57 protein-coding genes and 1 tRNA gene (1 of these 58 only partly in view) are annotated in these 54,903 nt (G+C 70.3%); 31 read left to right on the forward strand and 27 right to left on the reverse strand.

What is annotated here, in order from left to right; all coding sequences use genetic code 11:
- Positions 1-29 precede the first annotated feature (29 nt).
- Positions 30-221, reverse strand: a complete 192-nt coding sequence (locus tag ABWV20_RS02565; protein ID WP_353353210.1) for a hypothetical protein — start codon at positions 219-221, stop codon at positions 30-32.
- A 59-nt stretch (positions 222-280) separates the two neighbouring features.
- Here ABWV20_RS02565 and hemW point away from each other — a divergent pair, with 59 nt between their 5' ends.
- Positions 281-1,525, forward strand: a complete 1,245-nt coding sequence (hemW, locus tag ABWV20_RS02570) for a radical SAM family heme chaperone HemW (protein ID WP_353353211.1) — start codon at positions 281-283, stop codon at positions 1,523-1,525.
- A 40-nt stretch (positions 1,526-1,565) separates the two neighbouring features.
- Positions 1,566-3,002 (forward strand): aldehyde dehydrogenase family protein, encoded by a 1,437-nt coding sequence (locus tag ABWV20_RS02575; RefSeq protein WP_353353212.1) that lies wholly within the window; start codon positions 1,566-1,568, stop codon positions 3,000-3,002.
- A gap of 117 nt (positions 3,003-3,119) precedes the next feature.
- Here the strand turns inward: ABWV20_RS02575 and ABWV20_RS02580 are convergent, their stop codons facing one another.
- Positions 3,120-4,010: a DUF3097 domain-containing protein gene (locus ABWV20_RS02580; RefSeq protein ID WP_353353213.1), complete on the reverse strand. Its 891-nt coding sequence runs from the start codon at positions 4,008-4,010 to the stop codon at positions 3,120-3,122.
- Positions 4,011-4,144: 134 nt separating this feature from the next.
- Between ABWV20_RS02580 and hrcA the strand changes: the two genes are divergently transcribed.
- The 3 genes from hrcA to ABWV20_RS02595 all read left to right on the forward strand — a co-directional run bounded on the left by hrcA (position 4,145) and on the right by ABWV20_RS02595 (position 7,181).
- A complete protein-coding gene (hrcA, locus tag ABWV20_RS02585) occupies positions 4,145-5,188 on the forward strand; it encodes a heat-inducible transcriptional repressor HrcA (protein WP_353353214.1) in 1,044 nt (347 codons plus the stop codon).
- A gap of 114 nt (positions 5,189-5,302) precedes the next feature.
- Positions 5,303-6,430 (forward strand): molecular chaperone DnaJ, encoded by a 1,128-nt coding sequence (dnaJ, locus tag ABWV20_RS02590; protein ID WP_353353215.1) that lies wholly within the window; start codon positions 5,303-5,305, stop codon positions 6,428-6,430.
- Between the two features lie 7 nt (positions 6,431-6,437).
- Positions 6,438-7,181 carry a 16S rRNA (uracil(1498)-N(3))-methyltransferase gene (locus tag ABWV20_RS02595; RefSeq protein WP_353353216.1) on the forward strand — a complete coding sequence of 248 codons (744 nt, stop codon included), beginning with the start codon at positions 6,438-6,440 and terminating at the stop codon, positions 7,179-7,181.
- 98 nt (positions 7,182-7,279) lie between these two features.
- Here ABWV20_RS02595 and ABWV20_RS02600 read toward each other — a convergent pair whose 3' ends face one another.
- A complete protein-coding gene (locus ABWV20_RS02600) occupies positions 7,280-8,446 on the reverse strand; it encodes a Gmad2 immunoglobulin-like domain-containing protein (RefSeq protein WP_353353217.1) in 1,167 nt (388 codons plus the stop codon).
- Positions 8,443-9,045 carry a SigE family RNA polymerase sigma factor gene (locus tag ABWV20_RS02605; protein WP_353353218.1) on the reverse strand — a complete coding sequence of 201 codons (603 nt, stop codon included), beginning with the start codon at positions 9,043-9,045 and terminating at the stop codon, positions 8,443-8,445. Before ABWV20_RS02605 ends, ABWV20_RS02600 begins: the two co-directional genes overlap by 4 nt.
- A gap of 67 nt (positions 9,046-9,112) precedes the next feature.
- Here ABWV20_RS02605 and ABWV20_RS02610 point away from each other — a divergent pair, with 67 nt between their 5' ends.
- From ABWV20_RS02610 to ABWV20_RS02640, 7 genes are all read left to right on the forward strand, one after another.
- Positions 9,113-9,466, forward strand: coding sequence for a histidine triad nucleotide-binding protein (locus tag ABWV20_RS02610; protein ID WP_353353219.1), 354 nt, complete (start codon positions 9,113-9,115; stop codon positions 9,464-9,466).
- Position 9,467: 1 nt separating this feature from the next.
- Positions 9,468-11,099, forward strand: coding sequence for a S10 family peptidase (locus tag ABWV20_RS02615; protein ID WP_353353220.1), 1,632 nt, complete (start codon positions 9,468-9,470; stop codon positions 11,097-11,099).
- Positions 11,100-11,111: 12 nt separating this feature from the next.
- Positions 11,112-12,236, forward strand: coding sequence for a PhoH family protein (locus tag ABWV20_RS02620; protein ID WP_353353221.1), 1,125 nt, complete (start codon positions 11,112-11,114; stop codon positions 12,234-12,236).
- Positions 12,233-12,700 carry an rRNA maturation RNase YbeY gene (gene ybeY, locus ABWV20_RS02625; protein WP_353353223.1) on the forward strand — a complete coding sequence of 156 codons (468 nt, stop codon included), beginning with the start codon at positions 12,233-12,235 and terminating at the stop codon, positions 12,698-12,700. Before ABWV20_RS02620 ends, ybeY begins: the two co-directional genes overlap by 4 nt.
- Positions 12,701-12,708: 8 nt before the next feature.
- Positions 12,709-14,022 (forward strand): hemolysin family protein, encoded by a 1,314-nt coding sequence (locus ABWV20_RS02630; protein ID WP_353353224.1) that lies wholly within the window; start codon positions 12,709-12,711, stop codon positions 14,020-14,022.
- Positions 14,003-14,959 carry a GTPase Era gene (gene era, locus ABWV20_RS02635; RefSeq protein ID WP_353353225.1) on the forward strand — a complete coding sequence of 319 codons (957 nt, stop codon included), beginning with the start codon at positions 14,003-14,005 and terminating at the stop codon, positions 14,957-14,959. The genes ABWV20_RS02630 and era overlap by 20 nt, the downstream gene beginning before the upstream one ends.
- 171 nt (positions 14,960-15,130) lie before the next feature.
- Positions 15,131-15,283, forward strand: coding sequence for a hypothetical protein (locus ABWV20_RS02640; RefSeq protein ID WP_353353226.1), 153 nt, complete (start codon positions 15,131-15,133; stop codon positions 15,281-15,283).
- On the opposite strand, the gene ABWV20_RS02645 is transcribed toward ABWV20_RS02640, so the two are convergent.
- A complete protein-coding gene (locus tag ABWV20_RS02645; RefSeq protein ID WP_353353227.1) occupies positions 15,232-16,245 on the reverse strand; it encodes a DMT family transporter in 1,014 nt (337 codons plus the stop codon). The genes ABWV20_RS02640 and ABWV20_RS02645 overlap by 52 nt on opposite strands.
- 70 nt (positions 16,246-16,315) lie before the next feature.
- Here ABWV20_RS02645 and ABWV20_RS02650 point away from each other — a divergent pair, with 70 nt between their 5' ends.
- From ABWV20_RS02650 to ABWV20_RS02665, 4 genes are all read left to right on the forward strand, one after another.
- Positions 16,316-17,269, forward strand: coding sequence for a LysR family transcriptional regulator (locus tag ABWV20_RS02650; RefSeq protein ID WP_353353228.1), 954 nt, complete (start codon positions 16,316-16,318; stop codon positions 17,267-17,269).
- Between the two features lie 196 nt (positions 17,270-17,465).
- Entirely contained in the window at positions 17,466-19,241 is a 1,776-nt protein-coding gene (gene leuA / locus ABWV20_RS02655) for a 2-isopropylmalate synthase (protein WP_353353229.1), read from the forward strand.
- Positions 19,242-19,252: 11 nt separating this feature from the next.
- The gene (locus tag ABWV20_RS02660) at positions 19,253-20,785 is read left to right on the forward strand and encodes a glycosyltransferase-like membrane protein (protein WP_353353231.1); all 1,533 of its coding nucleotides are present in this window, start codon (positions 19,253-19,255) and stop codon (positions 20,783-20,785) included.
- 340 nt (positions 20,786-21,125) lie between these two features.
- Positions 21,126-21,719, forward strand: a complete 594-nt coding sequence (locus tag ABWV20_RS02665) for an NADPH-dependent FMN reductase (RefSeq protein ID WP_353353232.1) — start codon at positions 21,126-21,128, stop codon at positions 21,717-21,719.
- Positions 21,720-21,786: 67 nt separating this feature from the next.
- On the opposite strand, the gene ABWV20_RS02670 is transcribed toward ABWV20_RS02665, so the two are convergent.
- Positions 21,787-22,623, reverse strand: coding sequence for a maleylpyruvate isomerase family mycothiol-dependent enzyme (locus ABWV20_RS02670; RefSeq protein WP_353353233.1), 837 nt, complete (start codon positions 22,621-22,623; stop codon positions 21,787-21,789).
- 11 nt (positions 22,624-22,634) lie between these two features.
- A complete protein-coding gene (locus ABWV20_RS02675; protein WP_353353234.1) occupies positions 22,635-23,285 on the reverse strand; it encodes an alpha-ketoglutarate-dependent dioxygenase AlkB in 651 nt (216 codons plus the stop codon).
- A 111-nt stretch (positions 23,286-23,396) separates the two neighbouring features.
- On the opposite strand from ABWV20_RS02675, the gene recO reads away from it, so the two are divergent.
- Together recO and ABWV20_RS02685 are read left to right on the forward strand one after the other, a co-directional pair.
- Positions 23,397-24,125, forward strand: a complete 729-nt coding sequence (gene recO, locus ABWV20_RS02680; RefSeq protein ID WP_353353235.1) for a DNA repair protein RecO — start codon at positions 23,397-23,399, stop codon at positions 24,123-24,125.
- A 28-nt stretch (positions 24,126-24,153) separates the two neighbouring features.
- Positions 24,154-24,927, forward strand: a complete 774-nt coding sequence (locus ABWV20_RS02685) for an isoprenyl transferase (RefSeq protein ID WP_353353236.1) — start codon at positions 24,154-24,156, stop codon at positions 24,925-24,927.
- Between the two features lie 159 nt (positions 24,928-25,086).
- On the opposite strand, the gene ABWV20_RS02690 is transcribed toward ABWV20_RS02685, so the two are convergent.
- From ABWV20_RS02690 to ABWV20_RS02715, 6 genes are all read right to left on the reverse strand, one after another.
- Positions 25,087-25,479, reverse strand: coding sequence for a Fur family transcriptional regulator (locus tag ABWV20_RS02690; protein WP_353353237.1), 393 nt, complete (start codon positions 25,477-25,479; stop codon positions 25,087-25,089).
- Positions 25,476-26,483: a metal ABC transporter permease gene (locus ABWV20_RS02695; protein ID WP_353353238.1), complete on the reverse strand. Its 1,008-nt coding sequence runs from the start codon at positions 26,481-26,483 to the stop codon at positions 25,476-25,478. Before ABWV20_RS02695 ends, ABWV20_RS02690 begins: the two co-directional genes overlap by 4 nt.
- Positions 26,480-27,286 carry a metal ABC transporter ATP-binding protein gene (locus ABWV20_RS02700; RefSeq protein WP_353353239.1) on the reverse strand — a complete coding sequence of 269 codons (807 nt, stop codon included), beginning with the start codon at positions 27,284-27,286 and terminating at the stop codon, positions 26,480-26,482. The genes ABWV20_RS02695 and ABWV20_RS02700 overlap by 4 nt, the downstream gene beginning before the upstream one ends.
- Positions 27,283-28,239, reverse strand: coding sequence for a metal ABC transporter substrate-binding protein (locus ABWV20_RS02705; RefSeq protein ID WP_353353240.1), 957 nt, complete (start codon positions 28,237-28,239; stop codon positions 27,283-27,285). Before ABWV20_RS02705 ends, ABWV20_RS02700 begins: the two co-directional genes overlap by 4 nt.
- Positions 28,240-28,319: 80 nt before the next feature.
- Entirely contained in the window at positions 28,320-28,607 is a 288-nt protein-coding gene (locus ABWV20_RS02710; RefSeq protein WP_353353241.1) for a DUF6703 family protein, read from the reverse strand.
- Between the two features lie 25 nt (positions 28,608-28,632).
- Positions 28,633-29,484, reverse strand: coding sequence for a sulfurtransferase (locus ABWV20_RS02715; protein WP_353353242.1), 852 nt, complete (start codon positions 29,482-29,484; stop codon positions 28,633-28,635).
- Positions 29,485-29,510: 26 nt separating this feature from the next.
- Between ABWV20_RS02715 and ABWV20_RS02720 the strand changes: the two genes are divergently transcribed.
- Both ABWV20_RS02720 and dusB read left to right on the forward strand, forming a co-directional pair.
- Positions 29,511-30,227 carry an alpha/beta fold hydrolase gene (locus tag ABWV20_RS02720; RefSeq protein ID WP_353353243.1) on the forward strand — a complete coding sequence of 239 codons (717 nt, stop codon included), beginning with the start codon at positions 29,511-29,513 and terminating at the stop codon, positions 30,225-30,227.
- 20 nt (positions 30,228-30,247) lie between these two features.
- Positions 30,248-31,501 (forward strand): tRNA dihydrouridine synthase DusB, encoded by a 1,254-nt coding sequence (dusB, locus tag ABWV20_RS02725; RefSeq protein WP_353353244.1) that lies wholly within the window; start codon positions 30,248-30,250, stop codon positions 31,499-31,501.
- A gap of 2 nt (positions 31,502-31,503) precedes the next feature.
- Here the strand turns inward: dusB and ABWV20_RS02730 are convergent, their stop codons facing one another.
- The gene (locus tag ABWV20_RS02730) at positions 31,504-32,226 is read right to left on the reverse strand and encodes a hypothetical protein (RefSeq protein ID WP_353353245.1); all 723 of its coding nucleotides are present in this window, start codon (positions 32,224-32,226) and stop codon (positions 31,504-31,506) included.
- A gap of 55 nt (positions 32,227-32,281) precedes the next feature.
- Between ABWV20_RS02730 and ABWV20_RS02735 the strand changes: the two genes are divergently transcribed.
- Complete coding sequence (locus ABWV20_RS02735; protein ID WP_353353246.1) at positions 32,282-32,920, forward strand: YdeI/OmpD-associated family protein; 639 nt, start codon at positions 32,282-32,284, stop codon at positions 32,918-32,920.
- Between the two features lie 93 nt (positions 32,921-33,013).
- On the opposite strand, the gene ABWV20_RS02740 is transcribed toward ABWV20_RS02735, so the two are convergent.
- Positions 33,014-33,148 carry a hypothetical protein gene (locus ABWV20_RS02740; RefSeq protein ID WP_353353247.1) on the reverse strand — a complete coding sequence of 45 codons (135 nt, stop codon included), beginning with the start codon at positions 33,146-33,148 and terminating at the stop codon, positions 33,014-33,016.
- A gap of 135 nt (positions 33,149-33,283) precedes the next feature.
- Between ABWV20_RS02740 and ABWV20_RS02745 the strand changes: the two genes are divergently transcribed.
- The 4 genes from ABWV20_RS02745 to ABWV20_RS02760 all read left to right on the forward strand — a co-directional run bounded on the left by ABWV20_RS02745 (position 33,284) and on the right by ABWV20_RS02760 (position 37,199).
- Entirely contained in the window at positions 33,284-34,534 is a 1,251-nt protein-coding gene (locus ABWV20_RS02745; protein WP_353353248.1) for a deoxyguanosinetriphosphate triphosphohydrolase, read from the forward strand.
- Between the two features lie 33 nt (positions 34,535-34,567).
- Complete coding sequence (gene dnaG / locus ABWV20_RS02750; protein ID WP_353353249.1) at positions 34,568-36,526, forward strand: DNA primase; 1,959 nt, start codon at positions 34,568-34,570, stop codon at positions 36,524-36,526.
- On the forward strand, positions 36,526-37,044 hold the full coding sequence (locus ABWV20_RS02755) for a hypothetical protein (protein ID WP_353353250.1): 519 nt from the start codon (positions 36,526-36,528) through the stop codon (positions 37,042-37,044). Before dnaG ends, ABWV20_RS02755 begins: the two co-directional genes overlap by 1 nt.
- A gap of 82 nt (positions 37,045-37,126) precedes the next feature.
- Positions 37,127-37,199: transfer RNA gene (locus ABWV20_RS02760), tRNA-Asn, on the forward strand.
- Positions 37,200-37,343: 144 nt separating this feature from the next.
- Here the strand turns inward: ABWV20_RS02760 and ABWV20_RS02765 are convergent.
- From ABWV20_RS02765 to ABWV20_RS02795, 7 genes are all read right to left on the reverse strand, one after another.
- On the reverse strand, positions 37,344-38,267 hold the full coding sequence (locus ABWV20_RS02765) for an amino acid ABC transporter permease (RefSeq protein ID WP_353353251.1): 924 nt from the start codon (positions 38,265-38,267) through the stop codon (positions 37,344-37,346).
- Complete coding sequence (locus ABWV20_RS02770; RefSeq protein ID WP_353353252.1) at positions 38,264-38,929, reverse strand: amino acid ABC transporter permease; 666 nt, start codon at positions 38,927-38,929, stop codon at positions 38,264-38,266. The genes ABWV20_RS02765 and ABWV20_RS02770 overlap by 4 nt, the downstream gene beginning before the upstream one ends.
- 118 nt (positions 38,930-39,047) lie before the next feature.
- The gene (locus ABWV20_RS02775) at positions 39,048-39,872 is read right to left on the reverse strand and encodes a glutamate ABC transporter substrate-binding protein (RefSeq protein WP_353353253.1); all 825 of its coding nucleotides are present in this window, start codon (positions 39,870-39,872) and stop codon (positions 39,048-39,050) included.
- 61 nt (positions 39,873-39,933) lie between these two features.
- On the reverse strand, positions 39,934-40,728 hold the full coding sequence (locus ABWV20_RS02780; RefSeq protein WP_502901747.1) for an amino acid ABC transporter ATP-binding protein: 795 nt from the start codon (positions 40,726-40,728) through the stop codon (positions 39,934-39,936).
- A 113-nt stretch (positions 40,729-40,841) separates the two neighbouring features.
- Positions 40,842-42,224 carry a M23 family metallopeptidase gene (locus ABWV20_RS02785; RefSeq protein WP_353353254.1) on the reverse strand — a complete coding sequence of 461 codons (1,383 nt, stop codon included), beginning with the start codon at positions 42,222-42,224 and terminating at the stop codon, positions 40,842-40,844.
- 247 nt (positions 42,225-42,471) lie between these two features.
- The gene (locus ABWV20_RS02790; protein WP_353353255.1) at positions 42,472-43,482 is read right to left on the reverse strand and encodes an NnrS family protein; all 1,011 of its coding nucleotides are present in this window, start codon (positions 43,480-43,482) and stop codon (positions 42,472-42,474) included.
- Positions 43,483-45,876 carry an ATP-binding cassette domain-containing protein gene (locus tag ABWV20_RS02795; protein ID WP_353353256.1) on the reverse strand — a complete coding sequence of 798 codons (2,394 nt, stop codon included), beginning with the start codon at positions 45,874-45,876 and terminating at the stop codon, positions 43,483-43,485.
- Positions 45,877-45,953: 77 nt separating this feature from the next.
- On the opposite strand from ABWV20_RS02795, the gene ABWV20_RS02800 reads away from it, so the two are divergent.
- Positions 45,954-47,063 carry a M15 family metallopeptidase gene (locus tag ABWV20_RS02800; RefSeq protein ID WP_353353257.1) on the forward strand — a complete coding sequence of 370 codons (1,110 nt, stop codon included), beginning with the start codon at positions 45,954-45,956 and terminating at the stop codon, positions 47,061-47,063.
- On the opposite strand, the gene ABWV20_RS02805 is transcribed toward ABWV20_RS02800, so the two are convergent.
- Positions 47,060-47,881, reverse strand: coding sequence for a class II glutamine amidotransferase (locus tag ABWV20_RS02805; protein ID WP_353353258.1), 822 nt, complete (start codon positions 47,879-47,881; stop codon positions 47,060-47,062). The genes ABWV20_RS02800 and ABWV20_RS02805 overlap by 4 nt on opposite strands.
- A gap of 248 nt (positions 47,882-48,129) precedes the next feature.
- On the opposite strand from ABWV20_RS02805, the gene ABWV20_RS02810 reads away from it, so the two are divergent.
- The 3 genes from ABWV20_RS02810 to ABWV20_RS02820 all read left to right on the forward strand — a co-directional run bounded on the left by ABWV20_RS02810 (position 48,130) and on the right by ABWV20_RS02820 (position 50,676).
- Positions 48,130-48,654 carry a hypothetical protein gene (locus ABWV20_RS02810; RefSeq protein WP_353353259.1) on the forward strand — a complete coding sequence of 175 codons (525 nt, stop codon included), beginning with the start codon at positions 48,130-48,132 and terminating at the stop codon, positions 48,652-48,654.
- On the forward strand, positions 48,651-50,066 hold the full coding sequence (locus ABWV20_RS02815; RefSeq protein WP_353353260.1) for a 4Fe-4S binding protein: 1,416 nt from the start codon (positions 48,651-48,653) through the stop codon (positions 50,064-50,066). The genes ABWV20_RS02810 and ABWV20_RS02815 overlap by 4 nt, the downstream gene beginning before the upstream one ends.
- A gap of 202 nt (positions 50,067-50,268) precedes the next feature.
- Positions 50,269-50,676, forward strand: coding sequence for a four-helix bundle copper-binding protein (locus tag ABWV20_RS02820; protein WP_353353261.1), 408 nt, complete (start codon positions 50,269-50,271; stop codon positions 50,674-50,676).
- An 81-nt stretch (positions 50,677-50,757) separates the two neighbouring features.
- On the opposite strand, the gene ABWV20_RS02825 is transcribed toward ABWV20_RS02820, so the two are convergent.
- Positions 50,758-50,958 (reverse strand): hypothetical protein, encoded by a 201-nt coding sequence (locus ABWV20_RS02825; protein WP_353353262.1) that lies wholly within the window; start codon positions 50,956-50,958, stop codon positions 50,758-50,760.
- Positions 50,959-51,155: 197 nt separating this feature from the next.
- On the opposite strand from ABWV20_RS02825, the gene ABWV20_RS02830 reads away from it, so the two are divergent.
- On the forward strand, positions 51,156-51,326 hold the full coding sequence (locus ABWV20_RS02830; RefSeq protein WP_353353263.1) for a YHS domain-containing protein: 171 nt from the start codon (positions 51,156-51,158) through the stop codon (positions 51,324-51,326).
- A 30-nt stretch (positions 51,327-51,356) separates the two neighbouring features.
- Here ABWV20_RS02830 and ABWV20_RS02835 read toward each other — a convergent pair whose 3' ends face one another.
- The 3 genes from ABWV20_RS02835 to ABWV20_RS02845 form a co-directional block, all read right to left on the reverse strand.
- The gene (locus tag ABWV20_RS02835) at positions 51,357-52,823 is read right to left on the reverse strand and encodes a multicopper oxidase family protein (protein ID WP_353353265.1); all 1,467 of its coding nucleotides are present in this window, start codon (positions 52,821-52,823) and stop codon (positions 51,357-51,359) included.
- On the reverse strand, positions 52,816-53,043 hold the full coding sequence (locus ABWV20_RS02840; RefSeq protein ID WP_353353266.1) for an SHOCT domain-containing protein: 228 nt from the start codon (positions 53,041-53,043) through the stop codon (positions 52,816-52,818). Before ABWV20_RS02840 ends, ABWV20_RS02835 begins: the two co-directional genes overlap by 8 nt.
- A gap of 99 nt (positions 53,044-53,142) precedes the next feature.
- Positions 53,143-54,147 (reverse strand): AraC family transcriptional regulator, encoded by a 1,005-nt coding sequence (locus tag ABWV20_RS02845; RefSeq protein WP_353353267.1) that lies wholly within the window; start codon positions 54,145-54,147, stop codon positions 53,143-53,145.
- Positions 54,148-54,363: 216 nt separating this feature from the next.
- Between ABWV20_RS02845 and ABWV20_RS02850 the strand changes: the two genes are divergently transcribed.
- On the forward strand, positions 54,364-54,903 hold the 5' portion of the coding sequence (locus ABWV20_RS02850) for an ABC transporter substrate-binding protein (RefSeq protein WP_353353268.1). The gene runs 819 nt beyond the window's last position; 540 of the gene's 1,359 nt are visible here — the first part of the coding sequence; its start codon is at positions 54,364-54,366; its stop codon lies off the right edge, out of view.

Raw genomic sequence — 54,903 nt, forward strand, 5'->3', positions numbered from 1 at the left:
GCTGGATTCAGCGTGTCCAAGAACCAGGGTCAGGCCCCCGGGTCGCACTGCGGGCCACCCGCCACGCTGCGATGGGTGCCGGTCGGCGACCCGCTCAGCACGCGGGCGTCATCCCCGGCGATGAGGACGAGACTCGCGCCGAGCGCGAGAGCGAGGGCCGCCAGGAGAACCACCCGCGTGCGTGCTGCGCTCGGACGGTCGGCTGCGCGTGGAGCGGCCATGGAGCGATCGTAGGTCGCACGAGGCAAGGGCCGCTCCCGCCAACTGGGACAATGGCCGTATGCCGCCCAGTGCCCTCCCCGACGGAGACCCCGCTCCCGACTCGGGCGAGCTCCCGAGCTCGGCTCTGGCGGAGCTCGGGTCGACGGACCTCGGCATCTACGTGCACGTGCCGTTCTGCTCGGTGCGGTGCGGCTACTGCGACTTCAACACCTACACCCTGACGGAGCTGGCCTCGCGGGACGCAGGCGGCGCGTCCATCGGCCTGGACACCTATGCGGACGCGGCGCTCGCTGAGCTCGACCTGGCCCGGACCGTCCTCGGCAGCGACGCGCCGCCGGTGTCCACGGTGTTCGTCGGCGGTGGAACTCCCACGATGCTGAGGTCACGTGACCTCGTGAGGGTGCTCAGCGGCATACGGGGACGCTTCGGCCTCAGCCCCGTCGCCGAGGTCACGACGGAGGCCAACCCTGACTCGGTGACCCCGGAGTCGCTCGCCGAGCTCGCGGACGGTGGCTTCACCCGGGTCTCCCTCGGCATGCAGTCCGTGGTCCCCCACGTGCTCGCGACGCTCGAGCGCACCCACGACCCCGCCAACGTCGCCCGGGCCGTCGACGCCGTGCGGGCAGCAGGGATGCAGGTGAGCATCGACCTCATCTACGGGACACCCGGCGAGTCGCTCGATGACTGGAAGCGCAGCCTCGAGGCCACCATCGCGTTGGCGCCCGACCACGTCTCCGCCTACGCCCTCGTCGTCGAGGAAGGGACCAAGCTGGCCCGACAGGTCCACCGTGGCCAGCTCCCGATGCCGGAGGACGACGACGAGGCGGACAAGTACGAGCTCGCCGACGAGGTCCTGACGGAGGCGGGATACGACTGGTACGAGGTCAGCAACTGGGCCCGGTCTGCGGACAGCCGCTGCCGGCACAACCTCGCCTACTGGTCCGGCGCGAGCTGGTGGGGTGTGGGGCCGGGGGCGCACAGTCACGTCGGCGGGGTCCGCTGGTGGAACGTCAAGCACCCCGCGGCCTACGCCGCGAGGCTCGCGGCAGGCCGGTCACCGGCGCAGGCCCGGGAAACCCTCACCCCTGAGCAGCGCTACGACGAGACTGTGCTGCTCGGCACACGGATCCTGGGCGGACTTCCCGTCGATTACCTGCGAGTATCAGGGCGCGCAGCGGTGGCCGGCCTCATCGCCGATGGTCTCGTCGACGGGCCCGCGGCGGTGGGTGAGGGCCGGATCGTGCTCACGAGGCGCGGCCGACTGCTCGCCGACAGTGTCGTCCACCGGCTGATCGCGCCGTGATCGCGCGGCCACAGGGCCGACCAGCCACCGAGGAGTGAGGATGAGCCAGACCACCGGGCCGACCACGGCAGGGGCGCAGGGCGCGCCGCAGCTCGATGCCGAGCAGCTCCTCGACGACCTGCGCGACGTCTTCGGGACCGGCATCACCAAGCCGCTCGCCTGGCGCATCGCTCAGCTCACCGGGCTGCGGCGCATGCTGGCGGAGCAGGAGGGGGCGCTCGCGGAGGCGCTCACCAGCGACCTGGGCAAACATGTCACGGAGGCGTGGATCACTGAGCTCGGCTTCACCTCCAACGAGATCACGTACATGCTCAGCCATCTCAAGTCGTGGATCAGGCCCCGACGTGCGTCGATCCCGCTGTGGCTGCGCCCCGCCCGGGCGAAGGTCGTTCGCGAGCCCCTCGGCGTCGTCCTCGTCATCAGCCCGTGGAACTATCCCGTCCAGCTGTCGCTCGCACCCCTCGCGGGCGCTCTCGGCGCGGGTAATGCGGTGGTGCTCAAGTTGAGTGAGCTGGCGCCGGCGACGTCGGCCGCCTTGGCGAGGCTGTTGCCGCAGTATCTCGACCCTGCCGCGGTCCGCGTGGTGGAGGGTGGGGCCGCCGAGACGACCGAGCTGCTCGCCCAGCCCTGGGACCACATCTTCTTCACCGGCAACGGCGCCGTCGGGAGGGTCGTGCTCGAGGCCGCGGCCCGGCACCTGACGCCCGTGACGCTCGAGCTCGGAGGCAAGTCCCCGGCGTTCGTCGACGTGGGTGCGGACCTGGAGACGGCGGCTCGCCGGATCGTCTGGGGGAAGTTCACCAACGCCGGACAGACGTGTGTGGCGCCGGACTTCGTGATCGCCACACGCCCGGTCCTCGATGCCCTGAAACCGCTGCTCGACAAGGCGATCCGTGACTTCTACGGTGAAGACCCCTCGCAGTCGGACGTCTACGGGCGGATCGTCAACGAGCGGCACTTCGGGCGCCTGACCGACCTCATCACCACAGGGCACGTCTTCCGAGGTGGCGCGGTCGACACCGAGACCCGTTATATCGAGCCGACCGTGCTCGACGGCGTCGACGGAGACCACCTGTCCATGCAGGAGGAGATCTTCGGGCCGATCCTGCCGCTGGTCGAGGTCCGCGACGTCGACGAGGCCGTTGAGTTCATCACCGCGCGCGACAAGCCCCTCGCCCTCTACGTGTTCACGGGCAGCGCCGAGACGAAGCGGCGGTTCATCCGCGACACCTCCTCCGGAGGGCTGAACTTCAACGCACCGCTGGTCCACATGGGCGCTCCGAGCCTGCCCTTCGGGGGGGTCGGGGCGAGCGGGATGGGGAAGTACCACGGGGAGGAGTCAGTGGCCCTCTTCAGCCATGCGAAGGCGGTGATCGACGTGCCGGCCAAGCCGGACCTGCTCGCCGCGATCTACCCACCGTTCAGCTCCGCTCAGGAAAAGCTGGTGCGGCGCTTCATCGCGCGACCACGGCCCTGAGACCGCTCCGTCACTGACCCTCCCGGCGAGTCACTGGGTACCACGGATGCGGATCGGGGGGAGTGGGTGAGCGGCGGCGGGCACGCCCGCGCGGGGTCCGCCGCGGCCCTGCCGCGCTCAGGCCGTCGGCTCGGTGACGAAGTCGATCAGCTCCTCGACACTCGCCAACAGAGCCGGCTCGAGGTCGGCATAGCTACGCACCGTCCCGAGGATCCGCTTCCACGCGCGCGCGATGTCGGCCTGGGTCGCATGGGGCCAGCCCAGTGCCGCGCAGATGCCGTGCTTCCAGGAGGTGCCGCGCGGGATTGCCGGCCAGTGCTCCCACCCGAGCCGCGCGGGCCGGACCGACTGCCAGACGTCGACATAGGGATGACCGAGGATCCGCACGTGTTGAGCCAGCCCGGGGAGCGCCCGCGCCTGGTCGACGATCCGGGCCTCCTTGGTGCCCGGCACGAGATGGTCGACGAGGACGCCCAGTCGCCGGCCCGGCCCCGGGCGGAAGTCGGCGATGATCCCGGCGAGGTCGTCGACCCCGTCCATCATCTCGACGACCACGCCCTCGATGCGCAGGTCGTCGCCCCACACCTTCTCGACGAGCTCGGCGTCGTGGCGTCCTTCGACATAGATCCTGGAGCCACTGGCGACCCTCGCGGCGGCGTCGTGCACGGCGACGGAGCCGCTCGCCGTGCGCGCCGCTGCCTTCCTGGCCGCGGCGAGGTCGGCCGCAGCGGCTGCCACCGGCTTGGTCAGGGTCACCGGGCGTCCGTCGATGAGGAAGCCGGGCCCGAGGGGGAATGCCTTGACCCGCCCGCGGCGGTCCTCGAGGTGCACGACATGCATGCCACCGGCCTTCTCGACGCGGACCACCGCCCCGACCCAACCCGTCTCGACCTCCTCGACGACGGTCCCGGGCTCAGCCGGCACATCGACGGAGCGCCCGCGCCTGGGGGCCCGCCAGTCACCGGAGAGGACGTCGCGGCCGTAACGATCGTGGGTGGACACGATCATGGAGGGTATGCCGCCGGGCTGGCTCCCGGCTGGAACGCCACGCGGGTGGCCCGGCGGGCTTCGGCTTTCGCCGCAGCGTGGGCAACGACGTAGACTTGGCACTCGATCGACGAGAGTGCCAGAGGAGGTGAGCGATGAGCGAGGAGCGCAAACTCATGGTGCTGCGCGCCATCGTGCAGGACTACGTCCAGACCTCCGAGCCCGTGGGCAGCAAGGCGCTCGTCGACCGGCACCACCTCGGGGTGAGCGCCGCCACGGTCCGCAACGACATGGCCCAGCTCGAGGAGGAGGGGCTGATCCACGCGCCCCACACCTCCGCGGGACGGGTCCCGACGGACGCCGGCTACCGGGTGTTCGTCGACCGGCTGAGCCAGCTCAAGCCCCTCAGCTCCGGCGAGCGTCGGGCGATCAGCCAGTTCCTCCAGGGCGCCGTCGACCTCGACGACGTCGTCGACCGGACCGTGCGCCTGCTGGCGGGTCTGACGCGGCAGGTCGCGGTCATGCAGTACCCCTCGCTGACCCGCTCGACGGTGCGCCACATCGAGCTGGTCCCCGTCGGCACCGCGCACCTGATGGTGATCCTCATCGTCAACACCGGGCGGGTCGAGCAGCGGGTCGTCGAGGCCCGCCACCTGCCGACCGGCTCCGACGCGGAGGCCTTCGTCGCGCGGCTGCGCACCTCTCTCAACGAGGTGTCCGCCGGCGTGCCGTTCACCGCAGCCGCGACGGAGCTGCGCCGGCTCGTCGACGACGCTCCGGCCGACGAGCGGCCCGTCGTCGAGGCGATCGTCTCGGCGCTCGGCGACGCCCTCGTCGAGGAGCGCGAGGAGCGTGTCGTCCTGGCCGGCCAGGCCAACCTGGCGAGGTCGGGAGGAGACTTCGCGACCTCCGTCGCGCCGATCCTCGAGGCGCTGGAGGAGCATGTCGTCCTGCTGCGCCTCCTCGGTCAGCTCGGCGACGACCCCGACGCCATCCGGGTCCGGATCGGCTCGGAGAACCCCGTCTCCGGCCTCCAGACGACGTCGCTCGTGTCGATGGGGTACGGCTCGGGGATGGAGCGCGTCGCCAGCCTCGGCGTGCTCGGCCCCACGCGGATGGACTACCCGACCACCATGGCCTCGGTCCGGGCCGTGGCCCGTTACGTGTCCCAGATCCTCGACGAGAACAACAACGGATGACCAGGCGTTGCACAGGGTGACTCGTCGCCCGGTGCACCGTCGCGCCAGCCCCACTGCCCACCGACCGCCAGTCACCAGACCTGACGCCAGACGAAGATGACAGGAACCACCCGCTTGAACGACTACTACGCCGTCCTCGGAGTCTCCCGCGATGCAAGTCAAGAGGAGATCAAGAAGGCCTACCGTCGGCTCGCCCGCAAGCTGCACCCTGACGTCAACCAGGGGCCCGAGGCCGAGGAGGAGTTCAAGCGCGTCTCGCAGGCCTACGACGTCCTCTCCGACCCGCACAAGCGTCGGTCCTTCGACCTCGGCGCCGACCCGTTCGCCACCGCCGGCGCCGGTTTCGGCGCGGGCCCGGGGTTCTCGTTCAGCGATGTCATGGATGCGTTCTTCGGCGCCGGCGCCACGGCCGGCACGCGCGGCCCGCGCCCTCGGGTGCAACGCGGGCAGGACGCGCTCGTCCGGCTCGACATCGACCTGGCCAAGGCCGTCTTCGGGTCCGAGGAGGAGCTGGCCCTGGACACCGCGATCGGCTGTTCCCGCTGCGGCGGCGACGGAGCCGAGCCGGGCACCGGTCGCCAGACCTGCCCGGTCTGCCAGGGCCGCGGCGAGGTCCAGCAGGTCCAGCGCAGCTTCCTCGGCCAGGTGATGACCTCGCGGCCGTGCGTCAACTGCCAGGGCTACGGCTCGACGCTGACCGACCCATGCCACGACTGCTCCGGCGACGGTCGCGTCCGCACCCGGCGCACCCTCAAACTGAAGATCCCGGCCGGCGTCGACACCGGCACCCGGATCCAGCTGACCGGCGAGGGCGAGGTCGGTCCCGGCAACGGCCCCAAGGGCGACCTCTACGTCGAGATCCGCGTGGCGAACCACGAGACCTACACGCGGCGCGGCGACGACCTCCACTGCACGATCGAGCTGCCCATGGCGGCGGCGGCTCTCGGCACGACTCTCAAGCTCTCGACGTTCGACGGGATGCAGGACCTCGAGGTCAAGGCCGGGACGCAGAGCGGCGACGTCTTCACGCTGCGCGGGCTGGGTGTCACCCACCTGCGTCACGGCGGTCGCGGCGACCTGCTGGTCCATGCCACGGTGCTGACCCCGACCCGGCTCACCGACCAGCAGGAGGAGCTGCTCCGGGAGTTCGCCGCCCTGCGTGGCGAGGAGCGACCCGAGGGGCGGTTGACGCCCAACAAGGGCATCTTCGGCAAGATTCGGGACGCCTTCAAGGAGAAGTGAGGGTCCGGTGACCCACCAGCTCTTCCTCGGCGACGCGGCCGAGCTCGCCCGTGTCACCCCCGGCTCGACGGTCCTGGTCGCCGGCGACGAGGGACGACACGCGGCGACGGTGGTTCGCCTCCGTCCGGGCGAGCGCTACTACGTCGCCGACGGGGCCGGGCGGCGGGTGCTCGCCGAGGCGGAGGCGGTCGACCGGACCTCGGTGCGTGGCCGGGTCGTCGCGGTCGAGGACGAGCCGGAGCCGGAGTCGCGCCTCGTCCTCGTTCAGGCGCTCGCCAAGGGCGACCGCGACGAGCAGGCGATCGAGGCGGCCACGGAGCTCGGCGTCGACGAGGTCGTCCCGTGGGCAGCCGAGCGCTCGGTCGTCGTGTGGCGGGGCGACCGCGCAGCCAAGTCGCTTGCCAAGTGGGCCGCCGTCGTGACCCGGGCGACAAAGCAGTCCCGCCGGTCCCGTATGCCGCTCACGTCCTCCCCGGTCGACCTGACCGCTCTGGTCGGCCGGGTCGCGGAGGCGGCCGTCTGCCTGGTCCTGCACGAGGACGCGACCGAGCCGCTCGCCGCGGTGGACCTGCCGCTGTCGGGGGACGTGCTCGTCGTCGTCGGCCCCGAGGGTGGGATCTCCGGGCGCGAGCTCGACGCCCTGGTCGCAGCCGGCGCTCGGCCCGTCCGGCTCGGGTCGACGATCCTGCGCTCGTCCTCCGCGGGCCCGGCCGCCCTGGCCGTGCTCATGGCCAGGTCGCGCTGGCTCTGACCCGTTCCCGCAACACACCCGCTTACCGCGTGCCTCCGCCGCCTATGACCGGCATGGGCACGCGGTAAGCGGGTGTGTTGCGGGGTGTGGGGGACCGGTCAGCGGACCGTGAAGGTCTTCGTGTCGACCTGGGCGCCGCCGCCTTCGGCCCCACCGGACGGGTCGTCCGTCGACATCGTCACCACGTAGTCGCCGGGCGGCAGAGTCCGCTCGAACTCGAACTCACCGAAACCGCCCGTTCCCGTGCCGGCCATGGCGTTCCCCTCGGCCACGACCGAGCCGTCCGCCCTGGCGATCTGCCACCGGAAGTTGGCCTCGAACGAGGTGCCGTAGCCACGGAACGTCACGCGCCCGGTGTCGAAGTCCTGTCCCTCCGCGGGAGCAAGCACCCAGACGTGGGACTGGACCTCGACCTGCGGTGCTCGCGCCGTCGGCCGGCCGACTCGTACGACACCCCAGAGGTCCGCGGGCCCGCCCTCCACGAGGACGGTGACCGTCGAGACCGGCGTCTTCGCGATGGCGGCGGCGGCCGTCGCCGTGTAGACGAGCTGCTGAACGGCACGCTCCGCGACCTGGCTGCCGACCTTCGTCGCCGAGATCGCGTCACCGTCCAGGTCGACGACGAGCGCCGAGCCGCTCAGGGCAACGGTGATCCTGGACGCTGGCGCCCACGGGGTGACGTAGTCCGGGTCGAGTGGCTGCTCACGGGTCATCGCATAGAGCGCCGAGAGGATCGGGCCGCCTTCGTCCGGCACGGTCCGGAACTCCCGGAACAACCGGGGCGCCCCGCCGGTCTCTCCGATCCAATACACCGGCACGCCCTTGATGGAGCCGGCCGGGGCAGCCGTGGTCGACGCCGAAGCGCCGCTCGGCGAGGGCGGTGCGCTGCTGGTCGGGGGGCTGGCCGTGCTCGAGGGCGAGGACGGCGAGGGCGAGGTCGTCGGCGTGCTCGTGCTCGTGGTGGTCCCGGCCGGGACCGGAACCAGGGCGGTCGGCCGGCCGGCGAGCCAGAGGGTCCCCCCGGCGACCAGAGCCACGGCGGCCGCTGCAGCGAGGACGAGCCACCGTCGTGGCGTGCGGGCACCGGCCACAGGAGCCGAGTGGGCCTGCGACAGGACGGCCTCGAGACGCTCGCGGGGCTCGATCGAGCGTGCGTCGTCCGCCAGGGTGGTTCGCAGCGTGGCCTCGATGTCGGTGAAGTTCACGCCGATCACCACCGTCTCGTCCTCGTGACGGCTGCGGCGCCGGCTGTCGTCAGGGTTCATGACTGCTCCACCTCGGTGACGTCGGGGCCCGAGTAAGGGCGCTGGGGGGACAGCTGGGCGCGCAGGGTGCTCAGCCCTCGGTGCGCATGGGCCTTGACCGACCCGGGCGAGATGTCGAGCGTCTCGGCGATCTGCGCCTCGGAGAGGTCGAGGTAGTACCGGAGGACCAGGACCTCGCGCTGCCGGTGCGGGAGGGCGCGGAGGGAGCTGACCATGGAAGCGCGCTCAGCGGCATACAGCACCTGCGTCTCGGCGCTGTCGAGGCTGCCGCGTCCGGGGACGTCGGCGGCACCCGCCTCGCGCGCGTTCTGCCGGTCGACGACGACCTGGTGGCGCTGTGCCGAACGGCAGGTGTTGACGACGGCCGTGTGGAGGTAGCCGACCGCTCGGCCCGTCTCACGGATCGAGGACCAGCTGCGGTGGGTCGCGACGAACGCGTCCTGCACCGCGTCCTCGGCCGCGAGCTGGTCGTGGAGGAGCAGCCAGGCGAGCCGGACGAGCCGGTGCCAGTGCGCGGCGTAGAGCTCGGTGATGGCCCGGTCCGCATCCTCGGGAAGGTCGCTCGCCCCACCCGTGGCATCCTGCCGACTCGCAGCCATGGTCCACGTTCTCACGCTGAAAGGACGCGCAGGTGCACGCGTCGGTTGACGTGCCTAGGGTGGCGACATGACCGCCACCCCACAGCAGGACGACTGCCTCTTCTGCAAGATCGTCAACGGAGAGATCCCGTCGGAGCGGGTCGCCGAGAGCGACCGGGCCATCGCGTTCCGGGACATCAACCCGGCAGCGCCCGTCCACGTGCTCGTGGTGCCGCGACGCCACGAGCCGAACGTCGGGGCCCTCGCGACCAACGCCCCTGACGACCTGGCGGCCCTCTTCGAGCTGGTCACCGAGGTCGCCGAGCGCGAGGGCATCGCCGAGCACCACCGCCTCGTGTTCAACACCGGCACGCATGCGGGCCAGACGATCTTCCACGCGCACGGGCACGTGCTCGGTGGCAAGACCTTCACGGAGCGCTGAGGTGGGCGCTGAGGTGGGCGCTGAGGTGGGCGCTGAGGTGGGCGCTGAGGTGGGCGCTGAGACGCCCGACGAGGCGGGCTCAGCGAGCGCGGCCAGCGAGGAGGCGTCGGTCACGCCGAGCGCCGGCACGCAGCAGCACCGGGCCGAGACCGACGAGGAGCCCGGCAAGGAAACCAAGGACAAGGCATCGCAGAAGCCCGAGCCGAGGGACGACCTCGTCACGACCCACCACGTGCTCCGGGTCGGTCGACGCCGGCTGAAGTACACCGCCACCGCGGGGCGGGTCGTGCTGCGCGAGGAGGAACACGACAAGGGCACGTTCAAGGGCCACCCGGCCCGCGCCGAGATGTCGATGACGAGCTACGTCCTCGACGGCGCCGACCCGCACACGAGGCCGGTCGTCTTCGCCTTCAACGGAGGGCCGGGCAGCTCGAGCGTCTGGCTCCACCTGGGCCTGCTCGGCCCCCGGCGGGTCGTCATGGGCGACGTGGGCGCACTCCGGCCGCCACCGTACGGCCTCGTCGACAACCCTGAATCCCTGCTCACCGTCGCCGACCTCGTGTTCATCGACCCGATGTCGACGGGATGGTCCCGCGCCGTCGAGGGGGGCAAGCCAGGGGACTACCACGAGTACCAGCGCGACATCGAGCACGTCGGCGAGCTGATCCGGCTCTGGACCTCACGGAACCAGCGGTGGATGTCCCCGAAGTTCGTCGCCGGGGAGTCCTACGGCACCCTGCGCGGCGCGGCGCTGACCGCCCATCTGCAGGACCGCTACGGGATGTACCTCAACGGCCTCATCCTCATCAGCAGTGTGCTCGACCTGTCGTCGATCGACTTCGAGAAGCAGCGCAACGACCGGGCCCATGCCCTCTACCTCCCGACGTACGCCGCCATCGCGCACTACCACGGCAAGCACGGCCGCCGGTCGCTGCGCTCGGTGCTCGACGAGGCGGAGGCGTATGCCGCTCGCGACCTGCCGTGGGTCCTGTCCCGAGGTGCCCGGCTGAGTTCGCCCGAGCGGGCGGCGGCCGTCACCACGCTCGCGCGGCTCTCCGGGCTGTCGGAGGACTACGTCGACCGCTGCGACCTGCGGATCGAGCACTGGCGCTTCTTCACCGAGCTGCTCCGCGACCGACGGCTCTCGGTCGGGCGGTTGGACGGCCGGTTCACCGGTCCTGCGGCCAGCGCCATCGCCGAGGGGATGGACGCCGACCCGTCCTCCGACGCGATCATGGGGCCGTACGCCGCGGCCTGGAACCACTACGTGCGCGACGAGCTGGGCTATGCCTCCGACCTGCACTACGAGCAGATCACGAGCCGGGTGCAGCCGTGGTCGTTCAAGGACTTCGAGGGCCGGCCGGTCGACGTGTCCGAGCGTCTGGAGCGGGCCCTGCGCCAGAATCCGCACCTGCGGGTCCACGTCGCGTACGGCTACTACGACGGGGCCACGCCGCACTTCGCGGCGGAGGACGTCCTCGCCAAGCTCCGGCTGCCGGAGTCACTCCGGGCCAACATCGAGCACGCCTACTACGAGGCCGGGCACATGATGTACGTCCACGAGCCGTCGCGGGTGCAGCAGAGTCGTGACCTCGCCGATTTCGTGGTGAGGTCCTCCGCCGGCTCCACGTAGACTCTGAGCACGATGAGTGACGACGACGACCCGTTCGATACCGACCTTCCCATCACGGCCGAGTCCCGCGAGCCACACCTGCTGACGAGGGAGATCCCACCGCCGATCGAGATGGTGTCCCTGCTCGGGCCGCGCGACGAGCTGCTGCGGACCATGGAGCGACAGTTCCCGCTGGTCGACACCCACGTGCGTGGCAACGAGATGACCTTCCACGGCCCCATGGGCGAGCTCGAGATCATCGACCGGCTCCTCGACGAGCTCCTCGTCATCGTCGAGGCGGGGCAGCCGCTCAACCGCGACTCCGTCGAGCGCTCCATCTCGATGCTGCGCGACCAGACGGTCGAGCGACCCGCCGACGTCCTGACGATGAACATCGTCAGCCACCGCGGGCGGACCGTGCGACCCAAGACCCTCAACCAGAAGCGCTACGTCGACGCCATCGACGAGCACACGATCGTCTTCGGCATCGGTCCCGCGGGCACCGGCAAGACCTATCTCGCCATGGCGAAGGCCGTCGCGGCCCTGCAGGCCAAACAGGTCGACCGGATCATCCTGACCCGGCCGGCGGTCGAGGCGGGGGAGCGCCTCGGGTTCCTCCCCGGCACGCTCAACGAGAAGATCGACCCCTACCTGCGGCCGCTCTACGACGCGCTGCACGACATGCTCGCCCCCGAGACGATCCCCAAGCTGATGGCGTCCGGGACGATCGAGGTCGCACCCCTGGCCTACATGCGCGGTCGGACCCTGAACGCCGCGTTCATCATTCTCGACGAGGCGCAGAACACCTCGATGGAGCAGATGAAGATGTTCCTGACCCGGCTCGGGTTCGGCTCCAAGATGGTCGTCACCGGTGACATCACCCAGGTCGACCTCCCCGGAGGGACGCGCTCGGGCCTTCGCGTCGTGCGGGACATCCTCGGCGACATCGACGACATCCACTTCGCGGAGCTGACCTCCAACGACGTCGTCCGGCACCGGCTCGTCAGCGCCATCGTCGACGCCTACGAGCGCGACGAGAACCGCTCACGACGGCGCGAGGCCAAGGCCTCCAGGGAGGGCGGCAGCCAGCGAGCCGGCGCGCGCAAGCGAGCCCAGCAGCATCCGGAACCACGGCCCGCGCAGGGGGACCTCCAATGAGCATCGACGTCCTCAACGAGACCGACGAGTCGGTCGACGAGCTCGAGCTGCTTGCGTGCGCCCGCTACGTCATGGAGCAGATGCGCGTGCACCCCCAGGCCGACCTCTGCATCAAGCTCGTCGACGAGCCGGCGATGACGGTCCTGCACGAACAGTGGATGGACCTGCCCGGCCCGACCGACGTGATGAGCTTCCCGATGGACGAGCTCCGTCCGGGCAAGGAGGGCCAGGAGCCCGAGGAGGGCACCTTGGGCGACATCGTCCTGTGCCCCTCGGTGGCGACGCGCCAGGCCGCTGAGGCGGGCCACGCCCCGATGGAGGAGATGCTCCTGCTCACCACCCACGGCATCCTGCACCTGCTCGGCTACGACCACGCCGAGCCGGAGGAGGAGCGCGAGATGTTCGAGCTGCAGCGGCAGCTGCTCCTCACCTTCCTCGCGACGCGCAACCGACCCGTCGACTGAGGCCGACGATGATCCCGCAACTCGTCATCCCCGCCCTCGTCAGCATCGGGCTCGCGTTCCTTCTCTCAGCCGCCGAGGCGGCCATCTTCCGGATGTCCCGGGTCCGGGCCCTCGAGCTCTACGAGGAGGGCCGGTCCGGAGCGAAGTCCCTCATGAAGGTCGTCGCGGAGTCACCGCCGTACGTCTCCGTCATCGCGTTCCTGCGGGTCGTCGCGGAGGCCACGACCGCAGTCCTCGTGACCCTCGCGGTGGCCAGCGCGGTCGACTCGACCCTGCAGACCCTGCTGCTCAGCATCGCCATCATGGCGGTCCTCTCGTTCGTCGTCGTCGGCGTGTCCCCGCGCACCCTCGGCCGGCAGAACTTCGAGTCGGTGGCCCTGTGGAGCGCGCCGTTCGCCGTGTGGCTGCACCGGGCCCTCGGTCCGCTCGCCAAGCTGCTCGTCATGTTCGGCAACGCCGTGACCCCGGGCAAGGGCTACCGGGACGGGCCCTTCCAGACGGAGTCCGAGCTGCGCGACCTCGTCGACATGGCGGGCGAGTCGGACGTCATCGAGGCGGACGAGCGCGAGATGATCCACTCGGTCTTCGAGCTCGGTGACACCGTCGCCCGAGCCGTCATGGTGCCCCGCACCGACATGGTGGTCATCGAGCACCACAAGTCGCTGCGCAGTGCGATGTCCCTCTTCCTGCGGTCCGGATTCTCCCGCATCCCCGTCGTGGGCGAGGACACCGACGACATCCTCGGGCTGCTCTACTTCAAGGACGTCGCCCGCCGGCTCTATGCCGCGCCGGAGGACGCGAGACAGCCGGCGACCGACGTGATGCGGCCGATGCACTTCGTGCCGGAGAGCAAGCCGGTCGACGACCTGCTGCGGGAGATGCAGCGCGACCAGACCCACTTCGCCATCGTCGTGGACGAGTACGGCGGCACCGCGGGTCTCATCACCATCGAGGACATCATCGAGGAGATCGTCGGGGAGATCGCCGACGAGCACGACCGGGAGGCCCCGGGCGTCGAGGAGCTGGAGGACGGCACCCTGCGCGTGCCGGCCTCGATGGACATCGACGACCTGGCCGAGCTCTTCGACGTGACCATCGAGGAGGACGACGTCGACACCGTCGGCGGGCTCCTCACCAAGCTCATCGGGCGGGTGCCGATCGTCGGCTCGTCCGGCACCGTGGCCGGCCTGTCGCTGACGGCAGAGCGGATGGCCGGACGGCGCCACCGGGTGGCGTCGGTCATCGTCCACCGGCTGACCTCGGAGGAGTTCGAGGCGTTCGCACCCGAGACGGAGGATGCCCATGGGCACGCAGGGCACTGACAGCACGGCCGCCTTCGGGGAGGCCGGGCCCGGCTACCGCGCCGGCTTCGCCTGTCTCATCGGCCGGCCCAATGCCGGCAAGTCGACCCTCACCAATGCCCTCGTGGGCCAGAAGGTCGCCATCACGAGCTCGAAGCCCCAGACCACGCGGCACACGATCCGCGGGGTCGCGACGACCCCGACGGCCCAGCTGATCCTCGTCGACACCCCGGGGTTGCACAAGCCGCGGACGCTGCTCGGGGAGCGGCTCAACGACCTCGTGCGTGAGACGCTCCTCGAGGTCGACGTCATCGGCTTCTGTCTCCCGGCCGACCAGCGCATCGGGCCCGGCGACGCCTTCATCGCCAAGGAGCTCGCGGACCTGCGCACGGTGCGCCGGCGGCCCGTGGTCGCGATCGCCACGAAGGCCGACCTGGTCGACCGCGAACGCGTGGCCGAGCACCTCATCGCCATCGACCAGCTCGGCGACTGGGACGCGATCATTCCCTGCTCCGCCGTCTCCGGCGAGCAGGTCGAGGAGGTGCGGGAGGTCCTGTCCTCCTACCTTCCCGAGTCGCCGCAGCTCTACCCGGACGGCGTGCTCACCGACGAGCCCGAGGCCGTCATGATCGCCGAGCTGGTGCGCGAGGCGGCGCTCGAGGGAGTCCGCGATGAGCTGCCGCACTCGCTGGCCGTCGTCGTCGAAGAGATGGTGCCCCGCGAGGGACGTCCCGACGACAAGCCGCTCCTCGACGTGCGGGTCAACGTGTTCGTCGAGCGGCCCAGCCAGAAGGCCATCGTCATCGGCAAGGGCGGCTCCCGGCTGCGCGAGGTCGGCACCAATGCGCGCCGGGGGATCGAGGCGCTGCTCGGTCAGCGGGTCTACCTCGACCTGCACGTCAAGGTGGCCAAGGACTGGCAGCGTGACCCGAAACAGCTCCAACGGCTGGGTTTCTGAGCCTGCCGCGCCAACCCGTGCCGTATGCCGCTGGGCCCGGTCGCGCGACCGGGCCCAGCGGGTGCGTAACGGCGTCTCAGAAGAGCAGCTGAGCGGCCGGCAACGCGGGAAAGCAATGCCGACCGAAGGCAGGGGCCGCGGCAGGAACTAGACTCGGCTGAGGAGGCCGCCATGGGATTGCAGCCGGACCACGAGCTCGAGGTCCTCGAGGACGACCAGACCGTCCCGCCCCGCCCAGAGGAGGTCATCGCCGACGCGAGCCGACCGGCGGGTCAGGAGGAGGCCGAGCCGGAGAGCGCGCCCACGGGGACATCAGCCCGGTGAGCCACGGTCCGGTCGGGGCGAAGCTCCGCGGACCGGCGTGGCGGAGCGACCCGGCGTGACCGCCGTTGCGGTAGCTGCACGACGACGACGCCCACCAGGATCACCATGCCCCCGACCACCTGGACCGGCGTCATCGTCTCGCCGTAGACCAGGGCCACCGCCGCCGCCGCGACGAGCGGCTCGATGCTCGAGATGATGCCGCCCGTGGACGCCCCGACGCGGGTGATGCCCCGCTGGTGGAGCAGCATGGCGAGGACGGTGCCCACGAACACGTAGGTGAGGACCCAGCCGAGCACCACGGGGTCGGCCTCGAGACCGAACGGCTGGCCCGTGACCATCGTGAAGAGGGCGACCGAGCCGAGCGCGGAGGTGGCGACGATCGCCATGAGGAGCGACACATCCGCCTCGGCGGGAAGGGAGGAGGCGACGATCGTGTAGACCGCGTAGGTGACGCCGGCCGTCAGGGCCAGACCGATCCCGACGCCGGACACGGAGGTGAACCCGCCCAGGCCGAGGAGCAGGAGCATGCCGGCACCGGAGCACGTGAGGGCCACCATCCGCCGCCTCGTCGGTGGCTCGCGCCGGGTGAGGAACCCGATCAGGGCGATGATCGCCGGATAGGTGTAGACGAGCAGGGCAGCGAGGCCGGCATCCATCACCGCGACGGCCCCGAAGTACGTCAGGGCCTGGACCGCATACCCGACCGCGCCGAGACCGACGCACGTCAGGACCGTGCGGCGGCTGACCCGGGCCGGGCGGCGCACGGCGACCAGTGCCCAGAAGATCACCGCACCGATGGCGAAGCGCCACAGGGTGAGGGTCGCGACCTCGACGTCCATCGCGTAGGCGCCCTTGGCGAAGACCACGGACAAGGCGTAGCAGCAGGCGGCACCCATCACGAGGAGGGCACCGCGCAGGTCCACCCCAGAGGACCGGGTGGCGGAGGCGGCAGATGGGGTCACACGATGAACGGTAGGCGCCGGACCGTCATCGAGGTATCCTCAATTTCCTCACCTACCCATAGGAAAATCCTTGGCCACCGTCCACCAGCTCCGGGTCTTCCTCGCCGCCTACGAGCTCGGCTCCCTGACCGCCGCCGCGGCACGTCTCGGCTACGCCCAGCCGTCCGTGTCGGAGCAGGTGCGCCTGCTCGAGCGGTCCCTCGGGGCCCGGCTCTTCGAGCGGGTCGGGCGTGGCCTGGTCCCGACCGAGGCGGCCCACGCGCTGCGCCCGCACGCCGAGCGCACCATCGGGGCCATCGAGCAGGCAGCCAGTGCGGTGCGGTCGGTCAACCAGCTGGAGTCCGGCACGATCCGCTTCGGGGTCTTCGGGGCCTCCCGCCTCTACCTCGGCTCCACGGTCGTCCTCGAGCTGCTTCGCCGCCACCCCGGGGTGCGGGTCGAGCTCGTCGGACGCCACTCCACCGACGTCATCGACCAGCTGCGCCGAGGACGCATGGAGGCAGCGGCGATCGCCCTGCCCGTCGACGACTCGACCCTCGACGTCCATCCCGTGATGAACGACGAGCTCGTCTACGTCAGCGCGCACGCCGACCGGCTGACCGGTCCGGTGACGGCCACGGCCCTGGGGAGAGCGCCCCTCGTGCTGGCGTGGGCCAGCTGGGCGAACGACCCGACGCGGACGGGGCTCGCGACGGCCGTCGAAGCGGCCGGCCAGACCCTCCAGACGCGCGTCGAGGTGGAGGACGTCGAGACGACCCTGGAGATCGCGGCGAGCGGCGAGGCCGACACCGTCATGGCGCTCGGCATGCTTCACCTCCTCGGGGCCAGCGTCCCGGCCCACCTCGGGTGGGCCCCGCTGCGGCCACGGCTCTTCGACCGTTTCGCCATCGTCCACCGCCAGGGGGCCGTGCTCTCACCGGCGACGTCGCTGATGATCGAGCTCGTGACGGAGCGGCTGCTCGCCATCGACCGGGCCGCTCGAGGCCTCGGTCGCACTCGGGTCCCCGGACAGCGGAGCGACTGAGCGGGTCTCAGGATCCGGGCACCCACGCTCGCGTGGTGGACGAAGCCAGCCCGGCGGCATACGGTAATTTCATGCGTTCGGCGCAGCTTCTCCTTCGCTGCCGCGACGAGGCCTGATCCCGGCCCTCCTCGTCGCGGAGTTTCTCGTGTCCGGCCGGACACCGCAGAGACCACAGAGAGACGAGAGAGAGCACGCGATGATCCACCCCCAGCAGCCGTCCGGGATGCCGTTCCGCAAGTACGTCCCCTTCCACGAGCAGATCCCCGTCGACCTGCCCGACCGGACGTGGCCGACGAAGCGGATCGAGCAGGCTCCGCGGTGGTGCGCCGTCGACCTGCGCGACGGCAACCAGGCCCTCATCGACCCGATGAACTCCGAGCGGAAGCTGCGGATGTTCCAGCTGCTCGTCAAGATGGGCTACAAGGAGATCGAGGTCGGCTTCCCGTCGGCGAGCCAGACCGACTTCGACTTCTGCCGCGAGCTCATCGAGGGCAAGCACATCCCGGACGACGTGACGATCCAGGTGCTGACCCAGTGCCGTGACCACCTCATCGAGCGGACCTTCGACGCCATTCGCGGCGCGAACCAGGCCATCGTCCACTTCTACAACTCGACGTCCGTGCTCCAGCGGCGCGTCGTCTTCGGCCTCGACCAGGACGGCATCATCGACATCGCCGTCCAGGGCGCCCGGCTCATCAAGAAGCTCGAGGAGACCATCCCCGAGACGACGATCTACTACGAGTACTCGCCCGAGTCCTACACCGGCACAGAGCTCGACTTCGCGGTGCGGATCTGCAACGAGGTCATCAACGTGATGGACCCGACGCCCGACCACAAGATGATCGTCAACCTGCCCGCCACGGTCGAGATGATCACCCCGAACGTCTATGCCGACTCGATCGAGTGGATGGTCCGGCACCTCGACCGCCGCGAGTCCATCGTCGTCTCTCTCCACCCGCACAACGACCGCGGCACCGGTGTCGCCGCCGCCGAGCTGGGCTACCTCGCGGGCGCCGACCGGATCGAGGGCTGCCTCTTCGGCAACGGTGAGCGGACCGGCAACGTCGACCTCGTCACCCTCGGCATGAACCTCTTCAGCCAGGGCATCGACCCGCAGATCGACTTCAGCAACATCGACGAGATCCGCCGCACCGTCGAGTACTGCAACCAGCTGCCGGTCGGAGAGCGCCACCCCTACGGCGGTGACCTCGTCTTCACCGCCTTCTCCGGGTCGCACCAGGACGCGATCAAGAAGGGCTTCGAGGCGATGGAGGTCGAGGCCAAGCAGCAGGGGACCAGCCTCGACGACCTCGTGTGGGGTGTGCCCTACCTGCCCATCGACCCGCACGACCTCGGCCGCTCCTACGAGGCCGTCGTGCGCGTCAACAGCCAGTCCGGCAAGGGCGGCGTCTCCTACATCATGAAGAGCGAGCACCAGATGGACCTGCCGCGCCGCCTTCAGATCGAGTTCTCGGGGGTCGTGCAGCGCGGCGTCGACCAGGACGGTGGCGAGGTGTCCCCGGCCGAGCTGTGGGCGAGGTTCCAGGACGAGTACCTGCCGAACCCGGACGCTCCGTGGGGCCGCTTCGAGCTCGTCAACGTCGTCACGGACTCGACCGTCGACGGCGACAGCACGATCGAGGCGAGCCTGATCGACAACGGGGAGCCGATCACCATCACCGGGCGCGGCAACGGCCCGATCGCGGCCTTCATCGACGCGTTCATGACCATCGACGGCGCCCCCGACATGCGGGTCCTGGACTACGCGGAGCACGCGCTCTCGGCCGGCGGCGATGCGAGAGCTGCGGCCTACGTCGAGTGCGCCATCGGCGAGCGAGTCCTCTGGGGAGTCGGGGTCGACCCCTCCATCGTGACCGCCTCCCTCAAGGCCGTCGTCTCCGCGGTGAACCGCGCGGTGCGCGACCGCCTCGCGGCCGAGGCCATGGCATCGGAGGCCAACGCGGTCGGGTAGCGTCACGCCTCATGGAGACCCCGGTCGGCAGAGCGATGCTCAGGCTGACCGGGGTCTCGCTCGTCGCCGTCGTCGTGACGGCCTTGGTGGCACCCCGGTCGCCGAACATCACGTATGACCGCACGGTCGTCGTGCCGGTCGTGATTGCCTGCGTGGCGCTCGCGTGGTTCGGCCGAGTGCCTGCCGGCCTGAAGAACCGCTGGGTCCCCGTGGTGGTGGCAGTCGCGGGTGGCGCCGTCGCCGCCGGGCTGGGACAGGCGCTGCGCTATGACTTCGGCTGGGATGCGCGGGTCATGCTCGAGATGGCGCGGTCCCTCCACGCGGGGCAGGCGCTGACCGACGTCGAGTACGAGTACATCTCGCTCTACCCCAACAACATCCCGCTCCTCGTCATCGACCGTCTCGGGGTCGAGGTCGCCGCCGCGCTCGGATTCGCACCCGTCGCCGTCCTCATCGCGTTGACCGGCGTGTGCGTCGGCCTCACGGTGTATGCCGCTCACCTCCTGGTCGTTCCCGTGGCCGGACGGGGCGCCGCTCTCGTCACGCAGCTCATGGTGATCGCGCTCGTCGGTGTCAGCCCGTGGGTGAGCGTGCCGTACACCGACTACTACGCGATGCCCTTCGTCGTCGGCGGAGCGGCGCTGGCCGCTGCAGCGTGGCGCCGCCCGCGCTGGGCTGCGCGGCTCGTGCTGGGGACGTTCGCCGTCGCCGCGATCGCAGCCGCCTACGTCATCAAGACGACCCCCGTCGTCGTCATCGTCGCCCTGGTCGTGGTCGCTCTGGTGCGGTTGGCCGACAGCTGGTCGTGGGCCCGCGCTCGCGTGGTCGTCACGGTGGGAGCCGGAGCCGTCCTCGCCTTCCTCGCCATGAGCGCGGCGCTCACCGCGGGGGCAGCCGCGGCCTCCGGCCTCGACACGGACCGGATCGACCCCCGCGTGACACCGCCCGTGGTCTGGTGGCTCGCCAACGGGATGAACGAACAGGTCAACGCAGCTGGCGAGGTGCAGTACGGCACCTACCGACGCGACATGGTCGAGGCGATCCAGGGCCGGACTCCTGTGGAGATGCGGGAGTACGCCCGTACCTTCATCGCCGACCGGTGGGACGAGCGCGGACCGCTCGGGATGCTCCAGTTCTACGGCAACAAGGCGGCCTGGAACTGGGGCGACGGGATGTTCTGGGCCTGGGGGGAGGGCCCTGACTCCCTGCCCGAGCGCGTTGCCCCCCGGGGCGCGCTGGCCGAGGCGGTCAACGAGGTCAACGGGCTGCACGGCCGCTGGTATCCGCTCCGCGCCGACCTCGCCCAAGGACTCTGGCTCGCCGTTCTCCTCGTGGCGGGCGTGGGCCTGCTAGGGGCGTCGCCGGCGCGGCGAGAGACGGTGCTCCTTGCCGTTACCGTCCTTGGCATCGCCGCTTTCACGATTCTCTTCCAGGGCCGGTCCAGGTATCTCTTCGCGTTCGCCCCGGTGGTCGTCGCCCTCGCTGCGGTGAGCCGATCGGGCATCGACCTCCGATCGGTCCGGGAGCGGCTCCACCGCCGGTAGCCGGTCACTCGGGAGCAGGAAGCCGTGCCGGTTGAGGCAGAGCACCTTCGCGTGCTCGACCGGGCCGTGCGTGCTCGCCAGCTTGCTGCGCCAGAGGATCTCGGCCACCGTCCCGCACTCGGGACACCTCGTCAGTTCCATCGTTCCCCCCTTTGCGCGTCCCGGATGAGTGCCGTTCCCGACCGCTGTCGCCGGGCCACTGTGATCTCTCCAAGAGTTGAGGAACGGGCTGTAGATACGGCTGGCGTGTTCTGGCTCACATCCAGGGCTGGAATGACCGACAATAGTTGATGGTTCAACTACCTGTCCGATCCATTCACGACCAGCCAGGAAGAGAGACATGACCAAGATCGCCATCGTCACCGGAAGCGTCCGCCCGGGCCGCCAGAGCCTCAACGTCGCCACGTGGGTCAAGTCCATCGCAGACCAGCGCTCCGACGCGGAGTTCGAGGTCGTCGACCTCGCCGACTTCGAGCTGCCCGTCTGGGACGAGGCGCTGCCACCGTCCTACGGCCCCGGCGCCAAGGCGCACAGCAAGGCGTGGTCCGCGCGGATGGACGAGTTCGACGGCTACGTCTTCGTCGTCTCCGAGTACAACCACTCGATCACCGGCGCCCTGAAGAACGCCCTCGACTACCTCTCGCCCGAACTGCACAACAAGGCGGCCGGTTTCGTCTCGTACGGCTCGGCCGGCGGTGCCCGGGCGGTCGAGCACCTGCGCGGCATCCTCTCCGAGATGCAGGTCGCGCACGTCCGCAACGGCGTCCTGCTCTCGATCTTCACCGACTTCGAGAACTTCTCCATCCTGGCCCCGACCGAGCCGGCCACGGCAGCGGTCCAGCCGATGCTCGATCAGCTCGTCGTCTGGACCAAGGCGATGGAGGCGGTCCGCGCCGGTCGGTTCGCGCCGGTCGACGCAGACGCGGTCGCCTGACGGGGGACAGCGGGGGCCACAGCCGCCGGCTCACGGGCAGATGCGCGCGCCCGTGAGCCGGCTCCGCTCACCTGATCGGGGAGGCGAGGACCTCGTCGACGAGCGCCAACGCTGCGGGATCGCCCGTGCGGGTGACCTCTCCGTGAGAAGGCCGGTTCCAGAGCCAGCAGTCGAGGTCGCCCGCGGTCCCGGCCACTTCGGCGACTGAGGCCTGGTCGGGCCCGTCCCAGACCGCGAGCCGGCGTTCGTCCCACCTGTCCCCATCCGGGTCCACCCCGGTGACGTGGACCGGCATCACCGTCCACGTGTGAAAGCCGTCGACGACCGCGATGGTGACGCTCGGGCCGAGCGCCGCGCTCCGAAGGTCGTACTCAGCGGGAAAGCCCCGCATGACGCGCAACACCTCATCGACCCCGTCGGCGGCCAGGCGGCAGTCGACCGGTGACGGCTCCGCTCCGATCGTCAGCTCCGCGTCGATGCGGTGGATGAGGGCCTCATGGGCCTGGCGTCGGCTGATGTAGCCGGCGGTGTGGTCCGTGTGCCACATCCACAGCTCGGTCTGCGGATCCAGCGAGGCGAGCACCCGCTGCAGCCGCTCGGTCGAGCGGTCGAAGTGGGCGAGCAGACCCGCATGGTCCGAGGGCCGGGCCACCCGCTGGGCGTCGAGCCCCCGAACCTGGTCCTGTTGCCTCATGCCGCCCTCAGCAACCGCGCCCCAGAACCACTGCACCTCTGCGAGGTGCCACAAGAGGGAGTCGGCGTCCCAGTCCTCGCACGTCGGGACGCGCTCGGATCCTGCGGCGCCGGCGAGCAGCTCCCGGAAGCGCGCCGACTCCTCCCGCAGGTGGTCGAGGTAGGGGACGACTGGGGCCCGGCCTTCGGCTGGGGGCGAGCTCAGCGGCATACGTCTCTCTCCTAACGGACGCCCGCGACCCGGAACTGCACGGAGATACGAGGGCCGACGGGCTCTGTCGTCTTGGGGATCGCGTGGTCCCACGTGCGCTGGCAGGACCCTCCCATGACCACGAGGTCACCATGGGCGAGGGGAAAGCGCAAGGACCTCTGCCGGGCGCCCGCGAGATGGCCGCCGTCGCGCGGCCGTAGCGCGAGGGTGCGCTCGGAGCCGAGCGAGAGGATCGCGACGATGGTGTCGCGGTCCTTGGACCGCCCGATCCGGTCGCCGTGCCAGGCGACGCTGTCGCGTCCATCGCGGTAGAGGCACAGGCCGGCAGTGACGAACGGCTCGCCGAGCTCGCCCCGGTAGTGGGCGCTGAGGGCATCCCGGGCCGCGTCGAGCATCGGATGCGGGAGCCGCTCGCCGGCCCCGTAGAACTTCGTCAGCCGCGGGACGTCGACGATGCTGTCGTACATCTTCCGGCGCTCGGCGTGCCACGGGACGCAGCGGACGAGCGTGGTGAACAGCTCGTCGCCTGCGGAGAGCCAGCCCGGTCGCACGTCGACCCAGGCGCCGGCGGCGAGCTCGGTGCGGTGCATGCCGGACGCCAGATCACCGAGCGCCATCTCGTCGGCGAGGTCCAGCAGGGACCCCTGGAGCGTGAGTTCCATCCAGCCACTGTAACCCACCATCTCGAACGGGTGTTCGATCTGCGGTCGTTTCATCGACGAGCCCCGGCGGGGCTGCCGCCTGCCGGGACCCGGACGCGAGACAATGGCTCCATGCCCCTCTACCGTGACGAGGCGATCGTCCTGCGCACCCACAAGCTGGGCGAGGCCGACCGCATCATCACGATGCTGACGCGCACCAGGGGCCGGGTCAGGGCGGTCGCCAAGGGGGTCCGCCGGACGAAGTCCCGGTTCGGCTCGCGGCTGGAGCCCGGGATGGTCGTGGACGTGCAGTGCTACGAGGGCCGCAACCTCGACACGGTGACGCAGGTCGAGACCCTGGCCGCCTACGGCGACGCGATCGCCCGGGACTACGCCGCCTGGACTGCCGCGTCCGCGATGCTCGAGACGGCGATCCAGCTGAGCGAGGAGCACGAGCCGCAGACCCAGCAGTATCTCCTGCTGTCCGGTGCGCTCCGCGCCCTCTCCGAGCGCGTCCACGAGCCTTCGCTCGTCCTCGACGCCTTCCTGCTGCGCTCCCTCGCCGTCGCCGGCTGGGCCCCGAGCTTCCACGACTGCGCCCGTTGCGGTGCCGACGGACCGCACCGTGCGTTCAACGTCCAGTCCGGCGGGGCCGTGTGCCCCCTCTGCCGACCGCCCGGCTCGAGCGCACCCGCCCCGGAGACGTTCGCGCTGCTGGCGGCCCTGCTGTCCGGTGACTGGGAGCTGGCTGACGCCAGCGACGAGCGGCATCGGCGCCAGGGCAGTGGCCTCGTCGCAGCCTTCCTCCAGTGGCACCTCGAGCGCGGTGTGAGATCGTTGCGCCTCGTCGAGCGAACCTGAGCCGACCGATCGACCGACCCGGAGAACCATGACCACGCCCTTCCCGCACCCCTCGGGTGCGCGGCCCCCCTCGATCCCCGGACCGGCGCTGCCGAAGCACGTCGCCATCGTCATGGACGGCAACGGCCGGTGGGCCAACGCGCGTGGCCTGCCCAGGACGCGGGGGCACGAGGCCGGCGAGGCGTCCCTGCTCGACGTCGTCGCAGGGGCGATCGAGGTCGGGGTGACCCACCTGTCGGCCTACGCCTTCTCGACGGAGAACTGGCGCCGCTCGCCGGACGAGGTGCGCTTCCTCATGGGCTTCAACCGCGACGTCATCCGGAGGCGGCGGGACCAGCTGCACGAGTGGGGCGTGCGGATGCGGTGGGTCGGCCGGACGCCCCGCCTGTGGCGGTCGGTCATCAAGGAGCTCGAGGTCGCGCAGGAGCTGACGAAGGACAACACCGGCCTGACCCTCTACTTCTGCGTCAACTACGGCGGGCGGGCGGAGATCGCCGACGCCGTCCAGCGGATCGCCGAGGACGCGCGAGCCGGTCGCCTGCGACCGAGCTCGGTCGACGAGCGGACCATCAAGCGCTACCTCGACGAGCCGACGATGCCCGACGTCGACCTGTTCATCCGGTCGTCGGGGGAGCAGCGGACGAGCAACTTCCTCCTGTGGCAGTCCGCCTACGCCGAGATGGTGTTCCAGGACCAGCTGTGGCCCGACTACGACCGGCGCGACCTGTGGGCTGCGATCGAGGAGTACGTCGCCCGCGACCGCCGCTACGGCGGCGCCGTCGACCAGCCGACATCGAGCTGACTCCGAGCTGACATCGAGCTGACTCCGAGCTGACTCCGAACTGACCCGAGCTGACTCCCGCCACCGGAGGGGTATGCCGCTGGGCTCGCTCCGTGGGGAGTGTGCCGGCGCCGCCCTACCGCACTCGACGTCGCGTGGCCTGCCTGGGCTCCTGCGCCCTCAGCGGCTGCAGTCGCCGCAGGTGCCGAAGATCTCGAGGGTGTGGGTCACGTCACTGAAGCCGTGCTGAGCCGCGACCCGGTCGGTCCACTGCTCGACCGTCGGACCCTCGACCTCGACGGTCCGGCCGCAGGCACGGCACACCAGGTGGTGGTGGTGATGGGTCGAGCAGGCGCGGTAGACAGCCTCTCCCTCGTCCGTGCGCAGGACGTCCACGGTGCCGGCCTCGACCATGGCCTGCAGCGCCCGGTAGACCGTCGCCAGGCCCACCCCCTCACCCGCCTCACGGAGCCGGGCATGCACGGTCTGGGCCGAGGTGAAGTCGTTGCACTTCTCGAGCAGCTCGGCGACGGCCGCCTGCTGACGGGTCGGCTTCCGCGGGGCGGTCGTCACGGCGCCACCTCCTCTGTCGTCTCGGCGTCCGTGGCGATGACCTCGCCGTGCTCGTCGTAGTGCCCGTGATGGGGAGCGTGCAGGTGTCCGTCGTGGACGTAGTCGACGTGGTCCTCGTGGGGCACCGTCTCGTGGCCACACCCGGGTCCGTGCTCGTGGTCGTGGCCCTCGGCGATGTCGTGCCGGGCGCCACGCAGGTGTGCGGTGACGCTGGTCGCGACGGCGATGACGAGGAACAGCCCGATGGCGACGAGCACGATGGTTCCTCCGGAGGGCGTGTTGAGCGGGTACGACGCGAGCACCCCACCCACCGCGGAGAGGAGGCCGAGCCCGACGGCCCAGCGGACGCCCGACCTGAAGCTGCGGGCGAACAGCTGGGCGGCGGCGTTGGGCACGATCATCAGGGCGCTGATGAGGAGCAGCCCGACGATCCGCATGGCGACCACCACCGTCGCGGCGGTGAGGACGGCCAGGACGATGTTGAGAGCGAGGACTGGCATGCCGACCGCCCGCGCGTACTCCTCGTCGTTCGCCACGGCGAAGAGCCGGGGTCGCAGGACCCACGTCGTGGCGGCGATGACGACGGCGAGCACGGCGAAGACGACGAGGTCGTCCTCCCGGACGGTGAGGATCGACCCGAATAGGTACTTCATCAGGTTGGCCGGTGTCCCGTCCGGCGCCTTGCTGATGATGACGACGCCGGCGGCGATCCCGCCGTAGAAGATGATCGCCAGGGCCTGGTCGCCGCTCGTGCGCCCTCGGGCCCGGAGGACCTCGATGACGACGGCGGCCACGACGGCGGCGACGAGCGCGGTGATCACCGGGCTCCGGTCCGTCAGGACCCCGACGGCGACACCGGCCAGGGCGACGTGGCCCATGCCGTCTCCGATGAGGGACATCCGCCGCTGCACGACGAAGATCCCGACCATCGGGGCGACCGTCCCGACGAGCACTGCGGCGATCAGCGCTCGCTGCATGAAGTCGATCGACAGGATCTCGCTCATGGCGTGCCCCCTCGGGGGTCGAACGGGTCCAGCGGCCCGTGGACGACGGCCCCCGGAGGCGGCGCCAGCTCGAGGTCGTGGTGGTGGCTGTCGTGCTCGTGGTGGACCGAGGCGCGTTGGGACGCATAGCGGTCGGGGTCGCCGTCGAAGACGATGCGGCCCCGGTCGACGACGACGATGCGGCTGAGCAGGCTCCGGAGGGCACCGAGCTCGTGCGTGACGATGACCATCGTGACACCGCGCTCGACGAGACGGCTGAGGACATCGGCGAGCACGTGCTGGCTCGCCGCGTCGACACCGGCGGTGGGCTCGTCCATGAGGAGCACGTCGGGCTGCCCGGCGAGGGCGCGGGCGATGAGCACCCGGCGCTGCTGGCCTCCCGAGAGGGTGCTGACCTCGGTGCCCGACCGGTCGGCGAGCCCGACGACGTCGAGGGAGCGGCAGACGATCTGACGGTCGGTCGCGCGCAGTCGGCCGAGCCAGCCCAGCCGCGGCAGCCGACCGGACTCGACGATCTCCTCGGCGGTGGCGCGCACCGAGGCCGACAGGGTGTGCCGCTGCGGCACGTAGCCGATCCGGGCCCGGTCGCGCAGCTCGGACGCGGGGGTGCCGAAGAGGGTGACCGTCCCGCCGAGGTGGTGGTTGAGGCCGAGGATGCCCTTCATCAGCGTCGACTTGCCGGCGCCGTTGGGCCCGAGGACCGCGACGACCTCTCCCCGCTCCACGGTGAGGTTCGCGTCGGTGAGGACCGGCCGCCGGCCGTAGCCGAACGACGCGTCGGTGAGCTCGATGATGGGGTTCACGAGCAGTTCTGTCCCTGTTCGAGGGCAGCGAGGTTGCTGCGCATCACCTCAAAGTAGTCGCTGCCGGCCGACGCGTCGGTGATGCCCTCGAGGGGGTCGAGGGTGGCCACCGTGGCACCGGACGATGAGGCGACGGTCTCGGCGAAGTGGGGCTCGACGAGGGTCTCCTGGTAGATCGTCGTGACGCCGTGCTCCTTGACGAGCTCGGTGATCTCGGCCAGGGCGGCGGCGCTCGGCTCGGCCTCGGGGGAGACTCCCGCGATGCCGTGCTGCTCGAAGCCGTAGCGCTCGGCGAGGTAGCTGAAGGCGGCGTGGCTGGTGACCAGGTCCTTCGTGGTGCAGCCCTTGAGCGTGGTCTCGAACTCCTCGTCGAGGGCCGTCAGCCGGCCCACGAACGCCTTCGCGTTGGCGTCGTAGGTGGCGGCCCGCTCGGGGTCGAGCTCGGCGAGGCGGGCCCGGATGGCCTCGGCCACCGAGGCGTAGCGCTGGGGATCCAGCCAGAAGTGAGGGTCGGTTCCACCCTCGGCGTGCTCGGCGTGCTGTGCCTCGCTCTCGCCCGCGTGCCCTGCCTCCTCGGCGGCAGTCAGGGTGAGGTGCGCGGCTGGCGAGACGTCGACGACGTGCTCGGCGTCGACCTGCTCGACCGCGTCGTCCACGGCCGGCTGGAACCCCTTCGAGTAGACGACGAGGTCCGCTCGGGTCAGGCGGGAGAGGTCCTGCGCGGCGATCTCCAGGTCGTGCGGCTCCGCACCCGGTTTCGTCAGCACGGTGACGTCGACGGCGTCACCGGCGATGCTCTGGGTGGCGAACTGGAGCGGGTAGAAGCTGGTCACGACGCTCAGCCGCTCGCCGCGGTCGGTCGCCGACCCGCCGGGGGAGCCGCTCGAGGAGCAGGCCGTGGCGGTGAGGGCGAGTGCCGCGGCGACGGCGACCGGGGCGAGGCGTCGGTTCATGCTGAGAATCATTCTCGAAATGAGAATCATTGTCAAAAAGACGCTACCCGCACCGAGGGGCGCGGCCGAGTCGGGCGCGGTCAGCTGGGAGCGAGCTCGACGACGGTCACGGCCAGGACGAGGGTGAGGACCGCGACCCGGAGCAGGCGCTCGGGAAGGGTCAGGCGCTGCCAGGTGAGGAAGAGCAGCCAGGCGACGAAAGCCGCCACGACCGCGAAGGCGACACCGCTCCAGGGTGAGGGCGCCAGCACGCCCACGGCGAGGAGGGCGATGAGCACGGCCAGGCTCACGGCGCGGGGAACGGCGTTGAGCCGCTCCACCCACGGTGCGGAGGCGTGCTCGATGCGGGACCGGAAAGTCAATGCCACGGGCTCACCCTAACGAGCGTCGCCCTCAGCCGGGCGTCGGGCCGGTCGCGACCGGGCGGCTCGGGTCGCGGAGCCACTCGCTCCACGAGCCGGGATAGAGCGCGGCGTCGACGCCGATCTCGGCCAGGGCCAGCACCTCATGGGCCGCGGTGACACCCGAGCCGCAGTAGACCGCGACCCGATCGGAGCTCGCCTCGCCGGCGGACCGGGTGGCGCTCACGGCCGACCAGTGCTCCGCGAGGTCCGTGCGGAACGTCCCGTCCTCGGTGAGCCACGACGCTGCCGGGGAGCTCACGGCACCGGGGATGTGACCGGCGACGGGGTCGATCGGCTCAAGGTCACCGGCGTACCGCTCGGCGGCTCGCGCGTCGAGCAGCAGTCCGGCCCCGGCGACGTCCGCCGCGCCGCGCGCGTCGACCGTCGGCATCGAGCCGGGGCGCGCGACGAAGCCGCCGTGGTGCGGCTCGGGCACCTCGGTGCTCACGGGCAGGCCGGCACCGACCCAGGCGGCGAAACCGCCGTCGAGCACTCGGACGTCGCCCAGCCCGACCCAGCGGAACACCCACCACGCGCGCGCAGCGGCATACGACTCCCTGCCGTCGTAGACGACGACTCGCGTCCGCGCACTCACCCCGCAACGGCGCAGGGCGGACTCCACCACGGCAGGGTCCGGCAGGGGGTGCCGCCCGCCCGCTCCCGGAGGGCCGGCGAGCTCAGTCTCGAGGTCGACGAAGAAGGCGCCCGGAACGTGTCCGGCTGCGTACTCCGCTGGCCCGGGCTGGTCCTGCCCCGCGGTCGTCAGGGTCCACCGGACGTCGATGACGACGACGTCCTCGATCTCGTGGGCGAGGTCGGCCGCGGTGACGAGGTGACTCATGGTCCCCATCGTGACATCCTCGCGCCGTGACGGTTCACCTGGTCCTCGTCCACGGGTCCCGCCTCTCCAGCTCCCAGTGGGCGCCACAGATTCCCCTTCTCCGGGGGCGGGTCACGGTGGGTCTCGTGGACCTGCCCGGGCACGGCACGAGGGCGGGGGAGGGGTTCTCCCTCGAGCGCTGCGTCGCGGTCATCGACGAGGCGGTCGACGCCGCGCCCGCGGGCTCCAGGGTCGTGCTCGTCGGCCACTCGCTCGGCGGCTACGCCGCGATGGCGTATGCCGCTGAGCTCGGTTCGCGTCTGGACGGCCTCGTCCTCGCGGGATGCAGTGCGTCCCCGGTGGGCCCGGGGGCTGCGATCTACCGGGGAGTCGGGATGCTGACCGACGCCCTGGGCCCGGAGCGGATGACCCGGATCAACAACCGGGTGCTGCGCCGGCTCTATGCCGCCGACCTCATCGAGCCGGTCATCGCCGGGGGCTACTGGTTCGCCCCGACGACCGCGGCGTGGCGCGAGGTGATGACGCGCTGCCGGCCGGCCATGCTGTCCGGCGTCCGGTGCCCGATCCTGCTCCTCAACGGCCAGTACGACCAGATGCGGCTGGGCACCAGGGGCTTCGTGCGTCAGTGTCCTGCGGCCCGGGTCGAGGTCATCCCGAGAGCCAGCCACATCGTCAACCTCGACCAGCCCCGGGCGTTCGCCGACGCGGTGCTGCGGTTCGCCGATTCGGTGGATCGGCCCTGACTTTGGGACAATCAGGTCCCGTGACCGACCTGACGACCGCCTCGCCGCGCCCTGGACAGGGCCCTGGCTCGGTGCTGCCGCCGTTGCGCATCGGCCGTCACGTCATCGAGTCACCCGTCGTCCTCGCACCCATGGCGGGCATCACGAACCGCGCTTTCCGGCGGCTGTGCCGCGAGTACGGCAACCAGGGCAGCTCCGGGAGTGGCGCCGCTGGTGGTGGCCCCGGTCGAGCGAGCGGTGCGACGAGCCTCTACGTCAGCGAGATGATCACGACGCGGGCGCTCGTCGAGCGCAACGCCGAGACGATGCGCCTCATCGAGCACGACCCGGACGAGAACCCCCGGTCCATCCAGCTCTACAGCGTCGACCCGGCGACGGCGCGGGCGGCGGCCCGCATCCTCGTGCAGGAGGACCGCGCCGACCACATCGACCTCAACTTCGGGTGTCCGGTGCCCAAGGTGACCCGCAAGGGCGGCGGTTCGGCCCTGCCCTGGAAGCGCGACCTCTTCCGCTCCATCGTCGGCGCGGTGGTCGAGGAGGGTGCACGGAGGGACGTCCCGGTGACCGTCAAGATGCGCAAGGGCATCGACGACGAGCACCTCACCTACCTCGATGCCGGACTCGCCGCCGAGGAGGAGGGCGTGGCCGCGGTGGCCCTCCACGGGCGGACCGCCGCCCAGGCCTACTCGGGCACGGGCGACTGGGGGGCGATCACGCTGCTCAAGCAGACCGTCACGACCATCCCGGTCCTCGGCAACGGCGACATCTGGTCGGCCGAGGACGCCCTGCGGATGGTCGAGGAGACCGGCTGCGACGGTGTGGTGGTCGGTCGCGGGTGCCTCGGCCGGCCCTGGCTCTTCACCGACCTCGCGGCAGCGTTCGCAGGCTCGTCGGCGCGGGTGACGCCGTCGCTCGGCCAGGTCGCCGACACCCTGCGCACGCACACGCTCTACCTCACCGACTTCTACGGCGACGAGGAGCGGGCCTGCCGCGACATCCGCAAGCACATCGCCTGGTACCTCAAGGGCTTCCCGGCCGGGTCGACGCTGCGCAACTCGCTCGCCCTCGTCGACTCGATCGCCGCCCTGGACCGGCTGCTCGCGACGCTCGACCGCGACGCCCCCTGGCCGGGTGAGGCCGCGGAGGGCCAGCGGGGCCGGTCGGGGTCGTCACGTCACGTCGTGCTGCCGGAGGGATGGCTCGCTTCGCGGGAGCTGTCGGAGGAGCACCGCAGGGTCGTTGCCCAGGCCGAGCTGTCGGTCAGCGGCGGCTGAGCTCAGCTGATCCAGACCGTGAGCGGGCCGAGGCGCTCGGCCCCGGCGCTGACCGCCGCCTCCACCCCGGCACCGGCGTCCCAGCTGACGACCGGCATGACCCCCACGAGGTGGTGCGCGGCCGTGACGGCGCCCCGCCAGGTCCGCTCCTCGTCCCCGTCCACCGAGAACGTGTTGCTCAGCCCCGCGACGCCGTCCGTCACGTTGACGGCGCACCCGGCGGTGACCACGCCGTCCCCGTCGCCGCTGGCTGCGAGCAGGTGCACGCCCGGCTGGTCGAGAAGCGCAGGGCGGAGGATCCCCGCGTCCGCCGGATCCGCCGACCACGCCCGGGTCCACCCGGCCATGTCGTCCGGCGTGGTCACGCGTCGCCACTCCCTCCCGTCAGCCTGCGCGCCGCCCACCCGGGGCGGCGTGCCGGCGAGGGCCGCGGGTGTCCACCACAGCCATTCGCCGACGACGAGGCGGGCGAAGTCCTCTGCTGTCAGGTCGAGCCGCGACCAGCTGTCCTTCACCGAGGCACCGTCTCCGGGGTCGATGCGAGCGAGGATGTCGTACTCGCTCGCTTCCGGGGAGAGCGTCACCGCGTCCGGGTAGTACGGGGGCGTCCGTCTCGGCGACGTCCACGCCACGTCGTCGAGCACGCCGGTCAACCCGTGCGCGCGGCACACGGCGTCGCACCAGAGGGCGTTGTTGTGGGCGGCCAGGGCGATGCGATCGGTCACCGCACGATCATGGCCCACGCCGCTCACTGTCAGTCACCGGTGGGAGGATCGCGGCATGCGACATGGGGGGACCGACGGGCGTCCGGCCGTCTTCTTCGACGACGCGGCTGACTTCCGGGCCTGGCTCGAGGCCAACCACGACTCGGCCACCGAGCTGTGGATGGGGTTGACCAAGAAGCATGTCGAGCCTCGAGGCCTGACCTGGGCGGAGGCCGTGCCCGAGGCGCTGTGCTTCGGCTGGATCGACTCGGTGGCCCAGGGCATCGATGAGCACACCCGCCGCCAGCGCTGGACGCCGCGGAGGCCGGGCAGTGTCTGGAGCCGCGTCAACATCGCGATCGTCGAGCGGCTGAAGGCCGAGGGACGGATGCAGCCGGCCGGCCTCGCGGCCTACGAGCAGCGCAAGCTCGACAACACCGGCCTCTACTCCTACGAGCAGGACGAGCAGACGTGGCCGCCCGAGTTCGAGGCAGTCCTGCGCGCCGACGATCGGGCCTGGGCCTTCTGGGAGGGTGCGGCCGCCTCCTACCGCAAGATGTGCGTCCACTGGGTGCTGTCCGCCAAACGGCCCGAGACCCGCGACCGGCGGATGGCCCAGCTCGTCGACGCCAGTCACCGGATGGACCTCGTCAGCCCCCATGCCTACGGCACGGAGCCGAAGTGGCTGGCCAGGTTGCGAGCCGAGCTGGGCTGAGCGGCATCCGGCTCATCCGTATGCCGCTGGGCCGGCTCCCGCTGGCGACCTCAGAGCGCTCGTGCAACCTTCGGGCCGCCGGCCGGAGGTGGGTCAGTGCTTCGGGCGGGGAGGGATGATCTCGTGCTGCTTCGCTGCCTGGTCCTTGGCGTGCTTGTCGGCGCGCTTCTCCTTGATGGACTTGCCGGCCTTCTTGGACATGTGAGATCGCGGTGACTTGTCTGCCATGGCCTGCTCCTGACGCTGGGAAGCCAGACGGCTTCCCAGCCAGTATGACCCACCGAGCTCCCCGGGCCCGCCGACCGGTGTCGGCAGGCTTCCCGCGCAACCGGGCTGAGCGGCATACGGCCTAGAGTCTGGGTTGTGGCCTACACGGACGTCGACCGGGAGCGCTGGGTCGCGGAGGACCCGGCACAGAAGCGGGCCGACCGCGACGACTTCGCCCGGGATCGCGCCCGGCTCGTGCACTCGGCCGCGCTGCGCCGGCTCGCCGGCAAGACCCAGGTCCTCGGTGCGGGCCACGACGACTTCGTGCGCAACCGGCTCACTCACTCGCTGGAGGTCGCCCAGATCGGCCGTGAGTTCGGGGCGGCGCTCGGCTGCAATGCCGACGTCGTCGACACGGCCTCCCTCGCGCACGACCTCGGGCACCCGCCGTTCGGTCACAACGGGGAGATCGAGCTCGACCGGATCTGTGCCGACATCGGCGGCTTCGAGGGCAACGCCCAGACCCTGCGCGTGCTGACCCGGTTGGAGCCCAAACGGTGCCACGCCGACGGCAGGCCGGCGGGCCTCAACCTCACCCGAGCATCGCTGGACGCGGCCACCAAGTACCCGTGGCGTCGCGGCGGGGGCCCGGAGCCGACCCCGAAGTTCGGCGCCTACGACGATGACCTGCCCGTCTTCGAGTGGATCCGTGTTGGCGCCGTGCCGCACGCCCGGTGCTTCGAGGCGGAGGTGATGGACTGGTCGGACGACGTCGCCTACTCCGTCCACGACCTCGAGGACGCCATCGCCTCCGACTGGCTGGACCCCCGGGCGCTTCGCTCCGGGACCGAGATGCGCTCCGTCCTCGAGGTGGCCGGCGCGTCCTACGCGCCCGACCAGGACCCCGCCGCCCTCGCCGCGGCGCTGGAGCGGATCCTCGCCACGGGTGCGATCCCGGCCGCCTTCGACGGCTCCCGCAACGCCTTGGCCGCCCTGAAGGACATGACCAGCCGGATCATCGGCCGGTTCGTCCTCGCGGTGGAGCTGGCGACCCGGGAGCGTCACGGACCGGGCCCGCTCAGCCGCTACGACGCCAACCTCGTCGTCCCGGACGAGACCCGGGCCGAGTGCGCGGTGCTCAAGGCCGTCGCCAACCAGTTCGTCATGACGGCCCACGACCAGATGGCCCTGAAGGAACAGCAGCGCGAGCTGCTCGGCGACCTCGTTCAGCACATCTCCGCGGCGCCGGAGGTGCGGCTCGACGTCCCGTTCCGCGCCGACTTCGTCGCGGCCGGGGACGATGCGGCGCGGCTGCGCGTGATCGTCGACCAGGTCGCCTCGCTCACCGACGCGCGGGCCGTGCTGTTGCACTCCCTGTGGGCAGGCGCGACGGGCTCCCGGCCGTGACGACCTAGACTCACGGCAGCGAGAGGAGGCTTGATGGCGGGCCGGATCAACCCTGACGACATCGCGACCGTCAAGTCGCGGTCCTCGATCGAGGACGTCGTTCGCGAGCACGTCACGCTGCGCCCCGCCGGTCCGGGCTCGCTCAAGGGGCTGTGCCCGTTCCACGACGAGAAGACCCCCTCGTTCAACATCCGTCCTGCCGTCGGCGCCTGGCACTGCTTCGGGTGTGGCGAGGGCGGGGACGTGATCTCCTTCATGCAGAAGGTCGACCACCTCACCTTCGCCGAGGCCGTCGAGCGGCTCGCCCAGCGGCTGGGCATGGAGCTGCGCTACGAGGACGGCGCCCGTCCCCGCGAGGAGGGCCTGGGGCGCCGCTCGCGGCTCCTCGAGGCCCACCGGGTCGCGGAGGAGTTCTACACCGAGCGGCTGCTCGGCGACCAGGGCGCCCGGCTCGCCCGCGACTTTCTCCGCGCCCGCGACTTCAACAGCAGCCACGTCAGGCACTTCGGGGTCGGCTTCGCCCCCCGCGGCGGCGAGGACCTCGTGCGGCACCTCCGCGGCAAGGGCTTCACCGACGAGGAGCTCGTCATCGGCGGACTGGCCGGGCGGGGCTCACGCGGTCTCTACGACCGGTTCCGCGGCCGCCTCGTCTGGCCGATCCGTGACATCACCGGCAGCACGATCGGCTTCGGCGCGCGACGGATCTTCGACGACGACCGGATCGAGGCGAAGTACCTCAACACCTCCGAGACTCCGATCTACAAGAAGTCGACGGTCCTCTACGGGCTCGACCTGGCCAAGAAGCACATCTCCCAGGACCGGCAGGCCGTCGTCGTCGAGGGCTACACCGATGTCATGGCCTGCCACCTGGCCGGCGTCGAGACGGCGGTCGCCACGTGTGGCACCGCCTTCGGTGCCGAGCACATCAAGCTGCTCCGGCGCATCATGCGGGACGAGGCCGATCTGGCCCCGGCCAAGGTCGTCTTCACGTTCGACGGTGACGCCGCCGGGCAGAAGGCCGCGATGCGCGCCTTCGCCGATGACGCGAAGTGGACGTCGCAGTCCTTCGTCGCGGTCGAGAAATCCGGAAAGGACCCCTGCGAGCTGCGCCAAGCAGGGGGCGACCCGGCGGTCCAGGCCCTCATCGAGGATGCGGTGCCGATGTTCGAGTTCGCCGTCCGCACGACGATCAAGCGCTTCGACCTCGGCACCGCAGAGGGTCGCGTCCAGGCCAGCCGGGCAGTGGCCCCGATCGTCGCCTCGATCCGAGACCGCTCGCTCCGACCGGAGTACACCAGGGAGGTCGCCGGCCTGCTCGGGCTGGAGGTCGAGCAGGTGGCCACAGAGGTGGCCAGGGCCGGTCGTCTCACGGTCGACGCCGCCGGTCCTGCGAGCCGGCACGACGCCGGGCCCAGTGACCGGCGACGGGGCCCGTCCTCGGGCGCTGACGACTCCGTCGAGCCGAGCCCCGAGGAGGCGGCCGGCACGATGCCGCTGCCGGACCAGCGAGACCCCATCGTCCTGGCGGAGCGCCAGCTCCTCCAGGTGCTGCTCCAGTTCCCCACCGTGCTGCGGCCGGGCGCCGTCGATCTGCTGTCGTCAAGCTCCTTCTCGGCACCCGCCCACCAAGCGGTCTTCGACGGCATCACCATCGCCAGCGGCTCCGACGGGCGCGGCTCCCTGGGGTCGTGGGTCTCAGCGGTGACGGAGGCCGCTCCCAGTGCCGTCGCACCGCTCATCAGCGAGCTGGCCGTGGCCAGCCTGCCCGCCCGGATGGATGCGACGACCGGTCTGCCGAGCTCCCGCTATGTCGAGGAGCTCTTCAACCGCGTGCGCACGGTCGAGCTGACCAGACGGATCGCGGACGCCATGAGCGAGATGCGGCGGCTCGACCACGCCGCGGCGCCGGACCCCCAGCGGTCCCGGTCGCTGGCGGTCCAGCTGCAGGAGCTGCAGCGGCAGCTCGCCAAGATCAAGGAAGGGATGTCGTGATGGGGATCTTCGGTCGGCTACGCAGGGGAGACCTGCCCGACGAGGTCCGTCGCGCCGTCCCCCTGGCCTCGGGTGACCGCCTGATCGCCTCGGCACGCGACGAGCAGACCGGAGGCCACATCGTGGCCTCGACCCATCAGCTCGCGTTCGTCGGGGCGGACGGCACCCTGGCCTGGCAGCGACCGTGGCACGAAGCGGAGTCAGCCACCTGGCAGAGCGACTCAGGGCTGCTGACCGTCATCTGGGTCGACCACCGCCGTCCGGCTCAGTGGCTGCTGCGCGAGCCCTCGACGTTGCAGCAGGCCCTCCGGGAGCGCCTCCAGGCGAGCGTGGTCCTCAGCGACGAGTTCCGCACCGAGAGCCGCCGCACGGTGCGCGTCGTCATCCGACAGGACTTCGCCACCGGGGAGCTCCTGGAGCAGGTCATCCCCGGCAAGGGCGTCGACCCGGCCGACCCGCTCGTCGTCTCCGAAGCGGCGAAACGCCTCCAGAGACTGCGTTCCGAGGTGGGTCTCTGAGTCGGCCGGCGCTGCCGCGACAGGGTGTCAGGAGCCGATTTAGTTCCCGGCGAACTCCTTTGCTATGGTTGCCCGGCAGCAATCCCCTGTAGCTCAACTGGCAGAGCAGCCGGCTGTTAACCGGCAGGTTGTTGGTTCGAGTCCAACCGGGGGAGCGGCACGTGCGAAGGGCGGTCTCCGACATCGGAGGCCGCCCTTTCGTCATCCCGCCCCCACCGCAACACACCCGCTTATCGACTGGTGCCACCTGGTGCAGGTGGGGGGACCTCGCGATAAGGGGGTGTGTTGCGGTGACGTGGTCAGCGTTCCCGTAGGGCGCGCTCGTCGGCTTCGTGCAGCTGCTCGTCGATGAGCGTGGTGTCGACCTCCGCGACGCCACCCGGGCCGGCGGCGCCGCGGGTGATCGTCACCCGACCCCGCTCACGCAGCCGCCGCTCGACGTAGGCCGCCACCCGGGTCAGCGCATAGTTGATGACGATGAAGATCATCGCGATGACGAGCATCGCCGGCACGGGGTTGCCCTTGTACGAGCCGATCTGGGCGAACTTGTTGAGCAGCTCGTCGTAGGTGATGATCGCGCCGAGCGCCGTGTCCTTGAGGACGACGACGAGCTGGCTGACCAAGGCGGGGAGCATGGCCGTGATCGCCTGCGGCAGCTGGATGATCCGCAGCGTCTGCGGAGGCGTCAGCCCGATCGAGAGGCCGGCCTCCGACTGGCCCTTGGGCAGGCTGCCCACACCCGACCGGATCAGCTCGGCAACGACGGAGCCGTTGTAGAGCGTCAGGCCGGTGATCACGGCCGCCAACGGGTTGAGGTCGCTGTCGAAGACGTTGTTGTACGAGTAGAAGTAGAACGCGGCGATCATCATCACGAGAACCGGCACCGAGCGGAAGAACTCGACGATGACGGTGCTCACCCAGCGCAGGGCCGGCGTGTGCGACAGGCGCCCCATGCCGAAGAGGACGCCGAAGATGCCGGCCAGCAGCACGGAGATCGCGGCCGCCTTGAGCGTGGTGAGAAGGCCGGGGATGAGGTACTCGACCCAGATCTCCGCCGTGAGGAACGGCGTCCACTTCTCGGCGTCGAGGTTGCCCTTCTCGCCGAGCTTCCACAGGGCGAAGGCGACGAAGCCGAGGATGAGGACCAGGCCGACGACCGTGAGGAAGCGGTGCCGGGCGCGAGCGCGCGGGCCCGGGGCGTCGAAGAGGACGGAGGTGCTCATCGCTTCACCGCCAGCCGGTTGGACAGGTGCGTGACGAGGACGCCGATCGGGAGGGTGAGGATGACGAAGCCGATCGCGACGATGAGGAAGATGAACAGCAGCAGGTCGGACCGGAACTCGATCATCTCGCGCATCATCCCGCTGACCTCGGCGACGCCGATCGCCGTGGCGACCGTGGTGTTCTTCGTCAGGGCGATGAGGGTGTTGCCGAGCGGCGTGATGGCACCCCGGAAACCTTGCGGCAGCACGATCTCCCTGAGGCTCTGCGAGAAGGTCAGACCGATCGACCGGGCGGCCTCGGCCTGCCCGACCGGCACGGTGTTGACGCCCGACCGGATGGCCTCGCACACGAAGGCCGCGTGGTAGACCGACAGCGCGATGATCGCCCAGATGATGTTGTTGCGGATGAAGTCGTCGCTGAAGTTGAAGCCGAGGTTGATGGCCATGACGATGTTGGACGCGATGATGATCAGCGTCAGTGGCGTGTTGCGGACGGTGTTGACGTAGAACGCGCCCGTCCGCTGGAACACCGCCACGGGAGACAGCCGCATGACGGCCACGATGGTGCCGATGAGCAGCGACCCGATGGCAGCGATGACGGTGAGCAGGATCGTCATGCCGAATGCCGCGAAGATGTTGTACTCCGCGAAGAGTTCACCCATGTGCAGTCCTCCTCGGGCGCCAGAGGTGTGGGGGGCCTGACTGGACGTCAGCCAGAGCGGGAGGTATGCCGCTGAGCTCGCTCAGCTCAGCGGCATACCTCTGCGGTTGGCTGGGTGATCAGGCGCCTTGGCAGGTCGGGGTGGGCGGGTTGCCCTCGCCCGGCTTGTAGTTGGCCGGGCCGAGCCACTTGTCGACCGACTCCTGCCACTTGCCCGAGTCGATGAACTTCTTCAGGGCGGTGACGACCTGGTTGCAGAACTCGGTGTCGCCCTTCTTCACGCCGACCCCGTAGTTCTCCGTGGAGAAGGTGTTGCCGACGACCTTGAGCTTGCCCTTGTTGGCGTCCTGCGCCGCGTAGCCGGCGAGGATCGTGTCATCAGTCGTCAGGGCGTCCACGGCCCCCGACTTCAGCGCGTCAACGCAGAGGGAGTAGGTGTTGTACTCCTGGAGGTTGACTCCGGGGACCTTCTCCTTGATCTTCGTCGCCGAGGTCGAGCCCTTGACGGAGCAGAGGTTCTTGCCCTCCAGGGTGTCCGGACCGGTGATGGACGCGTCGTCGGCGCGGACCAGCAGGTCTTGGCCGGCGATGAAGTACGGGCCGGCGAAGGACACGTCGGCCATGCGCTTTTCGGTGATCGAGTAGGTCCCGACGATGTACTTCACCTGACCCGTCTTGAGGAGGGTCTCTCGCTGAGCGGAGACCGCCTCGACGAACTCCACGTCGAGCTTGAGCTCCTCGGCGATGAAGTTCGCGACATCGACGTCGAAGCCGGAGTACGTGGCGCCGGTCTTGAGACCGAGGCCGGGCTGGTCGAACTTGATGCCGACCTTGACCTTGCCGCCGCCTGCGCCGCCGCCGTCGCCACCGTCGCTCCCGCACGCTGCGAGGCCGAGGGCGGCGACCGTCGCGATGGCAATCGCACTGGTGCGCCTGAGCTTCATGAGTTGTTCCTCCTGGTAGGTCTGCTCCCGGAGGTGACCGGGAAGCGATGTGGCGGGGTGTTCAGTGGGTCAGGATCTTGCTGAGGAAGTCCTTGGCCCGGGCCGACTTGGCGTTGGTGAAGAACTCCTCAGGGGTGTCCTGCTCGACGATCTCCCCCTCGTCCATGAAGATGACCCGGTCGGCGGCGCGGCGGGCGAACCCCATCTCATGGGTGACGACGATCATCGTCATGCCCTCCTTGGCGAGGCTCGTCATGACGTCGAGCACCTCGTTGATCATCTCCGGGTCGAGCGCCGAGGTCGGCTCGTCGAAGAGCATCACCTTGGGGTTCATCGCCAGCGACCGGGCGATCGCGACCCGTTGCTGCTGCCCGCCGGAGAGCTGGGCAGGGTACTTGTCCTTCTGGTGCTCGACCCCGACCCGCTCGAGCAGCTCGAGCGCCCGCTTCTCGGCCGCGCCCTTGGCCATCCCGCGCACCTTGATCGGTCCGAGGGTGACGTTCTGCAGGATCGTCTTGTGGGCGAACAGGTTGAAGGACTGGAAGACCATTCCGACGTCAGCCCGCAGGTCGGCGAGCGCCTTGCCCTCCTCGGGAAGCGGCTTGCCGTCGATGAGGATGCGGCCCGTCTCGAAGGTCTCGAGGCGGTTGATGGTGCGGCACAACGTCGACTTGCCGGAGCCGGAGGGCCCCAGGACGACGACGACGTCACCCTTGCCGACGGTGAGGTCGATGTCCTTGAGCACGTGCAGGTCGCCGAAGTGCTTGTTGACGCCCTCGACGACGACGATGGGGTGCTGGCCATCTCCGGCGGCGCCACGTGAGGCATCCACGCCGTGGGCATTCGCTTCGTCCATGCCGGAAACCTATCGGGTGACACTCCCCATGAGCGAGGGGTCGGACCGAGAGTCGCCGAATCGTAGCGAAGCTGCAGCCCGCGGCCACCGGTCGGCAGCGGCGGGCCCGGTGCTCAGTTCGCTGTCGTCGTGGTGGTGGAGCTCGCCTCGGCGGTGTCCGACGTCGTGGTCGTCGCCGTCTCCGTCGTCGCGCTTGCCGGCTCGGAGGTCGGCGCGGGGGCGGGCTCGCTCGTCGTCGTGGGGGCGGGCTCGGAGGTCGGCGCGGGGGCGGGCTCGGAGGTCGGCGCGGGGGCGGGCTCGCTCGTCGTCGTGGGGGCGGGCTCGGAGGTCGGCGCGGGGGCGGGCTCGCTCGTCGTCGCTGCGCCCGAGGATCCGGAGGTCGTGGTCGACGACGGCTCAGACGTTGCCGCGGATCCGGAGGTCGTCGACTCCGTCGGCTGGCCCGTGGAGGTCGCGTCGGGACTCGTGGTCGGGTCCGTGGTGGTCGGGTCCGGGGTGGTCGGGTCCGGGGTCGTGGTCGGGTCCGTGGTGGTCGGGTCCGGGGTGGTCGGGTCCGGGGTGGTCGTCGGGTCCGTGGTGGTCGGGTCCGGAATCGTCGGGGTCGGACTCGGCGGAATGGTCGCCGGCGGCCGCGTCGTCGTCGGGGTCGATGTCCAGATGCTGCCCGGCGTCGTCGTCGGGATGGGCACGTCACCGTCCTCGACGGTGTGGGAGGGCCCGCCCGTGTCATCGCGGACGACGTGGGGGGCAGCTTGGAACGGGATGCTCGGAGCGTGCGACGAGGGCATGCCGAGGTAGGGGGCAGGGTCGACGTAGCGGTCGTTGAGGATGACGTCGAAGTGCAGGTGGCAGCCGGTGGACCATCCGGTCGTCCCGACGAGCCCGATGATCTCGCCCTGCTTGACGACGTCACCTTCCTTGACGAGGAACCTGGACTGGTGGCCGTAGGCCGTCTTCAGGGTGGGGCTGTGCTCGATGATCGTGCGCGCACCCCAGGACGGCGAGACCTCGGCATAGACGACGGTGCCGGAGGCCGCCGCTCGAATCGGGGTTCCGCAGGCAGCCGAGAGGTCGATTCCGGTGTGGAACATGGGCACGCCGAGGACGGGGTGCATTCGCGGCCCGAAGCTCGACGACTGGGGGCCCGGGACGGGGAGGATGAAGCGCAACTCGGCCTTCGAGGCTCCCGGCGGAGTGAGGGAGGGAGCCAACGCGGGGGAGAGGACGAGGCTCGGGAACTGGAACAGCCCGCCGCCGATCGCGGTCGACAGCCCGGAGAGCGCTCCTGACATCTCGGGGGTGACGCCCTGGGGATAGGCCAGCGCGGACTCACTCGGCGTGGCGGGCGCGGGCGCGGCGACCGCAGCACCGGCGGCGAGCACCACGGACTGCTTCTCCAGCTGTGGCGCGCTTCCGCCCAGGAAGGGCAGGAGCGCGAAGAGGGTCACGCCGGTCGCGAACGTCAAGGTCCGGCCGCGCATTCGGATGTGAATCACGGTCGGGCCAGCACTCGGCCTGATCGGCTCCTGCACGGGCAGGCACCCCCATCGGGCAGATCGAAAGTCGGACCGAGGCCTCCTGACTGTGACCTCGGACCGGCCACATCACGGAGCGCCCCCCGCGCCGCGATGCCAGCCGGTTTCTCCACCATAAGGTGATCCACCGCGTCTCGGGGGAGAACGTGTCGAAGATTCGAGTGATTTCGCCGACTCTCCTGGCTCGACCTCGGGGCTGGAGCCCAGGTCAGCCCGCACGCCGTGGGGTGGCGGGTGACTGAGTCGTGCGTGATGCGCTGAGCGCCGGCCACGGCGGCGGCTGCCCCAGGGTGCGGATGGTCCTGGCGAGGTGACACGACCAACCGAGGCACCAGCAGAGGACGGCCACGGCGTACCCCGTGGCGTGACCCGTGCCGGGCCAGGTCAGCAGCCGGGGGAGGGGGCTGACCAGCACGAGGACGAAACCGAGCTCCTGCAGCGCGGTGGGCACCAAGCCCCCGGGAGCCCGGACCATGGTCGCTCGCGCCGTGAAGGCGTAGATCATGCTGCCCATGGCGCCCATCGTCAGGGCATGCATCGCGGTACCGACGGAGATGCTCTCGGGCCAGCCGAGGAACGCGAGGCCGAGCATCACGAGCCCTGCCCCGAGCCAGAGCCAGGCGAGCGCCAGCATCGCGACCGCCCGGTGCTCTGCGAGCCGCAACCCACCCCATCGGCGGATCCTGGCGATCTGCACCAGCCCGACCAGCACGAGGACGGCACCTGCTGCTGTGTCAGCCCCTCCGAGAACGAGACCGATGGCCGCTACGACTGCGGCCGGAGCCAGCGCCTGCGTGCGATCGGTCGCCGCGGCCGCCAGCGTCGTGCCCAGTGCGGCGCGGGCGAAGGCAGGGACGGCGGTGCCACCGACGAGACTGATGAGAACAGCGAAGACGAGGGCTGCCGCGACCGGGGCGGGGGCGGCATCGGCCGGCGTTCCCCGGGCCGCCAGTGCGCGCGCCGCGACCCACGCGGCCACGAGGAACCAGACGACGGGAGCGGACGCCCGCGCACCGCGGGTCCAGCTGGGCAGGGCGGTGAGCAGGTAGCCGGCCACGGCGGCACCTCCCATGCCGAAGAGCAGCCAGCTGCGATGCTGCGTGACCGGGTCCTCCACGGGCAGCAGCCACACCGCACCCCCGACGATGGCCGCCACTGCCGTCAGCAGGAAGAACGGCCGGTGGGCCGCGGGGCCGCGGGCCCGAGTCGGGGGGGGCACTCAGGCCCCGATGTAGTCCGCGAGATGCGTGCCCGTCAGAGTGGAACGTGCCGCGACGAGATCGGCGGGACTGCCCTCGAAGACGATGCGGCCCCCGTCGTGGCCCGCCCCCGGACCCAGGTCGATGATCCAGTCGGCATGCGCCATGACCGCTTGGTGGTGCTCGATGACGATCACCGACTTGCCTGAGTCGACGAGCCGGTCGAGCAGGGCGAGCAGCTGCTCGACGTCAGCGAGGTGGAGACCGGTGGTCGGCTCGTCGAGGACGTAGACGCCGCCCTTGCCTCCCATGTGGGTGGCGAGCTTGAGACGCTGTCGCTCCCCACCGGACAGCGTGGTGAGCGGCTGGCCGAGGCTCAGGTAGCCGAGCCCGACGTCCGCCAGCCGGTCGAGGATCGCGTGGGCCGCCGGCGTGCGAGCCTCGCCCGCTCCGAAGAAGTCCCTCGCCTCGTCGACCGGCATGGCGAGGACCTCGCTGATGTCCCGGCCTCCCAGCGTGTACTCGAGCACCATGGCTTGGAAGCGCTTGCCCTCGCATTCCTCGCAGGTCGTGGCGACACCGGCCATCATGGCCAGGTCGGTGTAGATGACGCCGGCGCCGTTGCAGGCGGGGCAGGCTCCTTCGGAGTTGGCGCTGAAGAGCGCCGGCTTGACGCCGTTGGTCTTGGCGAACGCCTTGCGGATCGGGTCGAGCAGCCCGGTGTACGTCGCCGGATTGCTGCGCCGCGACCCACGGATCCCGCCCTGGTCGATGGAGATGACCCCCTCGCGGCCTGCAACGGAGCCCTGGATGAGCGAGCTCTTCCCGGACCCCGCGACCCCGGTGACGACGGTGAGCACGCCGAGGGGGATGTCGACGTCGACGTGCCGCAGGTTGTGGAGGTCGGCGCCGCGCACCTCGAGCACGCCCGACGGTGTGCGGACCGAGGGCTTGAGGGTGGCACGGTCGTCGAGGTGGTGGCCAGTGATGGTCCCGCTGCGTCGCAGACCCTCGACGGTGCCCTCGAAGCAGACGGTGCCGCCCGATGCCCCGGCACCGGGCCCGAGGTCGACGACGTGGTCGGCCACGGCGATCATCTCGGGCTTGTGCTCCACGACGAGAACGGTGTTGCCCTTGTCGCGCAGCTGGAGCAGCAGGCGGTTCATCCGCTGGATGTCGTGCGGGTGCAGGCCGATGCTCGGCTCGTCGAAGACGTAGGTGACATCCGTGAGGGACGATCCGAGGTGCCGGATCATCTTGGTGCGCTGGGCTTCGCCACCAGAGAGGGTGCCGGAGGGACGGTCGAGCGAGAGGTATCCCAGCCCGATCTCGGCGAAGGAGTCGAAGAGGTGCTGGAGGCCGGTCACCAGGGGAGCCACGGAGGGTTCGTCGAGCTGGCGGACCCACTCGGCAGCGTCGCTGATCTGCATCGCGCAGACCTCGGCGATGTTGGTGCCCTTGATCCGTGACGAGCGCGCGCTCTCGTTGAGGCGGGTGCCGGCGCAGTCCGGACACGTCGTGAAGGTGACGGCTCGCTCGACGAACGCGCGGATGTGCGGCTGCATCGAATCGAGGTCCTTGGAGAGCATCGACTTCTGGATCTTCGGGATGAGGCCTTCGTAGGTGAGGTTGATCCCCTCGACCTTGACCTTCGTGGGCTGCTTGTGGAGCAGGTCGTGCAGCTCCCTCTTGGTGTACGCGCGGATGGGCTTGTCCGGGTCGAAGAAGCCGCAGCCGCGGTAGATGCGCCCGTACCAGCCGTCCATCGTGTAGCCCGGGATCGTCAGGGCCCCTTCATTGAGCGACTTGTCCTCGTCGTAGAGGGCGGAGAGGTCGAAGTCCGTGACCGCACCCATGCCTTCGCACCGCGAGCACATGCCGCCGGTGATGGAGAAGGAGCGTCGCTCCTTGGTCGTGCTCCCACCGCGCTCGATGGTCACCGCCCCGGCGCCGGAGATGGACGCGACGTTGAAGGAGAACGCCTGGGCCGACCCGATGTGGGGCTGGCCGAGCCGGCTGAAGAGGATGCGGAGCATGGCGTTGGCATCGGTGGCGGTGCCCACCGTGGAGCGGGGGTTGGCCCCCATCCGCTCCTGGTCGACGATGATCGCCGTGGTCAGCCCGTCCAGCAGGTCGACGTCCGGCCTGGCGAGCGTCGGCATGAAGCCTTGGACGAAGGTGCTGTAGGTCTCGTTGATCAGCCGTTGGGACTCGGCGGCGATGGTGTTGAAGACGAGGGAGCTCTTCCCCGATCCGGAGACACCGGTGAAGGCCGTGAGGCGACGCTTCGGGATCTCGACGGTCACGTCCTTGAGGTTGTTCTCGCGGGCACCGTGGACGCGGATCAGGTCATGGCTGTCGGCGGGCAGCTGGGCGGATGCCTCCACGTCGTTCCGCGTTGCGGGGATCGTCATGGAGGTCACGCTAGTGGCGGCCCGGCGGTTCGTGCTTCTCGATTCCTGACGACCGGCTAGCGTGGTCACGAGGAGCCATGAACCTGTTCGACCGACAGCAGCCACGCGAGCGACCCGAGCGGCCCGAGCGATCCGGCCGTCCACGCCGCCGCTCCCACGTCGTGCTCGTCGCCCTGCCGTTGCTGGCCGCACTGGCTGGCCTTCCCGCGAGCGCGCCCACCTCGGCCCTCGGACGGCTGCCTTCCTGCGACCTCGGTGACGTCTACACGGTGCCGCGCGGCTACGACGAGTGGAGCATCACGCTTGTCGACCGGCTCCTGAGGGTCGGCAAGGACTATGTGCCGCCGGACCTCGTGCACGTGTCCGAGGCGGGCCTGCCGGGTGGTGGTCACATCCGCGCCGTGGCCGTCGACGACACGAAGGCCATGGCGAGAGCCGCCAGGGCCGCCGGCGCACCCATCGGCGTCTGGAGCGCCTACCGCAGCTATGCGCAGCAGCAGCAGATCTTCACCGGCTACGCGCGCCAGAACGGCTTCGACAGCGCCATCACCTACTCCCAGCGGCCCGGTCACTCCGAGCACCAGCTCGGACTCGGTGTGGACTTCATGAGCGCCGGCGGTGGTGACCCGCTCCAAGGGGACTGGGCCACCACCGCAGCGGGCGCCTGGATGCGGGACAACTCCTGGACGTTCGGCTGGGTCAACAGCTACCCGCGGGGGAAGGACGGCGCGCGCTGGAACGACCGCACGTGTCTGCGCTACGAGCCCTGGCACTACCGTTACCTCGGACGCGAGGTGGCCCGGAAAGTCCACCGCTCCGGTTTGACCATCCGAGAGTACCTGTGGCGCAACCACACCCAGCTCGACAGCAGAGGACGTCCGCTGTCGACGTCGACCCCTCGTCCCTCGGCGCGTCCCTCGGGGGATCCGCCCACGACCGCATCCCCGTCCCAGTCGTCGACGCCTGCACCAACAACCGTCTCGAGCACCCGTCCGGCCGCCATCTCACCTCTCGCACCACCCGGGTCCTCCCAGTCCCCGGTGCTGGACTCACGGATCGTCGTCGGCGGGCTCCTGGCATTCCTCGCCGTGCTGACGGTCGGGCTGGTCGCCCGTCGGCGGCGGCACAGGCAGGCAGGTGAGCTGCCCCGCATGCAGGGCGGCCCTGCCGACCCGGCTGACCGCTAGCCGGGCGGCACCGGCACGAAGGAGCGGATCTCGTCCGTTCCGGGGCGCACCACCCCGGCGGAGGCCTCGGGCACGCCGACCCACGCACCCGGCAGGTTGAGCAGGGGCTCGGAGACGATGAGTCTGGTCTCCTCGCCGAGACCCTTGAGGACGGCGACGTCGGGGTGCAGCTTGCGCAGCTGGCCGACGTCGTGCGAGTAGTAGAGCGATCGGCTGGCGCCCTCCGTGGAGTAGCGGAACCCCCAGACGCAGCTGCCGTTCGACGTCGCAGCGGTCATCTGCACGGCGTTCTCGACGCCGTGGGCACGGGCCACGTCCTCGACGAGACCGACCGCCCGCGCCATCGCGTCGAAGGGGTCGTCGTCGAGCCCGAAGGTGAGCGCCAGGAAGAACAGGACCTCGGAGTCGGTCGTCCCCTCGATGTGCGGGTAGAGCTCGGGCTCGACGGCCATGACCAGGTCCCGCTTCAGCGTGCGGAAGTCGCGGATGAGGCCGTTGTGCATGAACATCCACCGTCCGTGCCGGAACGGGTGGCAGTTGGAGCGCTGGACCGCGGTCCCCGTCGAGGCCCGGACGTGCGCGAAGAGCAGGGGAGTGCGCACCTGGTAGGCGAGCTCCCGAAGGTTCGGGTCACTCCACGCCGGCTGGGTCGACTTGTACACGGCCGGCTCCGGGCCGTCGCCGTACCAGCCGAGTCCGAAGCCGTCTCCGTTGGTCGTCGTCGCCCCCAGCCTGGAGTTGAGGCTCTGGTCGATGACCGAGTGGTCCGGGCGGAAGAGCAGGTCCGCAGCGAGGACCGGGTCCCCGAAGTACGCCATCCATCTGCACACATGGAAACTGAACCAGATCCGGGGTCCTCGGGGACAGACAAGGAGCCACTCCTGGGTGGTCAGGAGGCGGCCGTATGCCGGTGGGCTCGGCCACGCTCGGCCGCGCGCTGGAGGTTCGATGTCAGTTCTTTGAAGGTTCGGTCAACATGGCTCCGAAGGGCTGCGCTGGGACGTGGGCAGCCCCAATGATGTGAGGCACGCGGGGGTGAACGGCCCCCCGGCTCGAGGAGCTCGCCATGCGTCGTCGTCTCATCGTCAAGGTCGGTCTGTACCCCGTGGTCGCGGCCGGTGCGTTGTTCGCGTTCGGGGCGGCGACCGAGAACGCGGCTGCGGCGTCGCCGGCGATCGCCGTGACGCTTCCCCGGGACTGCGATGTCTCGGGCGGCCAGCCCGGCGGCGAGCACGCCCCGGGAGGGCACGATGCGCACGGCGGCGGGTCGGACATGGACCACAGCCAGATGGACGACAGCGAGATGGACCACAGCCAGATGGACGACAGCCAGATGGACCACGGCGAGATGAACCATGGGCAGGGCGCTGCCGGGGGTGAGGGCCACGCGAGCCACGGCTCGGGGTCGGTGTCGGCCCCCGATGACGCCTCACGCAACCTCGTCCTGGGTGGGTTTGCCGGCGTCAACGCCTCCGTCCTGGCGGGCGCCGGCGTGCTGCGCCGCCGCACCGCCTCGCGGCGTGAGCGGCATGTCTCGGCCCGCACCAGCGCTCGGCCCGCCCGGCGAGTCGCCGAAGGCGACGAGCGATGAGCGCCCCGACCCGGACCCGGGCGAGCGCCGAGGAGACGCCGGGGCCGGCCGTGGCCCCGCGTCGACGGGGACGCAACCTCATGGAGGTGCCGGTTGTCGCCCGGATCATGCGCAGCCGGCTCTACCCCGGGGTGTTCCAGGTCCTCGTCGCCGCAGTCTTCGGTCTGGTGGCCTACCAGCTGCTCGTCGGCCCGGACAGGGCCCACGACAACGCCGGCACCGCGCTCATGTGGGTGCTGTGGTGGCCCGTGATCCCGATCGTGTTCGTCGTGCTCGGCCGGTTCTGGTGTGCGGTCTGCCCGTTCGGGTGGCTCTCCGACCAGGTGCAGAAGCTGGTCGGTGTCAACCGGCCCGTGCCGCTCTTCCTCAAGCGCTACGGGATCTGGATCATCGACGCGCAGTTCATCCTCATCACGTGGGCCGACCACGTGTGGGGAATCGTGGAGTCGCCCTGGGGATCGGGCGTTCTCCTCCTCCTGCTGACGACCGCGGTGATCGTCTCCGGCGCCTTCTTCCAGCGCCGCACCTTCTGCCGCTACCTGTGCTTCCTGGGTGGCCTGTCCGGCAACTATGCGCGAACCGGCATGGTCGAGCTGCGCGCGAACCAGGACATCTGCCGCACCTGCACGAGCCGGGCGGCCTGCTACAACGGCACGGACAAGGTCGCCGGCTGCCCGCTCTTCACATTCCCGCGGACCATGGACACCAACGCCAACTGCAACCTCTGCGCCAACTGCATCAAGGCGTGTCCCAACGACGCTCTCGAGCTGCGCGTCCGCAAGCCGACGAGCGAGCTGTGGTTCATCCGCACCCCTCGGATCGAGGAGTCGTTCCTGGCCATGGCGATCATGGGCATCGTCATCATCCAGAACCTCACGATGCTCGAGGTCTGGGGCACCTTCCTCGCCTGGATCGGAGCCACGACCGGGATCACCAGCCCGTCGGCCATCTTCACCATCGCCTTCACCGTCGCGGTGGCCGCACCGGTCGGCATGCTCGTGCTCGCCTCGCAGGTCGCCTCGCGCGGCAACCTCGAGACCGTCAAGCTGAACTTCGCCCGCTTCGGCTACGCGCTGATCCCCTTGGACGTCGCCGGCCACATCGCGCACAACCTCTTCCACCTGCTCGCCGAGGGCAAGTCCGTGGCCTTCACCGTCATGGGTCTGTTCGGGGGTGCGCCGAGTGACGAGTCCGCCGCGTTGCTCGACACGGGGACGATCCAGATCCTGCAGTACCTCGTCCTCGCCCTCGGCCTGGCGGGCTCCATCTACGCGGCGCGCCGCATCGCTCACAGCCGCTACCGCACCGAGGCCCGCAGGCGCGTCACGCTCGTCCCCATGACGGCGCTCATCGTCGTGCTGGGTGCGCTCAACGTGTGGATGTTCGCCCTGCCCATGGCCCACCGCATGTAGGGGCGCCCCACACCGGCACGTCCCCTCAGCGGCCCCGGGGTTCGACCCCTCCGAACCTCCGGCGGCCGCGAGGGGACGTCGCATGCGCAACCACGAGGGACTGACGACATGCGCCGGCCGGAGCTGGGTATGCGCTTGGCTGAGGGCGGCGCCAGCAGCGTCGGGCGCCTGGCCCGGCGCCGCCGCCCGGTGAGAGGACGACATGCACACCGTTGAGGCAATGCTCGAGACCTATCCGAAGGACCTGGGAAACGTCGACCGGGGCAAGCTGACGGCCTGCATCCGAGCCTGCTACGAGTGCTCGCAGACGTGCACTGCGTGTGCCGATGCGTGCCTGAGCGAGGACATGGTCGCCGACCTGGTCAGGTGCGTCCGGACGAACCTGGACTGCGCCGACATCTGCGCCACGACCGGAGCGGTGCTGTCCCGTCACACCGGTCGCGACGCCACCGTGACGCGTGCCGCACTCGAGGCCTGCGCCCAGGCGTGCAAGGCCTGCGGCGAGGAGTGCGAGAAGCACGCGTCGATGCACGAGCACTGCCGCGTCTGTGCCGAGTCCTGCCGGCGTTGTGAGCAGGCCTGTCGAGAGCTGCTCGCGACACTCGGCTGAGCCCGTCGTAGCCCGGGTAACGAGCAGCCCTCGCCGTCAAGCCCCTTGGGGGCGTCGGCGAGGGCTGCCCGTCGCGTCTGGTCAGGGCATGCTGTGGTCCTGCCAGCCGGTGATCCCGAGGTGCATGCCAGGGTTGTGCGTCCCGTCGAGGCCCATCTCGGTGCACTGGACGACGTGTCGCCCGAAGTCGTCGTTGGTCACATCGGCCTGAGCGGGTGCCGCCGAGAGCAGGCCAACGCCCGCGAGCGAGACGACCGCCAGAGCCCTGAGCAGGGTGCGCATCTCCATCACCTTCCGTCGTTGTCGGACGACTCCGTGCCGCCCGTTGGAGCCATCATGTGACGGACCTGGACGCGTAGGTACCCCCTTGGGGAATCCTTCACTGATACTTCAGTGTTCATCGGGGTAGACCTTCATGAAGGCGGGCGAAGGTCAGAATCGGACAGCTCCGCCGTCATTCGGGTGAGAGGACCAGTGCGATGAGCGCGTCGGTTGAGAGCGTGGTTGACCCGGTGTGCGGGATGACCGTCGACCCGGCGAGTGCCGCCGGCACGGTGGAGCACGAGGGGACGACCTATTACTTCTGCTCTGCGCACTGCGTCAAGGTCTTCGAGCACGACCCCGAGGCCTACGTCGGCTCCAACGGCTGACACCATCCACCGGCTCAGGCCGCGGCTGGGTCAGCCGGTCGTCCGGACGACCCCCATCATGCCGCGATCCTCATGGTCGAGGATGTGGCAGTGATAGACCGTTCGTCCGCCGACGTCATCGAACGAGATCCGCACGTGGACCTCGCTGTTGGTGGGGACGATGACGACGTCGCGCCAGTCGGGCCTGCTGTCGGCTGACGTGTCCCGGCCGCGGACCACCTGCATGGGCCAGACGTGGAGGTGGAACGGGTGGTCCATGGGCGTGGTGTTGACGACGGTCCACTCCTCGACCGTGCCGAGCCGGGGGTCCTGGTCGACGCGCTCCGGGTCGAACTCCCGGCCGTCGAAGCCGAACGCCATACCCTCCATCCCCATCCCCATCCCCATCATCCCCATCGTGAACGTGATCTTCCGACGCCGGTCGACCGCACGGGCCCGCAGGTCCGGGAGGACTCGGTCGGGCCAGGACGGCTGCAGTGCGACCGCGCCGGGGGACTGGCCCGCCTCGTCCACTCGGACCTCGGCGACCACGGCCTCCGGTGAGGTGTGGTTGCCGCCCATCATGCCCATGCCGCCCCGGTCGACGGAGAGCGTCCGCAGAGCGTGACTGCCGCCGCGGGCTGCCGTGACGACGAGGTCGGCTCGGTTGCCGGGAGCCAGTGTCACGGTGTCCACCGGGGTCGGCGAGGTGAGTGCCTGTCCGTCGATCCCGAGAAGGCCGAGCTGGTGGCCGTCGAGCGCAAGCCGCAGGAAGCGGGACACACACGCGTTGACCACCCGCCATCGTTCGACCGCTCCCGCGACCAGGTCGATCCGGGGCTGGTGCTGGCCGTTCACGAGGACGAGCTTGCCTTCCCGACCCATCATGACCTCGGGAAGCGAGGGGTCGGTCGGGAAGTCGGCTGCGTCGAGGGAGATGTCGCTGACCACGAGGAGCCGCTCGGGCAGATCCGGCTCGTCCTGTCCGGCCACGATGAGGGCCCCGAACAGTCCCCCGAAGACCTGGTCGGCGACCGTGCCGTGATGGTGTGGGTGGTACCAGAACGTGCCAGCGGGATGGTCCTGCGGAATCGCGAACTCGTACTGGGCGGACTCGCCGGGCTCCACCATCCGGAAGGGATTGTCGCCCTTGCCTGCTGGGGACACGTGCAGACCGTGGGTGTGCAGGTTCGTGGTCGCTTCCAGGCGGTTCGTCAGAGTCACCCTGAGGGTGTCGCCCGGGTTGACCCGCATGGTGGGGCCCGGGCTGGTCCCTGCGTAGCCCAGCGCCCGCGTCTGCCGTCCCGCCAAGCGCACCCCTCGGGCAGCGACGAGCTCGACCTCGAGCCGGCCGTCCACGCTGCTCAACACCTCGGGCTCGGCCAACGTCAGTCCCGAGTCGGCGAGTCGGCTTTCCTGGCCGGCCGTCGTTCGCCAGAGCCCCACGGCGCCAACCGTCGCCGTCACGGCCCCGAGCCCGGCCAGCCGTAGGGCAGCTCGCCGGCTGAGGTCAGCCATCCCGGAGTGCCCGCAGCCGTTGTCGGAAGTCCTCCTCGGTGATCTCGCCCCGGGCGAAGCGCTCACGGAGAATGTCCTCCGGCCGCGGCTGGCTCCCGGTGCCCGGGCCGGCACTGCGGCGACGGGCCTCGATCAGGCCCCAGGCGAGCACGGCGAGTCCGACCAGGAGCAGGCTGAGCCAGATCCATGGGGCCCCCGGGCCGGGGTGGGAACCGAACACGAGCTCGTCACCTCCAGTGACCCTCGGGCTGTGTGACCGGCAGCAGGCTGACGGTCTCACCCATGGTACCCCGTGGGGTATATCCGTCCGTCGCGCGCGTCAGTCCGACGGTGCTCGCAGGCCGAGGCTGAACAGCTCCGGGGGTGGCTTCTGGGCCGACTCGAGTCGCCGGTACACGGTCGGTGTCGTGCCCACCTCGGCGAGGAACTGCCGGTTGAAGTTGGCGATGTTGTGATAGCCGCTCATCGTCGCGACCTGGGAGACCGGATGCTCAGTCGTGTCGAGCAGGCGACGGGCATAGGCGATGCGCAGCTTCTTGACCATGTTCGAGAACGTCATGCCCGTCGCCGCCTTGAAGTACTTGGAGAACGTGGGCTCGGACATGTAGGCCACCCGAGCAGCGGTGGATAGGCGGATGTCGCCGGTGAGGTTCTCGAAGATGTAGCTCAGGCCTGCCTCGCCGGCGTCGCGGGCGGCAGCATCCGTGGGCCGTCCGAGCCATTCACTCGCAACCACCTCGTACTCGTCCGAGGGGGCGTGGGCGAACAGGCTGAGCACCTTGAACAGGTGCCCCAGCCGCTCGACCCCACTGCTGTGCACACACGCGAGGATCGTCTCCGCGGCCCGCCATGCAGTGGCACCCGAGAAGACGAGGCCGCGCGTCGACCGGTTCAGCACCTCGGACACCTCGGCGAGCTCCGGGAGGTGTTCCATCGCGCCCCGGATCCACTCGTCGCTGAACTGGATGACGGCATCGCGGTCGACGGCGACCTGCCCCTCGGCGAGGTCGCTGACCCAGTCGTGGGGGAGGTTCGGGCCCATCAGGCTGACGTGGCCGGGAGCGAAGGTGCCGATGTGGTCACCGGCGATGAAGCTGCCCCGGGTCTTGGTGATGAGGTGGATCTCGTACTCCGGGTGGTAACCCCACCCGCAGATCTCGCTCGGGAAGTCATGGGTGAGGACCCGTACCGACGCCTGCGGGTGGGGAGGGATGACCTCACGGCGCAGCGTGGGGGTGCTCGACAGGCCCGCGGGGAGGCCCCGGTCCGACGGCGGGTCCTCGGCGCGAGGCGGACCACCAGCGGGTCCGGGACGATTCCCCATCGCAGCCTCCTCCGGGCGTGCTGTGCGAAAAATAGTATCAACAACGGGTGGGCGTTGGTCCTTGTTGACGCTGATGAGCGGCTCTTACCGTTCCGAGAAGTTCCAGTTGCGAACCACGGCGGACGTCTCGTCCAGGCTCACGTGGGCGTCGGCCGGCGGATCTGCAAAACCGGGGACGGACGGAACGAGATGAATTGCCTACCAAAGGAGTTAGGAATGCTTGCGAAGAGACGCATGCTGACGGTCGGATCGGGCCTGGTGGTCCTGTCGATGTCGGTGGCCGCGTGCTCGTCCGGCGCCGTCTCGACGGGCGACGGGACGGCCGGCGCGGGCGGATCCGTCACCCTCAACCTGGCCACGGTGAACAACGGCCAGATGAAGGACATGGAGAAGCTCAAGACGGAGTACGAGACGGCCAACCCCGGGGTGAAGGTCAACTTCCAGGTCATGGAGGAGGGGGACCTGCGCAGCTCCGTCACCGCTGACGTCGCGAGCGGCGCCGGCCAGTACGACATCGTGACGATCGGCGCCTACGAGACGCCGCAGTGGGGTGCCAACGGGTGGCTCCTCGACCTCACGCCGGAGCTCCAGTCGGACTCGGCGTACGACGTGAACGACCTGCTGCCGCCGGTGCGCGACGCACTGACGCACGAGGGCAAGCTCTACGCCGTCCCCTTCTACGGCGAGTCGTCGATCCTCATGTACAACAAGGAGGCCCTCGACAAGGCCGGCGTCACCATCGGGAACAACCCGACG

This window comes from Intrasporangium sp. DVR, assembly GCF_040365325.1.
Classification (GTDB): domain Bacteria; phylum Actinomycetota; class Actinomycetes; order Actinomycetales; family Dermatophilaceae; genus Intrasporangium.

What these genes read in the sequence shown, in the direction of transcription:
- leuA (WP_353353229.1), top strand. Translation starts at nt 17,466, where the DNA reads ATGATCCACCCCCAGCAGCCGTCCGGGATGCCGTTCCGCAAGTACGTC.
- ABWV20_RS02620 (WP_353353221.1), top strand. Translation starts at nt 11,112, where the DNA reads ATGAGTGACGACGACGACCCGTTCGATACCGACCTTCCCATCACGGCC.
- ABWV20_RS02660 (WP_353353231.1), top strand. Translation starts at nt 19,253, where the DNA reads ATGGAGACCCCGGTCGGCAGAGCGATGCTCAGGCTGACCGGGGTCTCG.
- ABWV20_RS02675 (WP_353353234.1), bottom strand. Translation starts at nt 23,285, where the DNA reads ATGGAACTCACGCTCCAGGGGTCCCTGCTGGACCTCGCCGACGAGATG.
- ABWV20_RS02800 (WP_353353257.1), top strand. Translation starts at nt 45,954, where the DNA reads ATGAACCTGTTCGACCGACAGCAGCCACGCGAGCGACCCGAGCGGCCC.
- ABWV20_RS02610 (WP_353353219.1), top strand. Translation starts at nt 9,113, where the DNA reads ATGACCGCCACCCCACAGCAGGACGACTGCCTCTTCTGCAAGATCGTC.
- hrcA (WP_353353214.1), top strand. Translation starts at nt 4,145, where the DNA reads ATGAGCGAGGAGCGCAAACTCATGGTGCTGCGCGCCATCGTGCAGGAC.
- ABWV20_RS02580 (WP_353353213.1), bottom strand. Translation starts at nt 4,010, where the DNA reads ATGATCGTGTCCACCCACGATCGTTACGGCCGCGACGTCCTCTCCGGT.
- ABWV20_RS02815 (WP_353353260.1), top strand. Translation starts at nt 48,651, where the DNA reads ATGAGCGCCCCGACCCGGACCCGGGCGAGCGCCGAGGAGACGCCGGGG.
- ABWV20_RS02565 (WP_353353210.1), bottom strand. Translation starts at nt 221, where the DNA reads ATGGCCGCTCCACGCGCAGCCGACCGTCCGAGCGCAGCACGCACGCGG.
- ABWV20_RS02735 (WP_353353246.1), top strand. Translation starts at nt 32,282, where the DNA reads ATGCGACATGGGGGGACCGACGGGCGTCCGGCCGTCTTCTTCGACGAC.
- ABWV20_RS02795 (WP_353353256.1), bottom strand. Translation starts at nt 45,876, where the DNA reads ATGACGATCCCCGCAACGCGGAACGACGTGGAGGCATCCGCCCAGCTG.
- ABWV20_RS02830 (WP_353353263.1), top strand. Translation starts at nt 51,156, where the DNA reads ATGAGCGCGTCGGTTGAGAGCGTGGTTGACCCGGTGTGCGGGATGACC.
- ABWV20_RS02605 (WP_353353218.1), bottom strand. Translation starts at nt 9,045, where the DNA reads ATGGCTGCGAGTCGGCAGGATGCCACGGGTGGGGCGAGCGACCTTCCC.
- era (WP_353353225.1), top strand. Translation starts at nt 14,003, where the DNA reads ATGGGCACGCAGGGCACTGACAGCACGGCCGCCTTCGGGGAGGCCGGG.
- ABWV20_RS02600 (WP_353353217.1), bottom strand. Translation starts at nt 8,446, where the DNA reads ATGAACCCTGACGACAGCCGGCGCCGCAGCCGTCACGAGGACGAGACG.
- ABWV20_RS02685 (WP_353353236.1), top strand. Translation starts at nt 24,154, where the DNA reads ATGACCACGCCCTTCCCGCACCCCTCGGGTGCGCGGCCCCCCTCGATC.
- ABWV20_RS02755 (WP_353353250.1), top strand. Translation starts at nt 36,526, where the DNA reads ATGGGGATCTTCGGTCGGCTACGCAGGGGAGACCTGCCCGACGAGGTC.
- ABWV20_RS02715 (WP_353353242.1), bottom strand. Translation starts at nt 29,484, where the DNA reads ATGAGTCACCTCGTCACCGCGGCCGACCTCGCCCACGAGATCGAGGAC.
- ABWV20_RS02630 (WP_353353224.1), top strand. Translation starts at nt 12,709, where the DNA reads ATGATCCCGCAACTCGTCATCCCCGCCCTCGTCAGCATCGGGCTCGCG.
- ABWV20_RS02765 (WP_353353251.1), bottom strand. Translation starts at nt 38,267, where the DNA reads ATGAGCACCTCCGTCCTCTTCGACGCCCCGGGCCCGCGCGCTCGCGCC.
- ABWV20_RS02845 (WP_353353267.1), bottom strand. Translation starts at nt 54,147, where the DNA reads ATGGGGAATCGTCCCGGACCCGCTGGTGGTCCGCCTCGCGCCGAGGAC.
- ABWV20_RS02665 (WP_353353232.1), top strand. Translation starts at nt 21,126, where the DNA reads ATGACCAAGATCGCCATCGTCACCGGAAGCGTCCGCCCGGGCCGCCAG.
- ABWV20_RS02810 (WP_353353259.1), top strand. Translation starts at nt 48,130, where the DNA reads ATGCGTCGTCGTCTCATCGTCAAGGTCGGTCTGTACCCCGTGGTCGCG.
- recO (WP_353353235.1), top strand. Translation starts at nt 23,397, where the DNA reads ATGCCCCTCTACCGTGACGAGGCGATCGTCCTGCGCACCCACAAGCTG.
- ABWV20_RS02770 (WP_353353252.1), bottom strand. Translation starts at nt 38,929, where the DNA reads ATGGGTGAACTCTTCGCGGAGTACAACATCTTCGCGGCATTCGGCATG.
- ABWV20_RS02640 (WP_353353226.1), top strand. Translation starts at nt 15,131, where the DNA reads ATGGGATTGCAGCCGGACCACGAGCTCGAGGTCCTCGAGGACGACCAG.
- ybeY (WP_353353223.1), top strand. Translation starts at nt 12,233, where the DNA reads ATGAGCATCGACGTCCTCAACGAGACCGACGAGTCGGTCGACGAGCTC.
- ABWV20_RS02780 (WP_502901747.1), bottom strand. Translation starts at nt 40,728, where the DNA reads ATGGACGAAGCGAATGCCCACGGCGTGGATGCCTCACGTGGCGCCGCC.
- ABWV20_RS02805 (WP_353353258.1), bottom strand. Translation starts at nt 47,881, where the DNA reads ATGGCGTACTTCGGGGACCCGGTCCTCGCTGCGGACCTGCTCTTCCGC.
- ABWV20_RS02740 (WP_353353247.1), bottom strand. Translation starts at nt 33,148, where the DNA reads ATGGCAGACAAGTCACCGCGATCTCACATGTCCAAGAAGGCCGGCAAG.
- ABWV20_RS02775 (WP_353353253.1), bottom strand. Translation starts at nt 39,872, where the DNA reads ATGAAGCTCAGGCGCACCAGTGCGATTGCCATCGCGACGGTCGCCGCC.
- ABWV20_RS02695 (WP_353353238.1), bottom strand. Translation starts at nt 26,483, where the DNA reads ATGAGCGAGATCCTGTCGATCGACTTCATGCAGCGAGCGCTGATCGCC.
- ABWV20_RS02705 (WP_353353240.1), bottom strand. Translation starts at nt 28,239, where the DNA reads ATGAACCGACGCCTCGCCCCGGTCGCCGTCGCCGCGGCACTCGCCCTC.
- ABWV20_RS02835 (WP_353353265.1), bottom strand. Translation starts at nt 52,823, where the DNA reads ATGGCTGACCTCAGCCGGCGAGCTGCCCTACGGCTGGCCGGGCTCGGG.
- dnaG (WP_353353249.1), top strand. Translation starts at nt 34,568, where the DNA reads ATGGCGGGCCGGATCAACCCTGACGACATCGCGACCGTCAAGTCGCGG.
- ABWV20_RS02670 (WP_353353233.1), bottom strand. Translation starts at nt 22,623, where the DNA reads ATGCCGCTGAGCTCGCCCCCAGCCGAAGGCCGGGCCCCAGTCGTCCCC.
- ABWV20_RS02825 (WP_353353262.1), bottom strand. Translation starts at nt 50,958, where the DNA reads ATGCGCACCCTGCTCAGGGCTCTGGCGGTCGTCTCGCTCGCGGGCGTT.
- hemW (WP_353353211.1), top strand. Translation starts at nt 281, where the DNA reads ATGCCGCCCAGTGCCCTCCCCGACGGAGACCCCGCTCCCGACTCGGGC.
- ABWV20_RS02575 (WP_353353212.1), top strand. Translation starts at nt 1,566, where the DNA reads ATGAGCCAGACCACCGGGCCGACCACGGCAGGGGCGCAGGGCGCGCCG.
- ABWV20_RS02820 (WP_353353261.1), top strand. Translation starts at nt 50,269, where the DNA reads ATGCACACCGTTGAGGCAATGCTCGAGACCTATCCGAAGGACCTGGGA.